Raw genomic sequence first — 57671 nt, 5'->3', positions numbered from 1 at the left:
TCCTTGTAGAACACGCCACCGGTCAGCGCCGAGGTGCCGTCGATGTACCACTCGAAGGTCAGGTCGTACTGCCAGGCCTCGAACGGCCGTAGCGCCGGGTTGCCGCCGCTGGCGGTCAGTACTTCGCCACTGGAGTTGAAGGTGAGCTTGGACGACAGGTCGGTGAGATCAGGGCGGGTGATCACCTTGGCTGCGGAGGTCCGCAGCACCATGTCCTCGCGCACGTCCCAGGCGGCGTTGAACGAGGGCAACGCATTGGTATAGCTGCGCTCGAAATGTACCGGCTGGGCGGCGCCGTCGAGATCGGCATGGCCGTCGGTGGTTTGCTCGGTATGCACCAAGCGCACGCCGAGATTGCCGCGCAGATCGCGCCCGGCCAGCGCGCCGCCGAAGTCGGTCATCGCATACGCCGAGCCGATCTTCTCGCGCACCTCGTAGGAATTCTGCAGGTCGGCACTATTGGGCGTGCCGCTGAGGTCGGCGGCGGTGGGCCAGTCGCCCCAGAACGGCGCCTCGATCGGCGCCAGCCATTGCCGTGGCAGCTGGCCCTTGCCGTCGACCAGCATGTCGCTCACCGGCAGCGCGGTGAAATAGCTGCCCGGAAAGCGCACGCCGGCGATGCGGTTGAGCAGCAGGTCGGCACGGTCGTAAGTGCGCGAGCGCTCGCGATACTTGGCGCCGAACTTGATGTCGCGCAGCCAGCCATCGCCGAGCGTGCGCTTGGCGTCCAGCTGCAGTGCGTCTTCCTTGTCGCGCGCATCGATCTGCCGCCATTCAAGCCGGCGCCCGCTGACGCTGGCCGGGTTGGTCGGATCAAAGCCATTGGTGAAGCTCCAGTTCGGTACGTTGTCGTCGTCGGCCTGCGGCATCTCCACGCGCATCGACAGGTTGCTGGCGCTGCGCAGGCGCGTGCGGCGGATCGGGTCGGAGTCGTAGCTGTGTGCCTGCGAATGGAAGGCCACCGCACCGAGCGTCCACAGATCGCCGTTCCAGGTGCTGGACAGGCGCGCGCTGCGGTTGTCGTCGGTGATGCCGGAGGTTTCGCGCGAGACCTGCACCTGGCCATTGCGATAGTCGAAGCCGGTCACGCCGCCATGGTCCACTTGCAGGTTGCTCATCTTGGCAACGCCGTCGAAGCCCACGCCCAGGCTGTATTCGTCGTAGTGCACCGTCTGCTTGGCATACAGCAGGTCCAGATTGGTTTCCCAGGCGGCGCTGGGGCGCCATTGCAGCGAGGCGGCCACGCCGGTGCGCTCGCGCTGTTCCAGTTCCAGCGTCGGGCGCAGGCCGGTGGGCAGGTAGGACGCACCCGGCGCACCCGGCACGCCGTTGGGGTAGTAATCCCAGCTCACTTCGTTGACGCGGTCCTGGCGCAGGCTGCGCTGGGCATACGCACCGGACACCAGCATGCCGAAGGTGCCCTCGGCATTGACCCAGTTGAACAGGCCGGACACGCGCGGGTCGTTGGCATGCGTGCGTTGCGCCTGGCTGGATTCCAGCGAGGTGTTGAGCAAGGTCTTGCCCAATTCCAGCGGGCGGAAGGTGCGCACATTGACGATGCCGCCGATGGCGCCTTCGTCCAGATCGGCGGTGGGGCTCTTGATCACGTCCAGGCCGGAGACCAGTTCCGCCGGCAAGGTGTCATAGCGAAACTGGCGGCCGGTCTGGCCGGAGGTGCGCACGTTCTCGTTGACCGCCATGGTCTGGCCGTTGAGCGTGGTCACCTGGAAGTTGGGGCCCAGGCCGCGCACGCGCACGTACACGCCTTCGCCGCGGTCGCGCACGATCGACACGCCTGGCACGCGCTGCAGGGCTTCGGCCACGTTCTGCGCCGGCAGCTTGCCGATGTCTTCGGCGGCGATCACGTCCACCACGCTGTCGGCATAGCGCTTCTCGCGCAGCGCGGCACTGAGGCTGCCGGCATAGCTGCCCAGCACCTGGATGCTGTCCAGTTCGCGCACCGGTGCGCCGGCGGCGGCCGGGGTGGCGGTGGTGGCTGCGGCAGATGGCGTTGCCGCCGGCGCATCGCTCAACGTCTCGGCCGGCTCGATGGTCACCGTGGTCGGCGTCAGGTAGCGATAGCGCAATCCGGTGCCTTGCAGCAGTTGCTGCAAGGCCTGCTCTGGCGCGGCGCCGGCACTGGTGCCGCGACTCTGCTGCTCGGCGCCAACGCTGGCCGCATAGACGAACTGCAGGCCGGTCTGGCGCGACAGCGTATTGAGCGCGCGCGCTAGCGGTTGTGCGGGAATGGCGTCGACTGCGACGGGTGGCGTCTGGGCGCCGGCAGCGCCGGCATGCAGGGCGAGGGCAACGGACAGGAACAGGCAGCAGCGCATCATTACTTCCAGGCAGAGGGAGAGGGGCGTCGCACCGATCCACGCGGATCGCTGCGGCGACTACCCCTCTACGAGGTGCGACGAGCCGAGTCGGGCACCGTTTTTCGATGAATTTTCTGTGACACGTGCAAGGGCGATGGCGTGCGCGTGCCGTGGCTGCGCGCAGGCCGGTGGTGTACGGGAAAGCACGTTGCCCCTCCGATCGCCGATCGCATCGATCGTTGCGTTACGCGGCACCATGCGGCGCAACGCGTGCGCCTAGATCGAATACGCCGATCCGGATGCCAGCCATTCGCTGCGCAGATGCGTCGGCGCCAATACCCGATGCAAACAGGCATGGCCGTGCGACACCGCGGCGTGCCGGCCAATGGCAAGCACACGTCGGGCAATGCCGTGGTGCCTGCCGTGCGATTTCTGCGCGCACGTTAGCGCCAGCGGGTCGGTCGCGTCGGCCGTGTGCGCTACCAGTTGGTGGTCGCCGGTGGTGCACCGCCGACGATGTGCAGCGCATCGGCGTGTTGTTCGAGCCGCAGGCCGGGCTGCTGTGCGAGAAACGCGCGCAGGCCGGCGAGGTCGTCGCTACGCAGATTGCCGGTCAGGCGCATTGCGCCGGCGCGCGCATCGTCGATGTGCAGCTGGATGCGATTGAGGCGATTGAAGTCTTCGGCCACGTTGCGCAACGGCTCGTCGCGAAACACGATGCGCTGCTGCTGCCATGCATGCATGGTGGCGACATCTTCATTGCTCAATGCGACCTGGCCGGCCTCGTCGATGCGCGCGCTTTGTCCTGCGCCAAGATTGGCCAGCATCGGCTGCGCCGGGCGGTCGGCACGCCAGACATGCACGCGACCGGCAGACACGTCGATGCGTGCCTGCTGCCCATGCAGCGCAATGTCGAACGCGGTGCCGATGTCTTCCACGCGCAGGTCCAGCGCCCGGACCTGCAGCGGGCGCCGGTCCGCTGCGACAGCGAAGCTGGCCTGGCCCTGCAGCAACTGCAGGCGGCGCGACCACGGCGTCATGGTGGCCTGGATGCGCGTGTCCGCATTGAGGAACACCACGCTGCGGTCGGCCAGTTGCACGCGGCGTTGTTCGCCATGCGCCGTCGCATAGGTCGAGGTGCGCGGCCAGGCCCAGCTGCCGAGCACCGTCAGCAGACCGAGCATGGCGGCCAGACCGACATGCCAGTGCGGCCGGCGTGCCGCCGACTGCGAGCGAGCGGTTCCCCTTGCAGCAACGGTGCGCCGTGGCGGCAACGGCAGTGCGATCACGTTGCGCGCCGTCCCGGTGTCGTGTTGGCGGTCGGCCTGCAGCAGCGTGTCGACATCCAGCGCCATCGCATCCAACGCCTCACCGAGCGCACCGGCCACCTGCGTCACTGCCAGGTATTCGCGCACATGCGCCGGCGAGGCGGTCAGCCAATCCATGAAGCGCGCCTGCTGGTCTGCATCCAGCGGCTGCATGCGTTGCAGCGCATGCCAGTGCGCCGCTTCCTCGGTCAGGCGGCGCGCCGCCAGCGACGCGACGCTCACCACCATTGCGCTCCCTCGTCGGCCAAGGCCTGTCGACAGGCCGACAGGCCACGCACCACGTATTTCTTGACCATGTGCGAAGACACACCCAGGCGTTCGGCGATCTGCTTGTAGCTCAGGCCATCGCGGTACTGCATCACCAGCACCGCGCGCACGCGTTCGGGCAGTCCCGCCAGCACGGTCTGCAGGCGTTGCTGGCGCTGTTGCCGCTGGGCGCTGTCTTCGACATCGTCACCGGCCACCAGCCGTTGCGCGAACCGTTCCATGTCCTCGATACGCAGCGGCGCCTGCTTGCGCCGCACCGCCTGCTCGCGCGCCAGATTGACCGCCACCGTGTACAGATACGCTTCCGGGTTGGCGATGGCCTGGCCCGGCTGCTGATGCGCACGCAGCAGGCGCAGATAGGTTTCCTGGACCAGGTCTTCGGCGTCCTCGTTCGCCCCGCGGCGCACGAAGAAGCCACGCAGCACCGGGCCATGCTCGGTGAACAGACGTGCCCAGGCGCGCTTTGGATGTGCCGACACCCCGACCTCCGGCCGATTGCAGGGGCGTAGGCTAGCGGCGTCGTATGACGTGGCAGTGACGCGTTGGCTGCCGATGACGTGGCGGCGGGCACGCACGACCGGCACCAGGCCCGTGCCTGCCCATGCAGCCGCCGCGATCCGAGACCGCCGCGTCCTGGGGCCGCGCCCTGCCGGGGACAGGCTGGGCGTACCTGAGGCGGACCCGGCTGCCGGCGGCACCCTCGCTACCTGCCTGGGCTGCTCCGCGCTGTCGGGGCACGGTGATTGGGGCCGAATGATTACCGGTGGCGTGTTCCGCGTCGGTGCCAATGCGGGATACTGCGTGTCCACGCAGGCGAGATGGGCTTGGATGTCCGAGCTGCCGATCACCGAGTTATTGCAGGCCTGGCAGCGCGACGAACCCGGCGCGGGCGACGCCTTGGCGCGCCAGGTCTATGACGTGTTGCGCGCCACCGCCATGCGCGAGCTGCGTCGCGACGGGCGCGCTGGCTTGCAGGCGACCGAGCTGGTGCACGAGGCTTGGATGCGGCTGGAACAGGGCCAGCAGGGTTTTCGTTCGCGGGCGCACTTCTATTCGGTGGCTGCGCTGCAGATGCGCCACCTGTTGGTGGATCTGGCGCGCCAGCAGGCCAGCGCCAAACGGTTGGGGCAGGCGGTGACGCTGACCCTCAGCCTGTCCGACGGCGCCGCACGGCCGGAGGCATTGATGCTGGTGGCCGATGCCTTCGACAAGCTGGCCCAGGTGGACGAGCGCAAGGCCCGTGCATTCGCATTGACCGAGCTGGTGGGCTTCAGCGTGGCCGAGGCCGCCGAACAGCTGGAGGTGTCGGTGCCGACGCTGGAGCGCGATCTGCGCTTTGCCAGGGTGTGGCTGGCGGCGCAGCTGTGAGCCTGGCCGCCACCGCGTGGCAACGTCTGGAAGCCTTGTTTCATCAGGCCTGCCAGTTGCCTGCCGCCGAGCGCGAGGCATTTGCGCGCGCGCAGGCCGGCGACGACGCCAGCGTGCGCGACCAATTGCTGGCGATGCTGGCAGTGGAATCGCAGGCCACCTTGCGCGTGCGGGCGCCGTTGAAACAGGCCGCCGCCGCATTGCGTGCGCCGTTACCGGAACTGCCGGCCGGCACGCGCTTCGGTGCCTGGGCGATCGATCGCCTGATCGGCGCCGGCGGCATGGGCCAGGTGTATCTGGGCCACCGTGCCGATGGCGCGTACGAGCGCGAGGTGGCGATCAAGCTGGTGGCCGCCGATGCGCTGGATGCGCAGGGCCGTGCACTGTTCGAATTCGAGTGCCGGCTGCTGGCGCAGATGGTGCACCCGGCGATCGCGCAGATCCACGACGTGGGCACCGATGCCCACGGCCAGCCGTACCTGGTGATGGAATACCTGCGCGGCGAGCCGATCACCTGGTGGTGCGACCAACACCGCCTGTCGCTGCATGCGCGCGTGTTGGTGATGCTGCGTGTCAGCGAGGCGGTCCAGCACGCGCATCAGAAGGGCGTGATCCATCGCGATCTCAAACCCAGCAACGTACTGGTCAGCGAGATCGACGGGCGGCCGATGCCAGGGGTGATCGACTTCGGCATCGCCATCGATGCGACCAACCCGGGGATGACCTACGCGCACGATCGCGGCACGCCGGGTTACATGAGCCCGGAGCAGGCACGCGGCGCGCCGGATGTGGATGCACGCAGCGATATCTATGCCTTGGGAGCGATGTTCTACGAATTGAGTTGCGGGCTGGCGCCGGTGGCCGGGCGCGACGGGGTGCCGCAGCCGCCGTCGCAGCGGCTGGCAACAGTGCCGGCCGATGCGCGTGCACGCATCTGCGCGGCGCGCGCGACCACCTACCAGAAACTACACGAGCACCTGCGCGACGGGCTGGATGCGATCGTATTGCGCGCGCTGGAGCCGCAGCCGGGCGCGCGCTACGCATCGGTGTCCGCATTGCTGGACGATCTGCATCGCTGGCTGGACGGCTACCCGCCGCGCGCCCTGCAGGCGAGCCGCTGGCTGCGGCTGCGCAAGTTCACCCAGCGCCATCGCAGCGGCGTCGCCGCCGCCGGCCTCGCTGCGGTTGCCGTGGTCGCCGGGCTGGGGGCCACGCTGTGGTCGCTGCAGCAGGCCGCGCGCGATGCGCAACGTGCGCAGGTCACCGGCGATTTCATGAGTTCGGTGTTGTCCAGCGTGGACCCTGGCGTGGCGCGCGACCTGGACAAGACCCTGATGCTGCGCGTGCTGCAGCAGGCCTCGCAGCGTGCGGCGCGCGAACTGGCCGACCAGCCCGATGCGCGCACCCAGGTGGAACTGACGCTGGGCCGCACGCTCATTGCGCTGGCCAATTTTGCGCAGGCCGTGGAGCATCTGCGCATCGCACAGACCCTGGCGCAGCAGACTGCCGGTGCGGGCAGCCTGCCGGCCTTGAAGGCCACGTCCATGCTGGGCCAGGCGCTCACTGGCGACGGCAAACCAGGCGATGCCGAGCGCGTCTTGCGCCAGGGCATTGCGCAGGCAGCACGCGGCGATGCGCAACAGCAGGCCATGGGCAACGAGCTGCGTGCCTGGTTGGCGTGGGCCCTGCGCGAACAGGGCCGCATGCGCGATGCGTTGGCAGAGAGCCGGCATGCCTATGTCGCCGCGCTGGCCAATGCCTCCAGCAGCGCGGACCAGCGTATCGACGCCGGCAACAGCTACGCCGCCATGCTGGCCGATAACGGCCAGCTGGTACCGGCGATCGCCTTGCAGCGCAGCCTGTTGCGCGAGCGCATGGCCATGCACGGGCCCGAGCATCCATTGGTGGTGTCGATGCGCAACAGCCTGGCAGTGTTCCTGCTGATGCAGCGCGACTTTGCCGGTGCCGAAGCCGAACTCGTCCCGCTGCTGCAGGTCGCACGCGCGTTGTATGGCGAGAGTGCCGCCGACACCTTGATGGTCGAAGGCAACCTGGCCGGCGCGTTGCGCCAGCAGGGCAAGCTGGCCGAAGCCGGGCCGTACTACCGCAGGACGCTGGAGCGCGCACGCGCGGCCTTCGGCAACGATGCACCGGCCACCATCGCCTATCGCAGCAACCATGCGTTCTGGCTGCTGGACGACGGCCAGGTGGAAGCATCGCTGGCCGAACAGCGCGCCGCGCTTGCTGCCTCGGAGCGTGTGCTGGGGCGCGCGCATCCGCAAACGGCCGAGATCCTGCGCGGCATGTCCGAAGCCGAGCGCAGGCTGGGCCAGACCGTGGCCGCGCGCGACCACGCGCAGCAGGCATTGCAGATTCTTACCGGCATTTTCGGCAATGCAGACCAGCCCCTGCGCGCGGCGCGCCAGACCCTGGCGTTGGCGACGCCGCCGGTGGATACCAGCGAGGCACAGACCACCACCTCGGTGGCGCAGCGCTGAGACGAATTGTCGGGTGACCGCTGCGGCCTGGCGGGATAGTGCCGTGCATGGCAACGACCGAAGCGTGCCGATGCAACCTGCTGCGCGCCTGACCGATTTGCATGTCTGCCCCATGGTGACCGGGGTGGTGCCGCATGTGGGCGGGCCGATCGTCAGCCCCGGCGCGCCAACGGTATTGATCGGCGGCCTGCCGGCGGCGCGGCGGGGCGACATGGCCGTATGCGTCGGCCCGCCGGACAGCATCGTGGCCGGCGCACCGACCGTGTTGATCGCAGGTCAGCCTGCCGCGCGACTGGGCGACAGCACCGCGCATGGCGGGGTGATCACCCTGGGCTGCTTCACCGTGTTGATCGGGTGAGTACTGCGTGGCGGCGGCTGGTGGCCGGTGGCAGGCCGCCGCCAGTTGTCTGCCCGTGGCGCGCATGCGCCGGTACTCAAGCCTGCCGGCGCCCGCGGCGATGCCAGGCGGTGGCCGCCCCGGCGCATCGGCACCACGGTCGTGCTGTTGGCGGCTCGTTGCAGACATGACGCCCTGCCATTCCGCGCTCACATTCGTACCCGCACCACCGGTTGCCGTGTCCTTGGAGAAGCTCATGCAAACTGCGCCACAGCCACTTACCGAGCCACTGCAGCAGGCGATCGCCGCGCACCGCAGTGGCCAACTCGAACATGCCGCGCAGCTGTACACGCAGCTGCTGGACGATCAGCCCGCGCACGCCGACGCGCTGCATTACCAGGGCATCCTGTTGCATCAGCGCGGCAACAGCGCCGCGGCGGTGGCCTCCATCACCCAGGCGTTGACGCTGGCGCCCGCGCAACCGGATGCCTGCAACAACCTGGGCAACGTGCACCGCGAATGCGGCCGCCTGCGCGATGCCGAACACTGCTATCGCCGCGCACTGGCGCTGGCGCCTGCACATGCCGACGCGCTGGCGAATCTGGCAGCGGTGCTGGAAGCGCAGCGGCGCAGCGAAGAAGCCTTCGTCACCTACGCGGCGCTGTTGCACACCTATCCGCAGTCCGCGCATGCGCATTACCTGCTCGGCCTGTTCCTGCGCAACAACGCGCAGGCCGCCGAGCATCTGCAGCAATCGGTGCAGTGCCTGCAGCAGGCCTGCACGCTGGCACCGGACCACCTGCACGCCCGCGAGGCGCTGGGCACCGGGCTCTACCTGTTGGGCGAGCATGCGCAGGCGCAAACGGTGTATCGCGACTGGCTCACGCTTGAGCCGGGCAACCCGGTGGCAACGCATATGCTGGCGGCCTGTGGCGGCGCCGAACCGCCGCCGCGTGCCGGCGATACCTATGTGCGTGAACTGTTCGATGGCTTTGCCGACAGTTTCGACGAACAGTTGCTGCATCACCTGGAGTACCGCGCGCCGCAACGGCTGACCAAGGCACTGGCGGCCTGCCTTGCGCCACCGCATGCGGGCCTGCGCATGCTCGATGCCGGCTGCGGCACCGGGCTGTGTGCGCCGCTGTGGCGCCCGTATGCACATCAACTGGTGGGCGTGGACCTGTCGCCTGGCATGGTCGCCAAGGCACGCCAACGCGGTGGCTACGATCGGCTGGAGGTCGCCGAACTCACCGCATACCTGCACGCGCAGCACGCGCAGTGGGATGTGATCGGCTCGGCCGACACCTTGGTGTACTTCGGCGCGCTGCAGCCGGTGCTCGCTGCCGCTGCCGGCGCGCTCACGCCAGGGGGCGTGCTGGGTTTCACGGTCGAAGCGCTGGACGAGCCGGACGACCGGGTCGAACTCGATGCCAGCGGGCGCTATCGGCACAGCCATGCGCACGTGCGCGCCGCATTGCAAGGCGCCGGTTTGCAGCCGATCGCGTTGGAACTGGACGTGCTGCGCAGCGAACGTGGCCAGCCGGTGCACGGCTGGGTCGTGACCGCGCGCACGCCTGGGCCAGCCTGAGACGAAATGTCGGCTTTGCTGCACGCACGCATGTGAGCATGCGCGTGACAGTTGCCGTGCCTTTAGCCGCCTGACGTTGCACGCGCGGGCGCAACGCGGCGCCGTCGGTCAGCGCAACGTGCGTTGCCCCATCACCTGTGGATGCTTCGATGCCGCGCACCATCACGCTGCACTCCGACCTTGGCGAGCGCCTGCTGCTGCATCGCATGCAGGCCAGCGAAGCGTTGGGGCAGCTGTTCGACTACCGCATCGATGCGTTGTGCACCGAACTGCAGCCCAACCTGCGTGATCTGCTTGGCACGCCAGTGGCGGTGCAGCTGGCCGATGGCGAGGGCGAACAGCGCTGGTATCACGGCATGGTGGCCAGTTGCGCGCACAACGGCTACGCCGTGGTCGATGCGCTCGATTACGCCGTGCTTGAACTGCAGGTGGTGCCCAAACCATGGCTGCTGACCCAGCGCCGCGATTGCCGCATCTATCAGGACATGAGCGTGCCGGAGATCGTCACCAGCGTGCTGGGCGAGATCGGCTACGGCGATGTGCAGCAGCAGTTGAGCGCGCAGTACGCCAAGCGCACCTACTGCGTGCAATACCGCGAGGACGATTTCAGCTTCATCAGCCGGCTGCTGGAACGCGAAGGCATCTACTACTACTTCACCCACACCCGCAGTGCGCATACGTTGGTGCTGGCCGATGCACTGGGTGCGCATGCAACGAAAAACGGCGTGGACAGCCTGCCCTATGTGCCGCCGGGAACCGATGACCGGCGCCTGATGCGCTCGGTGGTGAGCCATTGGCGCAGTGCGCGCGGCGTGCATTCCAGCCAGCATGGCAGCACCGACTACGACCCGCTGCAGCCGCGTGCATCGCTGGCCGCCGATGCCGATGCCGGCGGCGAACAGTTGCACACCGTCGATGGTCTGATCGCCTTCGACTACCCCGGCGCGCATACCGTGCAGGCCGACGGTCGTCGCTACATGCAGGTGCGCACCGAGGCGCACAACGTGCAGCGCGCCAGCCATGCAGCCACCACCAATGCCTGCGGCCTGATGGTCGGTGCCTTGTTTCGCTTGCGCGGGTTCCCGCGCGCCGAACTCAATCAGGAATATCTGGTGCTGTCGGCGCACACCACGCTGGCCGCGCCCGAACACGGCAGCGGCGAGCCGCCGTTTTCCAGCAGCGTGCAGGTGATGGAAAGCCGGCTGCCGTTCCGTAGCCTGCAACGCACCGCAACGCCAACCATTGCCGGCCTGCAGACGGCGGTGGTGACCGGCGACACCGACGAGGACATTGCGGTGGATGCGCATGGCCGCGTGCAGGTGACCTTTCACTGGGCCACTGCGGCACGCCCGCATGCCGCGCCGTCGTGCTGGGTGCGTGTGGCTTCGATGTGGGCGGGCAAGGGCTGGGGCGCAATGAGCCTGCCGCGCGTGGGGCAGGAAGTGGTGGTGAGCTTTCTGGAAGGCGACCCGGACCGCCCGTTGATCGTGGGCAGCGTCTACAACGGCGACCATGCGCCGCCGTTTTCCTTGCCCGATAACAAGACCCAAAGCGGCGTGCGCAGCCGCAGCCTGCTGGGCGGCGCTGCCGATTTCAACGAGTTGCGTTTCGACGACAAGGCCGGCGCGGAAGAACTCTACCTGCGCGCGCAGCGCGATTTGCGCGAAGAGGTGCAGCACGACCACACCAGTACCATCGACAACGATCGGGTCCTGGCGGTCAAGCACGACCGTCGTGCGCGGATCGACAACAACGACAGCGTGGAGGTCGGCAAGAAGCTGCTGCTGAAAGCCGGCGAAGAGATCGAGTTGGTGACCGGCAGCGCGCGGCTGGTGATGAAACACAACGGCGAGATCGTGTTGAGCGGCATCAAGATCCTGGTCGATGCCAGCTCGGAGGCCAAGATCACCTCCACCGCCATCAAGCTGTTGGCCAATGCACAGCTGCAGGCCAAATCGCCGGCCACCGAGGTGGCTGGCGATGCCACGCTCAAACTGACCTCCGGCGGCATGCTCAGCGCCGAAGCCGGTGCCTCGGCCACGCTCAAGGGCCCGCTGGTCAGCATCAAGGCCGACGCCTTGGTGCAGGTCGGCGGCGGCCTGATCATGATCGGATGAGCGCGCCCACGCTCTCGCTGGCGCAGGCCTGTGCGCAGATGCAGCTGTCTGCGCCGGCCTGCGCACAGCTTAGTACGCCGATCACGCCGCAGGCGGCGGTCAGCGCGCTGCTGGCCAGCGGTCATGGCGAAGATGCCATCAAGCTGCTCGCGCGCCTGCTGCCCAAGCGCTACGCGGTGGCCTGGCTGTGCCAATGCGTGCGCGGCGAAACCCTGGACGAGGAAGACCGCGCCGGCGCGGCACTGGCCGAGAAGTGGGTGCGCGAGCCCAGCGAGGCGCATCGTCGCGCCGCGCAGGCATTTGCGCATGCCGGCGATTATGTCTCGCTGGGCGCGTGGCTGGCTGCGGCAGTGGCCTGGTCCGGCGGCAGCCTGGCGCCGCCGCAACAGACCACGCCGGTGCCGCCGGCCGACCATCTCACGGCGCGCGCGGTGGCCGCGGCCATCACCTTGCTGGCCGCGCGTGAGCCGGCGCAGCTGGAGGCGCGGCGCAGCGGCTATGCAGCGCATGCCATGGAGTTGCTGACCAGTGTGGGGGCGCCATGAAGTTGACTAATTGTCGGAGTGGCGATCCGCGCGCGGCACATCGTGGGCACGGCATCGGCGCCAACTGCGCGAGACGCAGCTGGTGTTCCAAAGCATGGTTGGATGCGGCACACACGCCAAGCTGCAGCACCAGAAGAAGCCTTGGTGCCGAACCGACAGCGCGGGGGCGCACGGCGATCAGCATTTGCGACTGTGCTCCAGCGCAGGCGATATCCGTTTGCCGCATGCCCTCCACCGGCAATGACGCACGCAGCGTTTTCTGCCGACATACACGCATGCCAGTCGCACCTTCCGATCACCGTATGCAGGAGTCCATGGCGTGTCCAGTTCGCAGTTGATCCTCACCGTCAGCGGCGCGCAGGCCGCGCAGTTCGGCGCCAGCGCGCAGAAGCGCTTTGCCGGCACCGGCGGCAGCATCGGCCGCTCCGACGAAAGCGATTGGGTCCTGGCCGCGCCCGGTGTCTCGCGCACGCATGCGGTGGTGCGCTTCCTCAACGGGATGTATTTCATCGAAGACCGCAGCACCAACGGCATGTCGCTCAACGGCACTGCGCTGACGCGTGCGGACCCGTCCGCGCTCAGCGATGGCGACCGCCTGCAGCTGGACAGCTTCGAGATCCAGGTGCAGGTGCAATCGCTGGCCGCAGCATCGCCGGCAACACCGGTGTTCGACCCGCTGCCAGATGCGATGGACGACCGCACCCAGGTTGCGCCACCGCCGTCGACGCTGCGTGCCCCCTCCGCCACAGCGGGCTTCGAGCTGCTGGAGTTCGGCACGCCGCCTGCGGCGCGGCCTGCGGTGGACGCAGTGTTGGACGAATTGCTGCTGAGCGGCGCATCCCGCGAGCTGGATCCGTTGCGCCTGCTCGACCCGTTGCCTGCGCCGGCGCGCGATGCCAGCCCCAGCGCGTGGAATCAGAGCAACGCCCGCCACGACCATTTCCGTCCGCCGGCCAGTCCCGATGCACGTGCCACCTTGCCGGAAAACTGGGACATGACGCTTGGCGATTTTGCGCCACCCGCGCCATTGCCTGCGGTATCGCCCATGGCCGCGCCGGTGGTTTCGCCATTCACGTCGCCGGCGGCGCCGGTTGCAGCCGCAGCATCGGCGGCAACGACGGTGCCGCCGGAGCTGGATCGCATCTTCGCCATCGTGGTCGACGGCGTCATGGACGTGCTGCGTGCACGCGCGGAGATCAAGAACACCTTCCGGCTGCCGGTCACGGTGATCCAGCGCTCGGAGAACAATCCGCTCAAGTTCGCCGCCACCGCCGAAGATGCGCTGCAGAAGTTGCTCGCACCGCCAAGCGCGTCGTTTCTGTCCGGCGTGCCAGCGTTCGAAGATGCCTTCGACGATATCCGCTGCCATCAGATGGCGATGCTGGCCGGCATGCGCGCAGCCTTCGACGCCATGCTGTTCCACTTCAGCCCGGACCGCCTGGAGCAGGAAGCCGACGCCGGCGGCAAGCGCCTGAGTTTCGGTGGCAAGGGGCGTTACTGGGAGCGTTACCGCGACAACTTCGAGCAGCTACGCAGCGACCCGGACGAATGCTTCCGTCGCCTGTTCGGCGATGAGTTCGCGCGTGCCTACGAAGCGCAACTGGCGCGCCTGAAATCGGCACGGCGGCAGCCGGCGGGGCGCGGGATCTAGAACGCTTCATCCAATCGCGTGCCGTCTGCACGGGCACACCGGCGGCGTTGCCAGCGCGCTAGTCAGGCAGAGTCTTGACGAACTCGATGAAGGCGCGCAGCGCCGGCGGTGTGAGGGTGCGATTGGGGTAGTACAGGTACGGGCCCTGGAATGGCTGCCACCACGGGCGCAGGATGGGTTCAAGCGCACCTGCGTCGAACTGCGGCTGCAGCCATTGTTCGAACAGATGCAGGATGCCGCTTCCGGCGATCGCCGCCTGGATCGCCAGCTCGATCCCGCCGCCGATCTCCACCAGCAATTGCCCCTGCGGAACGATGGTGACCACTTCACCGTCGCGCTCGAACTCCCACTCTGCAATGACGCCGCTTGGGAAGCGCCCGCGGATGCAGTCGTGGGCAACGAGTTCCCGCGGGTGGGTGGGGCGTCCGCGCCGGTCCAGGTAGCCTGGCGCAGCCGCCGTTGCGATGCGTTGCACGCGCGGGCCGATCGGGATGGCCACCATGTCCTGCTGCAGCCGTTCGCCATAGCGGATACCGGCGTCGCAGCGTGCGGCGATCACGTCGACAAAACTTTCTTCGGTCAGGATCTCCAGCGTGATGTCCGGGTACGCCGCCATAAACGCCGGCAGGATCCTCGGCAGCACCAGGCGCGCGGCACTGACCGGCACGTTCAGCCGCAGCGTGCCGGTCGGCGTATCACGAAAGGCGCTGACCACCTCCCTGGCGTTCTCCAGTTCCAGCAAGGCGGGCGCGATGCGTGCCAACAACGCATTGCCTGCATCGGTGAGCACCACGCTGCGTGTGGTGCGGTTGAACAGCCGCACGCCGAGCGATGCCTCCATTCGCTTGATCGCATCGCTATAGGTCGATGCGCTCACACCCGCGCTCTTGGCGGCTTCTCGAAACCCTCCCGCGCGCGCCACGCGCACGAAAGCCTCCATGTCTGCCAGGTGACCGCTCATTGTTCGGCAATCCGTACGGCCCGTCCGCTTTGTGCCGGATTGTCGCACAAGGGTGGCCTACGTACAGTTCCCTTGCGCCGCGGCAGCGGCCACGTAGTCGCCGCAGCGCACGTCCCGCGTTGCTTCTTGCTTCTTCAAGCCACGCGAAAGATCCCGTCGCAATCTCGGCGTGTCCCAACACACGCGGCGGTTTGGCACATCACCCGGATACACACCAAAAGGATTCCCATGAACAGCGGCAAGCCCCTTGGCGGCACATTGACCCTGCCCGGCACCACCCTTGCCATCAATCGGATGGGTTACGGAACCATGCAGTTACCCGGACCGCATGTCTGGGGACCTCCGCGCGACAAGGCATCGGCCTTGTCGGTGTTGCGCGAAGCAATCGCCCTGGGCGCCAACCACATCGACACCGCGCAGTTCTACGGCCCCGATGTGTCCAACGCACTCATCCGCGAAGCACTGCATCCCTATCGCAGCGATCTGGTCATCGTGACCAAGATCGGTTTCAGCCGTGGCCCCGATGCTTCGTGGAATATCGATGTGTCGCCTGCAAGCCTGAGGCGGCAGGTGCATGAAAACCTGCAGAGCCTCGGCCTGGAGACACTGGACGTGGTCAACGTGAGGCTGGGCACGGCAATGGACACCGACGAGCGTTCGATCGCCGAACCGGTCGCGTGCCTGGCCGAGCTGCAACGCGAGGGCCTCGTACGCCACATCGGCTTGAGCAACGTCACTGCGCGACAGTTCGAACAAGCGCAAACACTGGCCAGCATCGTCTGCGTTCAAAACCAGTACAACCTGGTCAAGCGCGACGACGACGCCTTCATCGAGATGCTCGCGCAACAGGGTGTGGCCTATGTTCCGTTCTTTCCGCTCGGCGGCTTTTCGCCCCTGCAGTCGGAGCTGCTGTCGGGCGTTGCCAGGCAGGTAGGCGCGACGCCGAAGCAGGTTGCACTTGCATGGCTGCTGCAGCGCTCGCCCAACATCCTGGTCATCGCGGGAACATCGTCGGTGCCGCACCTGCGCGAGAACTTCGCATCCGCCGAGCTGAGCCTGTCGGCCGAGCAGGTCGCAACGCTCGATGGCATCGCTGCCGAGGCCAGTGGCGCTCAATAGGAAGGTGGGTGGCAACATGCCGATGGAGATCGGCCAACCCGTCTCCGCGCAATCGCCAGGCGGGTGCCTACGCACCATCCAGGCCGCCCAGACGACTCGCGAGGTCTTGTTGGCCGCTCCACGATGCGCCTGCCGCATCGACACCGCAGGCCTGCTCTCACGGCCAGCGCCCCACAGCCCAACGTCTCGCCCAATGACCGCAACGTGACCGGCTGACGGCAGCGGCGCAGGCGTTGGTGCCTGTCCGACAGGGCACGGCGCCTGAGACGTTTTGACGGGTGACCACCTTGGGTGCGCCGCAGAATCGCTCCACCGACACGCATCGGCGGTGCGGCGCTTGCGTCGGCAATGACCGCCGGGCGTGCCGCGTGCAACGCAGCTCAATGCACCCGACAACGCAGCGCGCAGGCGTTCCTGCAGGCATGCCTGGCAGTCGCATGCAACGCGGTGTGGACGCCTGTGCGCTGCATCGGTGGCCGACCTTTTTCTCAGCGGGTGGATCATGCAGAACAACAAGGTCGTGTGGAGCGAAGGGCTGTTCCTGCGCCCGCAGCATCTGCAGCAGCAGGAGCGCTACCTGGAGCGCTACGTCGACCTGCGTGCGGCGCGGTTGCGGCCCCATGCCTGGGGCGTGAGCGAGCTGGAATGGGAGACCGATCTGCTGGCGGTCGGCAAGCTGGGCCTGCGGCGTGCGCGTGGCGTGTTCGCCGATGGCACGCCCTTCGCCATGCCTTGCGACGACCCGCTGCCGGTGGCGCTGGAGGTCGAGCCCACTTGCCGCGACCAGATCGTCTATCTCACCGTGCCGCTGCGGGTGCCGGCGCAACCCGAACTGGGGCGCCCGGAATCGCCGGCCGATCAGCTGTTTCGCTACCGCGTGCGCGAGACCGAGAGCAACGACGCCTCCGGTAGCACCAGCGAAGCGGTGTTGATGGAAGTCGGCGGGTTGAGCACGCGGTTGCTGCCGCACTCGCAGCCGTTGGAAGGGCTGGACCGCATCGCGGTGGCGCGCATCATCGAGACGCGCGCCGACCGCCAGGTGGTGCTGGACCCGCATTTCATTCCCAGCGCGATGGTGTGCCAGGCGGCGCCGCGCTTGACCACGTTTCTCACCGAGCTGCTCGGCCTGTTGCATCAGCGCGGTGAAGCGCTGGCATCGCGCGTGACGCTGACCGATCGCGGCGGTGCTGCCGATATCGCAGACTTTCTGTTGCTACAGCTGGTCAACCGTTGGCAGCCGCAGATGGCGCATTGGGCCGCCGCGCCATTGGCGCATCCGGAAGAGCTGTTCCGCGCCCTGGTGGCGCTGGCCGGCGAATTGAGCACGTTCACCGCTGCCGGCAAGCGCCCCCCTGCATGGCCCGCCTATCGGCACGAATCGCAGCAGGACAGTTTCGAGCCAGTGATCGGCGCCCTGCGCAGCAGCCTGAGCGCAGTGCTGGAACAGACCGCCACGCCGCTGCCGATCCAGGCGCGCAAGTTCGGCGTGTGGGTGGCGATGGTGCCGGACCCGGGCCTGCTCGACAGCGCGGCGTTCGTGCTCGCGGCCAAGGCCGACATGCCCAGCGAAGAGTTGCGCCGGCAATTGCCCGCGCACGCCAAGATCGGGCCGGTGGAGCAGATTCGCGATCTGGTCAATCTGCAGTTGCCCGGCATCGTGGCCACGCCCATGCCGGTGGCGCCGCGACAGATTCCGTATCACGCCGGCTATCTGTATTTCGAATTCGACAAGAGCGCAGCGTTGTGGCGAACGCTGAAGACCTCCGGCGGTATCGCATTCCACTTCGGCAGCGAATTCGCCGGGCTGGACCTGCAACTGTGGGCGATCCGGAGCTGAGCATGAGCCGACCTGTTGCCGATCTGGCGCCTGCCTACGCCGCACCGCTGCCGGCCGCAGAGGGCGGCGGCGTGCCCAGCGAAGATACCGACATCAGCGAACTGCTGGGCCGCAGCGTCAACCCGTTGGTGCAGGCCGCCACGCCGCTGCTGCTGTTGGCGGTGCAGTTGCGCCACAGCGCGCAATCGCCCGATGTGGCCCGCCTGCGCGAGCAGGTGATGGCGCAGGTGCGCCGCTTCGAACAACGTGCACGCGATGGCGGCGCGCCGGTGGAGGCGGTCACCGCCGCGCGCTACGTGTTGTGCGCGCTGCTGGACGAAGCGGTGCTCAATGCGCCGTGGGGCGAGCGCAGCGGCTGGTCGCAGAAGACCTTGCTGGTGACCTTCCACAGCGAATCGTACGGCGGCGCCAAGTTCTTCCAGATCCTGGAGCGCTTGTGCGCCGATGTGCCACGGCATCTGGACTTGATCGAGCTGATGTACCTGTGCCTGGCGCTGGGGTTTGTCGGCCGCTACCAGATCGAGTCCGGCGGCATGGTGACGCTGGCGGCCATCCAGGACGATGTCTATCGCCGCATCCGTGCGGCGCGCGGCCCGGCGCCGGACAGCCTGGCCCCGCGTTGGCGCGGGGTGGAAGACCGCCGCCGGCTGGGCCGTTATCTGCCGGTGTGGGCGGCTGCGTTGCTGGGGGTGAGCGTGGTGGTGGTGACGTTCGTGTGGTTGCAGGCGCGTTTGAACAGCCTGTCCGCACCGATCAGTGCGCAGGCTGCCCAATGGGGCATTGCGCCGGCCACGCCACCGGACGCTGCGCCCGTGCCGCCGCCGGTGCGGCTCAAGCAGTTGCTCTCCGCGCAGGAACGCGCCGGCCTGCTGCGCGTGGACGAACAGGCCGACGGGCAGACGCGCGTGCGCCTGAGCAGCGCGGCGATGTTCGCCTCCGGCGGGGTGGAGGTGGAGCCGCAGCAGCGCGGCTTGATCGCGCAGATTGCAGCGGCCATCGAGCAATTGCCGGGGCGGGTGATCGTGGTCGGGCACACCGACGACGTGCCGGTGCGCTCGCTGCGCTTCCAGGACAACTACGCCTTGTCGGCCGCACGTGCGCAGGCGCTTGCGCAGGTGTTGCAGGCGCAGCTGAGTACGCCGGGGCGGGTGGACGCCATCGGCGCTGGCGATTCGCAACCGATCGCACGGCCAGTGCAATTGCCGGCCAACCGCGCGCGCAATCGCCGCGTGGAGATCCTGTTCCAGCCTGGGGAATGACGATGAAGACGCTGTTGTCCAAGCTGAGCGCAACGGTAGTGGTTGGCCTGCTGGCGCTGTGCCTGCTGTCGGTGCTGCTGTGGGTGGGTGGGCCGTATGTGGCGCTGGCCGGCTGGAGCCCGCTGAGCAGCGTGGCGGCGCGGCTGCTGGCGATCGTGTTGCTGGTGGTGGCGTGGGTGGGCGTGCTGGCGCTGCGCCGCTGGCGCACGCAGGCACGTGCGGCGACCTTGTCCAGCGCGCTGGCGGCGCCGGGTCGCGACGACGACCGTGAGCTGCGCAGCGGGCAGGAACGCGCGCAGCTGCAGGCGCGCTTCCAGCAGGCGATCCAGTTGCTACGCAAGCGGCGCGGCGGCGCCGATCTGTACACGCTGCCGTGGTATGCGCTGATCGGCCCGCCCGGTTCGGGCAAGAGCACCTTGCTGCAGCATTCGGGCCTGCAGTTTCCGCTGGCTGCGCGCATGGGCGATGCGGCGTTGCGCGGCGTCGGCGGCACCCGCGATTGCGAATGGTGGTTCACCGACGAAGCGGTGTTGCTGGACACCGCCGGGCGCTATACCACGCAGGATTCGGACCAGGCGGTGGATGCCGGCGCGTGGCGCGATTTCCTGCGCCTGTTGCGACGCTATCGCCCGCGCCGCCCGCTCAACGGCGTGTTGGTGACGATGAGCATGTCGGACCTGTTGCTGCTCGACGATGCCGAGCGCGACACCCACATGCAGGCGATCCGCCGCCGCCTGGACGAACTGGCCGAGCAGTTGCAGGCCAGCGTGCCGGTGTATCTGATCTTCACCAAGTGCGATCTGATCGGCGGCTTTGGCGAGTTCTTCGACGATCTGACGCCGGCGCAGCGCAACCAGGTGTGGGGCATGACGTTTGCGCTGGCGCAGACCCTGGACGGGCAGGCGGCGCGCAGGTTCGCCGACGAGTTCGGCGTGCTGCAGCAGCAGCTGAGCGCGCGCCTGTTCGAACGCCTGCACCTGGAACGCGACCGTCTGCGGCGTGCGGCAATCCTGTCGTTTCCGCAACAGGTTGCCGCACTCGGCGAGCGTGCGCGGCAATTCGTCGAAGGCACCTTCGCCGGCAATGCGTATGGCCCGGCACCGTTGCTGCGCGGGGTGTACTTCACCTCCGGCACGCAGGACGGCACGCCGATCGACCGCATGATGGGCGCGGTGGCGCGCACCTTCGGCCTGGAAGAAGCGCGCGTGCAGGCGCCGGGCGCGCAACGGCGCACCTTTTTCGTCGAGCGGCTGCTGCGCGAGGTGGTGCTGCGCGAATCCGGCCTGGCCAATACCCCGCCCACCCGGCAGCGCCGCAGGGCGTGGTTGCAGGCCGCCGCGTACGCGGGTGTGGCGCTGCTGACCGGCGCAGTGCTGGCCGGGTTGGGGCTCAGCTACGTGGGCAACCGTGCGTACCTGCATCAGGTACGCGCTGCGCTGGACGCGCGGCCGGCAGTGCCCGATCCCAATGCCGCCACCGGCATGCCCGAGTACGTCGCGCGCACCCTGCAGCAAGCCGATGCGACGCAGGCGGTGGTGAAGGTGGCGCAGCAGTATCACGCCGGCGCGCCGTGGTCGTTGCGCATGGGGTTGTTCCAGGGCCAGGCGGTGGGCGAGCAAGTGCAGGCCGGCTACCTGCGTCAGCTCAACGCCACCTTGTTGCCGGCCTTGGCGGTGCGCCTGCGCACCGGTCTGGTCGATAACGCACAGGCACCGCAGGCGCTGTACTACACGCTCAAGGGCTATCTGATGCTGGGCCAGCCGCAGCATCTGGACCCGGCGCAACTCAGCGCACTGGCCGCCATCGAAGCGGTAAAATTGTTCCCGCGCGAGCCGGCATTGCAGCAGGCGCTGGGTGCGCATCTGCAGGCCGTGCTGGAGTCGCCCACGCGCGCGCGCGCGCTGTCGCTGGACAACCAGCGCATCGCCCAGGCGCGCGCCAGCCTGCGCGCGGCCAACCTATCGACACTGATCTACGGCAACCTGTTGCTGACCCCGCCGGACGGCACGCCGTTGCGGCTGGATAAAGCGCTGGGCCTGCTGGCCGACACCTTCGTGCGCCGCAGTGGCACGGCGTTGTCCACCCCGGTGCCGGCGCTCTACACCCAGCCGGTATTCGCCGCGTTGCAACGCGATGGCATCGGCCAGGCGGTGGAACGCTTCGGCCGCGACGATTGGGTCTTCGGCGGTGCGGCGCTGGACGCGTCCGCCAAGGCCACGCTGGTGCGCGAAGTGGGACAGCGCTACACGGCCGATTACATCCGTTACTGGGATGCGTTGCTGGCCGATCTGCAACTGCGCCCGTCGGCCGATCTGGCCGGTGCCAGCGCCACTGCCGCCAAGCTGGCCGGGCCCAGTTCGCCACTGCGGCTGCTGCTGGGCGTGGTCGGCGAGCACACCCAGGCAATGGACCGCGCACCACCGGTAGACCCCGCGCAGCGCGCGCTGGCAGCTGCCGCCAACTCGGCAGGCACCAAGGCGACTGCCGCCGCGGCCAAACTCCCCGGCGGGGCGGCGATGAGCGCCGCGCTGGCCACGCCCGCCGAGGGTGGCGCAGCTGCAGCGCCGGCACCGGGTGCGGCGATCAGCGAGCATTTTCTGGCACTCAACGCCTTGGCCGCCGGCGCCCCGGGCAGCACGCCGCTGGACCATCTGCTGAGCGTGCTCGATCAGCTCGGCAGGCAATTGCTGGTGATTTCCCAGGGCGGCGGCGATGCCGCGGCGGCCAACGCGCAACTGGCATTGGCCCGGCAGGAAATGGCGCAACTGCCGCCGCCGGTGACCGACTGGCTGCAGAGCCTGGCCGGCAGCAGCGCCACCTTGATGACCCAGGGCGCACGCGCCGCGCTGGATGCGCAGGTCAGGCAATCGGTGGGCGAGGTGTGCACGGATTTCGTGCGCGGCCGCTACCCGTTCGATCCGCAGGCGCAGGTGGAGATCCCGCTGCAGAATTTCGGCGAGTTGTTCGGTAGCGGCGGCCGTCTGGATGCGCTGTATACCGGCACCGTCAAACCGCTGCTGGACACCCAGTCCCCGCAATGGCGCTGGAAGGATGGCCCGGACGCGGTCACCGGCGCGCCCGGTCTGCCGGTGCAACTGCAACTGGCGCAGCGGATCCGGCAGAAATATTTTCGCGGCGGGCCCACGCCGCAGATCGGCTTTACCGTGCTGGCGCCCACGTTGGGCGAAGGCGTGACCCGGCTGACGCTGGATATCGAAGGCCAGCGCTACGACTACCAGCCCGGCGCTGCGCAAAGCATGCCGATGATCTGGCCCGGCCCGGTGCCGGGGCATGTGTCCATCGCCGCCTTCGGCGCCGATGGCGTGGCGCTGGGTACGCTGGACTACCAGGGCGATTGGGCGCTGTTCCGCGCGCTGCAGGCCGGGCACCTGGAAAACCCGTCGGACCTGCGCTTTGTCGCCCGCTTCGCGCTTGGCGGCCACGACGTGCAGGTGCCGCTGCGTGCCGGCAACCTGCGCCACCCGTTTCTGGACAGCGACGTCCAGCACTTCGCGTGCGGCCGATGAGCATGCCGGCGCACGAACCACTCGGTTTCCACGGCAAGTTGCCCGGCGTGGGCGACTTCGTGCAGCGGCGCCTGCCGGCCAGCTTCGTGCAGCCGTGGGACCTGCAGTTCGCCAACTGCCTGGACACGGCGCGCCAGCAACTCGGGCAGCACTGGCCTGGCGCGTATCGCAACAGCGGCCTGCGCGCGTTTGCGTTGGGGCCGGGCGTGTGCGGCGCGCAGGCCTGGGCCGGCCTGCTCGGCCCGGGCGAAGACCGCCTGGGGCGCTGTTTTCCGCTGACCGTGGCAATGCCGTTGCCGCACCTGTGCCTGCCGTCGGCGGCATGGTTCGGCGCGGTGGCTGCGTGCCTGGGCCGCAGCTTGCGCGCACGCACCGATGCGGCCGGATTCGATGCCGCGCTGCGCGCGCTCGGCGTGCCGGCCGCGCCTTCCAGCACGCATGTACCGGCGCCCGGCCAATCGCTGTGGTGGCGGTTGGGCGCGGCCGCGCAATCGATCGACGGGCTGCCCACCGCCCAGATGTATCTGGAGTGGTTGCTGGCCGAGCAGGACATCACCGAGGTGACCCGATGAGCGCGCCCTACCAATCGGCTGGGCACACCGAAACCGGCAAGGTGCGCCGGCTCAACGAAGATGCCTTGCTGCTGCGCGAAGACGCCGGCCTCTGGGTGGTGGCCGATGGCCTGGGTGGCCACAGCGCCGGCGATTACGCCAGCCAGCTGCTGGTGCAGCGGCTGAGCGCATTGGTGCGCCCGGCCGACCTGTGCGATTTCCTGGATGCCATCGACGACACCCTGGCGCAGATCAATCGCGAGCTGCTGCAGGTTGCGCGCGAGCGCCGCGTGGACATGATCGCCACCACCGTGGTGGTGCTGGTGCACGACCCGGATTTCATGCTGTGCGGCTGGGTCGGCGACAGCCGCATCTACGCGCAGCATGGCGGCCCGCTGCGCCAGCTCACCCGCGACCACGTGCACGGCGTGCGCGACGATGTCACCCAGTTCGGCAGCGCACACGCCAGCGCCGCGGCGGCCGGCGTGCTCACGCGCGCGGTGGGTGCGCAAGAGCCGCTGTTCGTCGATTGGGTGCTGACGCCGAGCCTGCCGGGCACGCAGTTTCTGCTGTGCAGCGACGGCATCAACAAGGAAATCCCGGACCCGGAGCTGGATGCCGAATGCCATCGCTTCGGCGATCCACGCGCGCTGCTGGCGCGTCTGTTCGAATTGGCGATGGGGAGGGCGGCACGCGACAACGTCACCGCCGTCGTCGTCCGCCTGCAGGAGTAAGTGCATGCACGAAGACACCGCCACCGTGACCGAACTGGTCACCGCCATGCGCCGCGGCGCGCTCGACCTCAATGCCGTCCTGGCCGCGCTGGGCAAGCGCGCCGCGGTACCGGAGGCCGAATACCGTGCCGGGGTGGAAACGCTGTGGACGCTGCAACGCCAGCACCTGCTCGACGATGCCACCGTGACCACGCTGGTGAGCCGGCTGGATGCGTTGCGCGATCGTGCGATTGCGCCTGCGCCTGCCCCGTCGCCAACGCCAACGCAGCAGCCAACACCCACGCCAACGATGGTCGACGACGATGCCACCGTGGTGATGCCACGACCCGGCCCGGCGCGCATGGTCGAAGACGACATCACCCGCGTGCAACCGGCGCAGCCCCTGCCCGGCGATGCGCCCAGCCTCACCAGCCTGGGGCTGGGCACGCCCACCCACCTCGGCACGCAGACCGGCACCGGCACCGGCACGGCCGGTACCGCCAGCCTGTCCAGCTGGCAGCACCTGGCCGAAGCCGCCGGTGGCGATCATGCCGGTGTCGGCAGCCTGCTCAAGGGCCGCTTCCAGCTCGAACGCGAACTTGGCCGCGGCGGCATGGGGGTGGTGTATCTGGCCCGCGACGAACGCAAGGTGGAAGCACGCGACCGCGACCCGTGGCTGGCGGTCAAAGTGCTCAGCGACGAGTTCCGCCGCCATCCCGACGCACTGGTCGCCCTGCAGCGCGAAGCGCGCCGCTCGCAGAAGCTGGCCCACGACAACATCGTGCGCGTGTACGACTTCGACAAGGATCGCACCCTGGTCTTCATGACCATGGAATACATCGACGGTTGCGACCTGAAAACGCTGATCCGCGAGCAGGCCTACAATGGCATGCCGCTCAAGCAGGCCTGGCCGCTGATCGAGGGCATGGGCCGGGCCCTGATGCGCGCGCACGCGGCCGGCATCGTGCATTCGGATTTCAAGCCCGGCAACGTCATGGTCACCCGCGATGGCGTGGCCAAGGTGTTCGATTTCGGCATCGCACGCGCCGGCAAGCATGCGGCCGATGTCGCCGGTGAACAGACCGTGTTCGATGCGGCCACGCTGGGTGCATTGACGCCGGCCTATGCCAGCCTGGAAATGATCCGCGGACAGGCGCCCACTCCGGCCGACGATCTGTACGCGCTGGGCTGCGTGTGTTTCGAATTGCTGACCGGCAAGCACCCATTCGACAAACTCAGTGCCGAAGTGGCGCTGCGCGAAGGCCGCCGCCCGCCGCCGGTGCCGGGCCTGACCCGTCGCCAGTACGCCACGTTGTGCGCGGCCGTGGCATTCCCGGCTGCGCAACGGCTCACGCGCGTGGACCAACTGCTCGACGGCCTGCGCCAGGTGCCGCTGCGCGAGCGCGCGCTGCCGTTGATCGGCTATGGCGCCACCGCGCTCGCGCTGGTCGGCGTGGGCGGGTGGGGCGCATCGCGTTATCTGCATCAGCGCCATCTGGATGAGGTCATCGCACGCTTCGGTGCGCAGGACCCGCAGCAGTACCGCGACGAAACCCAGGTCATGCAGGCGCTGTCCAGCCTGAGCGCAGACGACCGCCGGCGCGTGCTGATGGACCGCAGCGACCTTATCGAAGATTTCCTGCTGCGCCGCCTGGACGCGCTGTGGAATCCGGCCAACAGCCGCGACGATTACCGCGGCGCGTTGCAGGTGTTCGCCTTGCGCGACCGGCTGCGACTGTATTCGCCCGCGCTGGATGCGCGTCGCCAGGCCATCGAGCGCGAAAAGAACCAACGCCTCAACGCGCTCGACACCACGCTCAATCGCCAGCTCGATGCCGGGCTGTTGTTCCGCACCCAGCCCGACAACGCACTGGCCACGCTCGACCAGGTGCGCCGCATCGATCCGGGCAGCAGCCTGCTGCGCCATTCCGCACTGGAAGTACGCCTGGACGCGGCCATCGCGCAGGCGGTGGCGGCCGGGCAACTCACCACCGCGCGGACCGAAGTAGAACAGGCGCGCGCAGCGTTTCCGGACTCGTTGCGCTTGCAGTTGCGCAGCGCCGAGGTCGGCGTGGCCGAGCAGCAAGCCAAACGCACGCCGGTTGCCGCCGCGCCGCGCGATGCCGACAGCGCGCGCAAGGCACTGGCTGCCGATCTGGCCAACCCCAGCACCGACCCGGCCTGGCGCGCGCGTATCGACGCCGCACTGGCCGCACTGCCGGTGGCCGAGCGCAGCAGCCAGGGCAGCGCGCTGGCCGAGGCCATCAGCACGGCGGTTGCCGCACAAAGCGACCCCGCACAGCTGGCTGGCGCGCAGGCGCTGGTGGATGTCGGCCTGGGCGTGGCCCCGCAATCGGCCAGCCTGCTGGCCCAGCGCACACGCCTGCAGACGCTGGAGCACCAGCTCGAACAAGCGTTGGCGCGCGAAAGCGCCGAGTCCGAACTGGCCGCGCGGATCGAGTCGCTGCGCCGCGCCGCCGCCGCCAACGATCTGGGCAAGACCCGCGATGCGCTGGCGCGCATCCGCACCCTGCAACCGGACCATCCGTTGTTGCGCAGCGAAGGCCCGCAACTGCTCTCGCAGGTGTATCGCAACACCGCCGGCGATGCGTTCGCACACGGGCGATACGCCCAGGCGGCCGACCTGCTGAGGCAAGGGCTGCAGACGCTCGGCCAGCGCGACGAACTGCGCAGCGCGCAAACCCGTTATGCGGTGGCCGCCGCAGTGATGACCGCGGGCACGCTGGCGCCCGGCGAACGCCAGCAACTCGCCGGGCGCCTGCAAACGCTCTATCGCACCGACGCCACCGCGCTGGCGCAATTGGAGGCGCAGATGAAGGCGGCCGGCCAATTGCCGGAAGGCTCGTTGTCGGCCCGTCTGCAACGCGCGCCCGCCGCCGATGCGCCGGCCGACGCCAGCGTGTCGCCGGGCGGCGCCACCGAGACAGCTGCGCCGGCCGCCGGCGCAAGACCGGCGCGCGGCAAATCCGCTGCCAAGCCCGCCGCCACCCCAACGACTGCGCGCGACCCCGCCGCTGCGGCATTGCCCGCCAACGCGGACGATGCCGACAGCCTGCCGCCGGTGCCCACCGGCCCGGATCCCTGCGCCGGCCTGGCCGGGCGTGCCGCGGCGTGCTTCGACACACTCGGGCAGACCCGCGGGCCGATGCTGGTGGTGATCCCGGCCATCGCCGGCGGCAAGCCGTACGCGTTGTCGCGCGGCGAAGTGGCGGTGGCCGATTTCAACCTGTTCTGCCAGGCCACCGGCCGCTGTACCGCCCAGGCCGCCGCCACCCCGGAGCTGGCGCGCGCGCCGGTGCGCAATATCAGCCTGACCCTGGCGCGCGCCTATCTGCGCTGGCTCACCATCGGCAGCGGCGGCTGGCGGTACCGCCTGCCCAGCGATGCCGAGTGGCTGCATGCCGCGCAGGCGGCCAGCAACTGGCGGCAGGCCGAAGACAGCAATTGCGTGCCGCCCAACGCCAGTGCCGGCGATGCCGCGCGCGCACCGGTGTCGGCACGCGGGCGCGATGCCAATCCCTGGGGCCTGATCAATCTCACCGGCAATGTCTGGGAATGGGTATCGACCGGAACAGGCGTGCAGGCGCGCGGCGGAAGTTTTTCCAGCTACTGGTCCGATTGCACGGTGCAGGCCAGCCGTGCCGACAACGGCTCGGCGCAACCGGACGTGGGCCTGCGCGTGCTGCGGGAGCTGCCGTGAGCGCCGCCCCGCCGTCGCCCACCGCTGCCGCTGCGCACCCGGCCAATGCGCAGCTGCAGGCGCTGGCGTTGGCGCATCAGCAGGGCCAACTCGACCGCGAGCAGTACCGCGCACGCCGTCGGCGCGTACTGGACGCCGCCCGCCAGACCCAGGGGGTGACCCTGCGCAACGCCTTGCCGAGTTCGCCTGATGCCCGGCCGGGCCCGCTGTCGGCGCATCCGGTCGCACGCAAACTGCGCAGTCAGGTGGCAGCGGTCTTCATAATCGTGATGCTCATCGCAATAATCTTGCTAACATTGCATAAATGTACGTCGGGGTTTGATCGACGTTCAGCAAGGGGCGAGGTCAGACACGCCGATCGCCGTGCAGTCGCCGCCGTGGCGCCTGCGTGTGCAGCGGGACACGTCGGCCATGCGCAACACCGGATGGTCTCAGGGGAAATGGACGTATGCGTATGACGTGTCTGGCCGCGGCGGTGTCCGCGTGCCTACTGCTGGCCGCACCTGGGTGGGCGCAGTCGCCGACCGATGCCACGGCTGCTGCGCAGTCGGCAGCGGCGGTGCCGGCCATGAGGGACCGGACCGAGGCGGTCACCGTGCAGGTGCGCGGCTTTCGCGTGCGCGATGTGGGCCACTACCCGGAAGCCGGCATCGACCCGGCCCGCATGCAGGCCGTGGCCGACGCTGCCTTCGCCGAGCTGGCCCAGGGCCAGCCGGTGGTGGCATTGCGCTTCGATCAATTGCAGGCAGTCGCCGATGCGGTCACCCGCGCCTACCGGCAGGCCGGCTTCATCGTCAGCACGGCCTATCTGCCGGCGCAGACGCCGGGCCCCGACCAACTGATCGAAATCCGCGTGCTGGAAGGGCGCATCGGCCAGATCAGCGTGCAGGGCGCCGCACGCTACCGCGGCAATGCGTTGTCGGCGCCGCTGCGCCAGCTGCAGGGCCGCCCGCTACGCAAGCAGGACGTGGACACCGCGCTGTTGTATGCGCGCGATCTGCCGGGCGTGTCGGTGTCGTCGGTGCTGCAGCCAGGCCAGAAGGAAGGCGAGACCGACGTGGTGCTGGTCGCCAGCGAGGCCGCCCGCCCGTACGTGATCACCCTGGGCGGCAACAACTACGGCACCGAGCTGACCGGCCGTTATCGCGCCCAGGCCGGCATCACCTGGAATAGCCCGCTTGGCCTGGGCGATGTGTTCGCCGCCAACTACGCCTATTCGCTGGCGCCGCGGCAGAGCCAGATCGGCGCGCTGTCCTATGGCCTGCCGATCGGCAGCGTGTCCGGCCTAAGCGCGGTGATCGGCGCCAGCCGCAGCGAACTGGAAGTGCGCAACGGCGTGTTCGCCCGGCTTGGCCTGAAGGGGCCGACCTCCATCGTCTACACCGGCGCCGACTGGAAATTCATCAACACCGAAACGCTGCAGCTGCAGGGCTCGGCGCGCTATCTGCGCGAGCAATCCAAGCTCAGCGCGCTGGGCATGCAGTTGTCCGACCAGCAGTTCGATGTCGCCGAACTGGGTCTGTCGTTGCGGCGCACCGACCTGCGCTGGCGCGGTGTGGATCTGCTGCAGGGGAGCGTGCGGCAATCCTTGCGCGACCGCTCGGCGCCGGTGGACCAGATCAGCCCCGGTCGCGACAGCTATTTCACCATCGCGCGGCTGGCCTACACGCGCCTGCAATACCTCACCCGCACGCAGCGGCTGTACTTCAAGTTCAACGGCCAATACAGCGACGACACGCTGACCCCGATGGAGCAGTTCGCTGTCGGTGGGCCCGACAGCGTGCGCGCCTATCCGGTCTCCGATGCATTGGGCGACCGCGGGTATTACACCGCGCTCGAATACCACATCGATGCCCCCGGTTTTGCCGATGCCGCATCGCCGTTCAATGGCCGGCCCTGGCGCGAGCTGCTGGAGCTGGATGTCTTCGCCGACCACGCCCGCGTGTTCGCCGCCAATGGCCGCCTGGCGCCGGCCAGTTTCGATGCCGCCGGCGTGGGCCTGACCTTCCGCTTGCCGCAGTACGCCAATTTCGAGTGGCGCATCAGCGCCGCGCTTCCGACCGGTGCGCGCGACGCCTCCGACGGACGCGACGACGCCCGCATCTACACGCGTTTCGGCTTCACTTTCTGAGGGATCTGCGCATGCACGCCACCATCCATACCGCGACCTCGCCGCGCACGCTCCCGTTGCGTCACTGCCCGCTGGCCGTTGCGCTGGCAGCCGCCCTGATGGCCATGCCGGTCAGCGGCCTGGCCCAGGTGGCGGCCAACCAGCTGCCGACCGGCGGCAGCATCGCCGGCGGCACCGGCACCATCAATGCCGTCAACGGCAGCAGCCGGACCGTCGACCAGACCTCCTCGCGCATGGCGCTGACCTGGTCGGCGTTCGACATCGGCTCGTCGGCGACGATGATCTTCAACCAGCCCAGCGCCAGTTCGGTGGTGCTCAACCTGGTGCAGAGCGGCAACCCGACGCAGATCTACGGCAACATCAACGCCAATGGGCAGGTGTTCCTGCTCAACAGCAACGGCGTATTGATCGGCAACACCGCCAACATCAATGTCGGCGGCCTGGTGGTCAGTACGCTGGGCACCACCGTGTCCAAGTTCATGAGCGGCGACTACAGCCTGGATGCCGGCGGCACGACCGTGGCGCAGGTCATCAACAGCGGCACCATCAACGCCGCTGCCGGGTCGGCCGTGCTGATCGGCGGCCGGGCGTCCAACAGCGGCACCATCACCGCCACCGCCGGCAACATCACGCTCGCCGGTGCCGACGCAGCCACGCTGACGTTCGAAAGCGGCGGCTTCGGCGTGCTGATCGACAAGCCGCTGCAGCTGAGTCTGGCGACCGAAGCGGTGGACAATTCCGGCACCCTGAGCGCGCCAGGCGGCGCGATCCAGCTGCAGGCGCGCGCGGCGCAAGGCATCTTCGATCGACTCATCAACAACAGCGGCACCATTCGTGCGGCGTCGCTGTCCAATGGCCCCGACGGCAGCGTGTCGCTCATCGCCTCCGGCGGTGGCAGCTTCGACGTCGCCGGCGGCGGCAGCATCGATGCCGGCACCGGGGCGATCACCCTGAGCACCGGTCGCGGCGTGCAACAGACCGGCATCTACACCGCCGGCAGCCTGGGTGGCTTTATCGGTGGCAGTGCCACCTTCAGCGGGGCCAACAAGATCAGCGGCCTCGGCAACCTGGATGTAGGCGGCAACCTCAGCCTGACCAACACGGTCGCGTTGTCCCAATCCGGTGCGCTGGCGGTGACGGGCACCAGCCAATTCCTGCAGTCCGGCAGTGCGCTTTCGCTGACCAACGGCGGCAACACCTTCGGTGGCCTGTTCAGCGCCAGCGGCAACGGCATTGCCGTGAGCGCGGCAGGCAATCTCTCGATCGGCACGTTGAACCTCGACAGCAACAGCGCGCTGTCGTTGAGTGCCACCGGCGCATTGACCTTGCCGACAACGGCGATCAACACCGGCAGCGCCAACCTCACCCTGTCCAGCGGCGGCAGCCTCAGCACGCGCGCCACGCTGGCCGGGACGAACGTGGACCTCACCGGTCGCGGCGGCATCGCGCTGGCGCATGACGTCACGGCAAGCGGCACGCTGAAGTTGACCGCCACCAATAACGCGATCACCCAGACCGCCGGCAGCGTGGCCACCACCGGCACCAGCACCATCAATGCCGGAACCGGTGCCATCACGCTGGATGGCGCAGGCAACGACTTCCAGGGCGTGGTGGCGCTGACCGGCGGCAACACGCGCATCAGCGACAGCGGCGCGCTGACACTGGGTGCGGTGAACGTCAACGATCTCACCGCCATCAGCAACGGCGCGTTGAACCTGGGCAGCGGCCGGGTGGGCGGTGCCTTGCTCGCCACCAGCAACAACGGCGCGATCACCCAGTCGGCCGGTAACTTCCTGACCATCGTCGGCACCAGCAACCTCACTGCCGGCACCGGTGCGATCACCCTGAACAACAGCGGCAACGCCTTTGGCGATCTGGTCAGCGCCACCGGTCGCGGTATCTCGTTGAACGCTGCCGGCAATCTGGCCATCGGCACCCTGAATCTTGGCAACAACAGCGCGCTGTCGCTGCGTGCCAGCGGTGCATTGACCTTGCCGGCAACGGCGATCAACACCGGCAGCGCCAACCTCACCCTTTCCAGTGGCGGCAGCCTCACCACGCGCGCCGCGTTGGCCGGCACGAACGTGGACCTCACCGGCACTGCCGGCATGACTCTGGGGCATGACGTCACTGCAAGCGGCACGCTGGCACTGACCACCACCAACAGCGCGATCACCCAGGCCGCCGGCAGCGTGACCGCCACCGGCACCAGCACCGTCAATGCCGGAACCGGCGCCATCGAACTGGATGAAGCGACCAACGATTTCCAGGGCGTGGTGACGCTGACCGGCGGCGACACGCGCATCGCCGACACTGGCGCGCTGACGCTGGGTACGCTGAATACCGGCAGCCTCACCGCCACCGGCAATGGTGCGTTGAACCTGGGCAGTGGCAGCGTCCGCGGCACCCTGAATGCAACCAGTGGCAATGGCGCCATCAGCCAGAGCGCCGGACTGATCGTCGATGGCAGCGCCACCCTCAACGCCGGCAACGGCGCCATCGCGCTGACCGACGGCAGCAACGATTTCCGCAGCAGCGTCAGCCTCACCGGCACCGGCATCAGCGTGGTCGATCGCGACGATCTAAGCGTCGCCTCGATCAGCAACGGCACCAATGGCGCCATCGCCCTGACAGCCGGCGGCGCGCTCACGCTGCCCACGCAGAATCTTTCCACCGGCACCGGCGCGCTCAGCCTGATCGCCAATGGCGGTGCCTTGAGTACGCTCGGCACCTTGAGCGGCGGCAACGTCAGCCTGAGCGCGCGCGATGGCGTGGCGCTCAATCACACCGTCACCGCCGGCGGCATCCTGGGCCTGACTGCCACCAACGCCGCAATCACTCAGAACGCGGGCGTGCTCGACGTTGGCGGGCTGGCCACCGTCAATGCCGGCAACGGCGCCATTTCGCTCGCACGCAATAACGACTTCAAGAACGGCATTGCATTGACCGGCCGCAATATCGCAGTGGCCGATGCGAACGACCTCAGCGTGGTCTCGCTCAACAACGGTGGCGCCGGCGCCATCGCACTCACGGCAGGCAACTCGCTCACGCTGCCTGCCAGCGGATTGACCAGCACCGACAACCTGACGCTGCGCGCAGACAGCGGCACCCTCACATTGGGCGGCAATCTGGTCGGCAATGCGGTGTCACTGTTCAGCGCCAACGCACTCACGCTGGCGACCAGCATCGACAGCAGCACCTTGTCGGTGTCCACCAACAACGGCGCGATCAACCAGACCGCAGGCGCGTTGCGTATCGGTTCGACCTCCAGCTTCAACGCCGGCACCAGTGCGCTGGCACTGGGCAGCGCGGGCAATCACTTCGGCGGCGCAGTGAGCCTGACCGGCAACGGCGTGTCGATCAGCGACAGCGGCGCGCTGACGCTGGGCACGCTCAACACCGGCAACCTCACTGCCACCAGCAACGGCGGATTGAACCTGGGCAGCGGCCGCGTTGCCGGCACCCTTGCTGCGAGCAGCGGCAATGGCGCCATCGGCCAGGCCGGCGGGCTGATCGTCGATGGCAGCGCCACCCTCAACGCCGGCAGCGGCGCCATCGCGCTGACCGACGGCAGCAACGATTTCCGCAGCGGCGTCAGCCTCACCGGTACCGGCATCAGCGTGGTCGATCGTGACGATCTGCGCATCTCCTCGATCAGCAACGGCACCAATGGCGCCATCGCCCTGACAGCCGGCGGCGCGCTCACGCTGCCCACGCAGAATCTTTCCACCGGCACCGGCGCGCTCAGCCTGATCGCCAATGGCGGCGTAGTGAGCACGAACGGCAGCTTGAATGGCGGCAACGTGAGCCTGAGCGGCCGCGATGGCATCGTGCTCAATCACAACGTCACCGCCAGTGGCAGCCTGGGCCTGACTGCCACCACCAACGCGATCTTCCAGAATGCAGGGGTGCTCGACGTCGGCGGCCTTGCCACCGTCGATGCCGGCAACGGCGCCATTTCGCTCGCACGCGATAACGACTTCAGGAACGGCCTTGCACTGACCGGCCGCAATATCGCGGTGGTCGATGCGAACGATCTCAGCGTGGTCTCGCTCAACAACGGTGGAGCCGGCACCATCGCGCTCACCGCACGCAACTCGCTCACGCTGCCCGGCAGCGGATTGACCAGCAGCGATGACCTGACGCTGCGCGCAGAAAACGGCACGCTGACATTGGGCGGCGATCTCGCCGGCAATGCGGTCTCGCTGTTCAGCGCCAACGCACTGACGTTGGCGACCAGCATCGACAGCAGCACCTTGGTGGTGTCCACCAGCAACAGCGCGATCAACCAGACCGCAGGCGCCTTGCGCATCGGTTCGACCTCCAGCTTCAACACCGGCTCCGGCGCGATCGCGTTGGGCAGTGCCGGCAATCACTTCGGCGGTGCAGTGAGCCTGACCGGCAACGAGGTGTCGATCCGCGACAGCAGCACGTTGACGCTGGGCACGCTGAACACCGCCAACCTCACCGCCACCAGCAACGGCGCATTGAACCTGGGCAGCGGCCGCGTTGCCGGCACCCTTGCTGCGAGCAGCGGCAATGGCGCCATCGGCCAGGCCGGCGGACTGATCGTCGATGCCGCCACCACCCTCAATGCCGGCAGCGGCGCCATCGCGCTGATCGACGGCAGCAACGACTTCCAGGGCAGCATGAGCCTGACCGGGGCCGGCATCGCGGTGCGCGACAGCAACGATCTCACGCTCTCGGCGTTGACCAGCAACAACGGCGGCACGATCGCGCTGACCGCCGGCGGCAACCTGGTCCTGCCGGGGACCACGCTGAACAACGGCAGCGGTGATATCAACCTGATCGCCAACAGCCTGAGCCTGTCTGCCGCACTGCTTGGCGACGAAGTGAGCCTGCGCGCCAACAGCGGCTTGGCCTTGGGCCAGAACATCACCGCGCGCACGTTGTCGCTTGCCAGCAGCAATGCCGCCATTACGCAAAGCGGCGGCGCACTGCTGGTCAGCGGCGCCACCACGGTCGATGCGGGCACCGGTGCGATTTCGTTGTTGCAAGCCGGCAATAACTTCAACAGCGTCAGCCTGACCGGCAACGGCATTGGCGTGATCGACGGCGACAACCTCAGCCTCGCCGCATTGACCAGCACCGGCAACGGCAGTGTTGCAGTGACCGCCGGCGGTACCTTGAGCCTGCCGTCGCAGGCTATCGCGGTCGGCAACAGCAACCTGACCCTGGCATCGAACGGCGGCGCACTGAGTACGGCCGCAGCGCTGGGTGGCAACAACGTGGCGCTGTTCGGACGCGACGGCCTGACCCTGGGCCACACCGTCACCGCCAACACGCTCGCCCTGCGCAGCACCAACGCCGCCATCGTGCAGAACGCCGGCGCACTCGACGTGGTGGGCACCAGCACCGTCGATGCCGGTAGCGCCAGCGTCGCGCTCAACAACGGCAGCAACCGCTTTGGCGCCGGCATCCGTCTCACCGGCACCGGCATCACGGTGGCCGATCGCGGCGACCTCACCATCAATGCCTTGAACGCCGGTGCCAACGGCACCATCGCCTTGACCGCCGGCGGCGCACTGAACCTCTCCGCGCAGAACCTGGACACCGGCACCGCCGATCTTGCCCTGATCGCCAATGGCGGCAGCATGAGCACCGGCGGCGACTTGCGCGGCCGCAACGTCACCCTGTCCGCACGCGACGGTCTCACCATCGGCCACACCATCACCACCACAGGCGCGCTGTCGCTGAGCAGCAACAACACCGCGATCACGCAGACCGCCGCGGCACTCGATGTTGGCACCACCACCACCGTCAATGCAGGCAGTGGCAACGTCACGCTCAATACCGCGGGCAACACCTTCAACGGCGTGGTCAATCTCACGGCAGGCGACGTGCAGATCGCCGGCAACGCGCTCAGTTTCGGCACGCTGTCCACCAATGCACTCACCGCCAACAGCAGTGGCGCATTGAATCTCGGTAACGGGGTGGTGCGTGGCGCGTTGAACGGCACCAGCGGCAATGCAGCGATCACCCAGAGCGGCGGTTTGTCGGTCGGCGGTGCATCCAGCTTGAATGCCGGGAGCGGCGACATCGCCTTGACCGATGCCAACAACGACTTCGTCGGCGCGGTTGCGCTCACCGGCAATGCCATCGCCGTGCAGGATCGCAACGACCTCAGCATCGCTGCGGTGCGCAGCGGTGCCAACGCGGCGATCTCGCTGGTCGCCGGCGGCGACTTGAACCTGCCGGCCAGCCAGATCGACACCGGCACCGGCGCGCTGACGCTGACAGCCAACGGCGGTACCTTGCGCACCGCCGGCGCCTTGCGCGGTGGCACGGTGCAACTGACCGGCGCCAATGGCATCGCGCTGAGCAACACGCTCACGGCAGGCAACGCGCTGCGCTTGAACAGCACCAACGCCGCCATCACCCAGACCGGTGGCGCGTTGCTCGTCGCAGGCGACACCACGGTCGATGCCGGCAGCGGCGCCATCACCCTGGAGGCGGCGGGCAACGACTTCCAGGGCCTGCTCACCCTGAGCGGCGGGGCCAGCAGCGTGCGCGATGCCAATGTCTTGACCCTGGGCACGCTCAACACCGGCAACCTGCAGGTCCGTAACAGCGGCGCGCTGAATCTGGGCGTTGGCCTGGTCAATGGCGATCTGGATGCGGCCAGCAATGGCGGCGCCGTCACCCAGAGCGGCGCGTTGACCGTGACCGGCAGTACCCGCATCAACAGCAGTGGCGCTGCCATTGCATTGACCGATGCCGACAACGATTTCCAGGCGGCGGTGAGCCTGAGCGGCGGCGCGGCCAGCGTGCGCGATCGCAATGCGCTGGTCTTGGGCAATCTGGAGGTCGATGCACTGGATGTCGCCAGCGGTGCCGGCCTGGATCTGGGCCAGGGGCGCGTCGGCGGTGCGCTGGTGGCACGCAGCGGGAGTGCAGCAACGGCCCAGGCCAACACGATCGTTGCCCAGGCGATCGCCGTGCCTGCGGCCACCGCTGCCGGCATTACCCAGCAAGGCGCGCTGACCGTGGCGGGCAACAGCGTGCTCGATGCCGGCACCGGTGCGATCGTGCTGGATGCGGCCGGTAACGATTTCCAGGGCACGGTGCAGGCGCGCGGCAGCAGCATCGCCATCGTCGATCGCAACGACCTGGCGGCGACTGCGCAAGCCAGCGATGCCCTGCGTCTGCAGGCCGGTGGCCAGCTCACCACCGCTGGCGCGCTCAGCGCCAACGCCATCGCCCTGCGCGGCGGCACCGGCGTGGTACTCGGTCACGACGTTGAAGGCGCCAGCGTGGCCTTGAGCAGCGGCGGGGCGATCACCCAGAACGCCGGCAACCTGCGCGCCGGTCAGCTCGGCGGCAATGCCGCCGGGGCGGTCACGCTCACCGGCAGCGGCAACGCCATCGACGCGCTCGGCAACTTCAGCGCGCAAGGCCTGGATCTGGTCAGCAATCGCTCGCTGCTGGTCAGCGGCCGCGTCGACGGCGGCCCCTCGCTGCGCCTGCGCAGCGGTGGCGAGCTGCAGCTGAGCGGTCAGCTGAGCGGCGCCACCAGCTGGTTGCAGGCCGCTGCCGGCATCCGCCAGCGCGCCGGCAGTTCGATCACCGCCGGCCTGCTCAGCGGTAGCGCAGGCGGCGCGGTGGTGCTGGGCGATGCGGCCGGCTTCGTCGACAACCGTGTCGTACGCCTGGGCGACTTCGTTGCCAGCAATGGGTTCAGCTTCACCAACGGCGGCGATTTGCTGCTTGTGCTGGCCAATGGCAGCAGCTACAGCGTGGATGCCGGCAACAGCGCGATGTTCCTGTCGGTCCGCGGCAATCTGTTCCAGGACGGCCGCGCGCCGCTGCGCAACGGCACCGGCACCTTTGCCGCCACCGGCCAGATCGGTACGCAGCAGAACCCGATCTATGTGATCGGCACCGGCACCCAGACCGTGGCGGCGATCGGCGCGCCGCCGGCGTATTTCAACGCCACGACGGTCGACGGCAGCCTGCTCGATCTGGCCGGCGGCTCCGGCTTCAATGTGCCGGCCTCGGCGTTTGCCGGCCGTGCGCAGAGTTCGGCCAGCCGCACCGTGGCCTTCGTGGACCTGTCGGCCAGCGGTACCCCGTACCGCGCCTTCGGCCTGGTCCGCCCCGGCCTGCGGTTGCCCGACGACCAGCAGCCGGCCTGCGACGCCGGCGACCCGGATGCTGTCTGCAATCCCGAGTGACCTGCCTGCCGCCGCCCACCGCGGCGGCTTCCCCGATGGAGGCCGTGCCATGCAAGACGACAGTTCCCTGGAGACCCTGCTGGCGCCGCTCGGCGACGACGCCCCGGCCGGACCGGATCTGGAATACGACCCGGAATTCCTGCGCCTGGAGCGCGAATCGTCGGCCCGCGCCGAGCGCTCGCTGGGCGAGAGCGTCATCGCCGCCGAAGAACCGGACTGGGACAAGGTGCAGGCGCTGGCGCTGGAGCTGAGCCGGCGCAGCCGCGACCTGCGCGTGGCCGGCAAGCTCGGCGCCGCCTGGTTGCGCCTGCGCGGCCTGCCGGGCTGGGCCGATGCGTTGGCGTTGATCCACGGCCTGCTCGAGCGTCATTGGGACAGCGTGCATCCGCAGCTGGATGCCGACGACGACAACGACCCGACCTCGCGCATCAATGCGCTGGTCGGCCTCAGCGACCCGATGGGCCTGCTCGGTGCGCTGCGCACCACCGCGTTCGTGCAGTCACCGCGGCTGGGTCGCTTCAGCCTGCGCGATCTGCGCGTGGCCAACGGCAGCATCAAGCTGCCCGACGGCCAGAGCGGCCCCAGCCTGGCCGAAATCGAAGCCTGCTGCCAGGACTGCGTGCCGGAAACGCTGGCCACCTCCGCCCAGGCCATTGCCGAGGCGCTGCGGCAGGCGCGCGCGATCGATGCGCTGCTGAGCGAGCGCGTCGGCACCGCTGCGCCGGACCTGCGGCCGCTGCTGACCGACCTGCGCGATCTGGAGCGCTTCGTACTGCCGCATTGGCAAGCGCGGCAGGGCGTCCTTGCGGTCACCGAAGACGGCGAGCAGGCTGCCGGCGAGGGCCACGCCGCCGCCACGGCAACCAGTGCCACCCGCCGCAACGACGAGATCGCCGGCCCCGAGGATGTGAAGCGGCGGCTGGAAGAGATCTGCGCCTATTACGCCCGGCACGAACCATCCAGCCCGGTGCCGATGCTGCTGCGCCGCGCCCAACGCCTGGTCGGCTGCGATTTCCTGGCGCTGATGAAGGAGCTGGCCCCGGCCGGCATCGACGAACTGCAACGCGTCACCGGCCCGCTCGAAGAAACCTGAGCCGCATCGCCAGGCAAGAAACCCGAGCACCTGGTGTCCCGCCGGGCAGGGAACGCCGAGCAGCGGTTGCGCTGGACAGGCAGGGCACCTGAGCGGTGCGCCCAGCAATCGTGAACACGGTTGAGTAGCGCCCAATCGTGTGAAAGAGCGCCGGGCACGGCTGCATGCCGGCAGCCCATCATCAGCGCTACCGCAAGCACACCACGCGGGTGTGCGGCACGCTGTGCGCAAGGGGACATCTCCAGGCACGGCGGGAATTCGGTCAAGGCAACGAAGCGCAGATCAAAAACGCAACGCCACCGGGCGTTTCAACGCCCGACGCATGCCCCACGAATCCCGCATCCCAACTCCCCAATCACCAGCTATAGAGCTGCCAATACACCTTGTTGACCTTGTCCTTTTCCGCGTCGGTATGCCCGTCATGGTCGCGGTCGTACAGGAAGTAGGGCGCCCCGCGCGCCGGCGTCACCCGCACCATCTCCAGCTGACCGTTGACGCGGTATTCGTCGACCTTGTCGCCGTTGCCCATGGTCTTGCTGGTGACATCGGCGCCAGCCGGGATATCGCCACCGGCGCGGTCGCCGCCGCCGGTGGCACAGCCGCCGAGCAGCAGTAACGGCAGCAGCAAAAGACGTGCTTTGTTCATTGTCGTTATCCGTGTTGATCGCCAGCCAGTATGCGCTGGCGCGGTGTGCCCTGGGCGTGCAGCGTAGAATCGCCCGATGAGCAGATTAGTCCTGATCGACGGGTCCAGTTACCTGTATCGCGCGTTCCACGCGCTTCCGCCGCTGACCAATGCCCAGGGCGAGCCCACCGGTGCGTTGTTCGGCGTGGTCAACATGCTGCGCGCCACCTTGAAGGAGCGCCCGGCCTATGTCGCGTTCGTGGTGGACGCGCCTGGCAAGACATTTCGCGATGACTTGTATGCCGACTACAAGGCCAACCGCCCCCCGATGCCCGAGGACCTGCGCGCGCAGGTGCAGCCGATGTGCGACATCGTGCATGCGTTGGGCATCGACATCCTGCGCATCGATGGCGTGGAAGCGGACGATGTGATCGGCACGCTGGCGCTGCAGGGCGCCGCCGATGGCTTGCAGGTCACCATCTCCACCGGCGACAAGGACTTCGCCCAGCTGGTGCGTCCGGGCATCGAACTGGTCAACACCATGAGCGGCAGCCGCATGGATTCGGACGCGGCGGTGATCGCCAAGTTCGGCGTGCGGCCCGATCAGATCGTCGACCTGCTGGCGTTGATGGGCGACACCGTCGACAACGTGCCCGGCGTGGAAAAGTGCGGCCCCAAGACCGCCGCCAAATGGCTGGCCGAATACGACTCGCTCGATGGCGTCATCGCCAACGCCGACAAGATCAAGGGCAAGATCGGCGACAACCTGCGCGCCGCATTGCCACGCCTGCCGCTCAACCGTGAGCTGGTGACCATCAAGACCGATGTCACCCTGGCCAGCGGCCCGCGCGCGCTGGACCTGCGCGAGCCCAACGCCGAGGCGCTGGCGGTGCTGTACGCCCGCTACGGCTTCACCCAGGCGCTGCGCGAACTCGGTGGTGCGGCCGCCCAGGCGGGCCTGCTGGCCGAGCCGGTGGCGCTGGGCGCTGCTGCTGCCACTGCGCGCACCGAGCCTGGCCGCGCGCGCGGCACCGGCTTCGTCTCCGGCCCCGTCAACGCCGCGGTGGATCTCGATCCGTCGCTGTCGGCGCCCGGCCAGTACGAGACCATCCTGACCCAGGAGCAGCTCGACAGCTGGATCGCGCGGCTGCGTGCCGCCGGGCAGTTCGCCTTCGATACCGAAACCGACAGCCTGGACCCGCTGCAAGCCGATTTGATCGGCCTGAGCGTGGCGGCCGAGCCCGGCCAGGCGGCGTACCTGCCGTTCGGTCATCACTTCCCCGGTGCGCCGGCCCAACTCGACCGCACCCAGGCATTGGCGCAACTGGCGCCACTGCTCACCGACCCGGCCGTGCGCAAGCTCGGCCAGCACGGCAAGTACGACCTGCACGTGATGCGCCGGCATGGCGTGGCGCTGGCCGGCTATGCCGACGACACCCTGCTGGAGAGCTTCGTGCTCAATTCCGGCAGTGCCCGCCACGACATGGACAGCCTGGCCAAGCGCTATCTCGGCTACGACACCGTCAAGTACGAAGACGTCTGCGGCAAGGGCGCCAAGCAGATCCCGTTCGCCCAGATCAGCCTGGAAGACGCCACCCGCTACGCCGCCGAGGACGCCGACATCACCTTGCGCCTGCATCGCGTGCTCGGCCCCCGGCTGGCCAGCGAACCGGACCTGGAGCGCGTCTACCGCGACATCGAAATGCCGCTGGTGGACGTGCTGGCCCGCATCGAAGCCAACGGTGTGTGCGTGGATGCGGCCGAACTGCGCCGCCAGAGTGCGGACCTGTCCAAGCGCATGCTCGCTGCCCAGCAGAAAGCCACCGAGCTGGCCGGGCGCAGCTTCAACCTGGATTCGCCCAAGCAGCTGCAGGCCTTGCTGTTCGACGAACTCAAGCTCCCCGCCGTGGTCAAGACGCCCAAGGGCCAGCCCTCGACCAACGAAGAAGCACTGGAAGCCATCGCCGACCAGCACGAGCTGCCGCGGGTCATCCTGGAATACCGTGGCCTGGCCAAGCTGCGCAGCACCTACACCGACAAGCTGCCGGAGATGGTCCACCCGCAGTCCGGGCGCGTGCACACCAGCTACCACCAGGCCGGCGCCGCCACCGGGCGGCTGTCCTCGTCCGATCCGAACCTGCAGAACATCCCGATCCGCACCGAAGACGGTCGTCGCATCCGCCGCGCCTTCGTCGCCCCGGCCGGACGCAAGCTGATCGCCTGCGACTATTCGCAGATCGAGCTGCGCATCATGGCGCACCTGTCCGGCGACCCCGGACTGGTGGGCGCGTTCGAATCCGGCGCCGACGTCCACCGCGCCACCGCCGCCGAAGTGTTCGGCCGCACCATCGACACCGTCAGCGGCGATGAGCGCCGCGCCGCCAAGGCCATCAACTTCGGCCTGATGTACGGCATGAGCGCCTTCGGCCTGGCCCGTCAGCTCGGTATCGGCCGCGGCGAGGCGCAGGACTACATCGCGCTGTACTTCAGCCGTTACCCGGGCGTGCGCGACTTCATGGAAACCACCCGCCAGCAGGCGCGCGACAAGGGCTACGTGGAAACGGTGTTCGGGCGCCGGCTTTATCTGGACTTCATCAATGCCGGCAGCCAGGGCCAGCGTGCCGGTGCCGAGCGCGCCGCCATCAACGCGCCGATGCAGGGCACCGCCGCAGATATCATCAAGCGCGCCATGGTCAACGTGGACGGCTGGATCGCCAACCACGCGCAACGCGCGAAGATGATCTTGCAGGTGCACGACGAACTGGTGTTCGAAGCCGATATCGATTTCGTCGATACGCTACTGAGCGAGGTCACCACGCGCATGGCGGGCGCAGCTGAATTACGCGTGCCGTTGGTGGTGGATTCGGGCGTTGGCGATAATTGGGACCAAGCGCATTGATGCGGTGAATGGCTGCGATATGCTGAATACGCAGATCAGCAATAATCCGTTCCAAACATAATGTGAATTCAGCTGAGTTAATGGAATGAATACCCCCTAAATTCTACATTTTTTTAACAGTTATCTTCACGATCCATCAATGTAGAAAATGTTGTTATATCCCTCGACGGGCGCAACGCCTGTCGGTAGATCTCTCCCATCCCCTGGAGCAGATCTCGGAGCGGAAACTCCTCCCCAAGTTTCCGTTCCCTGGCCCCGCCGACCTCCCCCTGGTCTGCGGGGCTTTTTATTTGTGTCCTTCCACTATGCGCAAGCGCTGCAGCGTTAACAGCGATGCTGCAGGTGCCTTCGGTGTGCGCAGGGCGCGTGGCGTGTAGCGACACCACTCCAAGACCCCGCGCAGGCAACGCGTTCGCTTTGCGCCAAGCTCAAATGCATGCCGCGTTGCAGCGTAAATGCCCGCTCAATCGTCGGGTGCGGCGATGCAGAGAGCATGCTGCGACGGCGGTACGAGGCCATGCTGCTCATTCAGTTTATAGGCCGGCCGCGCGCGTATTCATCTATCGATTCACTATTGTCGCGTTTGCGCTCGCTTGCCATGCGCGCCGCCGAGCCGGCGCTGGTGGGCGAGTTTCATTCTGCCAAGGACCAGGGCGCCGTCACGTCGCGCAATCCGCACCTGTGCGGCCGCTGTCTCCAGGCAGCCTGGCGCACCGATGACGCGCAGTGGATCGAGCCGTCAGCAGGCAACGCACTTGATCGCGACGCGCTGTAACGTGCCCGCCAATGCCACCGCCTGCGTGGACGTCCGCCAGCACGCCACGCCTTACGGCGGCGTTTCGATCAACCGAGCCAGTCGCGTGGAATCAGGTAATCGGCCAGCCGCGCTTCGGCGCTGCCCGGCTCCGGCGTGAAGCCGTACTCCCAGCGCACCCGCGGCGGCAAACTCATCAGGATGCTCTCGGCGCGCCCACCGCTCTGCAATCCAAAGAGGGTGCCGCGGTCGTAGACCAGATTGAATTCCACGTAGCGCCCACGACGGTACAACTGAAACTCGCGTTCGCGCTCGCCGTAGGGTGTGTCCTTGCGCCGCTGCACGATTGGTATGTACGCATCCAGAAAGCCATCGCCCACTGCGCGCTGGTAGGCGAAGTCGCGCTCGAAATCCTGACCCAGATCGTCGAAGAACAGCCCGCCCACGCCACGCGTTTCATTGCGGTGGCGCAGGAAAAAGTATTCGTCGCACCAACGCTTGTGCGCGGCATAGCGCTCTTGGCCAAACGGCTCGCACAGCGCCTGTGCAACGCGGTGCCAGTGCTGCACATCCTCATCGAAGGGATAGAACGGAGTCAGGTCGAAGCCACCGCCAAACCAGGCGGCCACCACCTCGCCATCGCGCTCGGCGCGGAAGTAGCGCACGTTCATGTGCGTGGTCGGGATATACGGGTTGTGCGGATGAAACACCAACGAGACGCCGCATGCACGCCAGGTCGCACCGGCAAGCTCGGGCCGGTGCGCACTGGCCGACGGCGGCAGGCGCGTACCGGACACATCCGAAAAACCGATGCCGGCCTGCTCGAACACCGCGCCGTCGCGGAGGATGCGGGTACGGCCACCGCCGCCTTCCTCGCGCTTCCAAAGGTCCTCGGCGAAGCGTGCCTTACCGTCGGCAGCTTCCACAGCGGCGCAGATGCGGTCCTGCAGGTCGGTCAGATAATCGCGTACACGGTCGAATTCGTTCATGTCCCAATTCTAAGCCGTGCGCTCCGCGCGGTGCATCCCGCGCAAGCGCGCCCGTTTGTCGCAGTGCGATGCGGGATGACGGCGCAGTGATCACCGCTGGGCAATGACCAGTCGAGATGGTCGTATGCCAGCGCAACCGACGGGCGAGACTCGCTTGTTCTACAGCGCCGTTTCCGTATCAGGAGCTACTTCATAAACTGCCGACCAACGTGTGGTGCAGTGTCCTTGCCGCAAGGATGGGCTCACGGCGTGTGCCGCGAGCGATGCGGGCGCCGTGCATTCGAGCTGGGCTTGAAGATAGCCAGGCAACCGCACACGCAAGCTCTCAGTTTTCGATGCGCAACTGGCGAGCGAGGCATAATTCGTTGCAAGGCAGCTGAACTGCTGCAGGCTGCAGCGTCCTTACCGGCTATCAAGTCGCTCAGCTTGCGAAAACTCCGCGCGGACAGCGGGCGTGCACAGCCGCCATGCCAATGCTGCGTGGACGCAGCCGATCGCCAGCGCACCCAGGCCGGTGAGGACCAGTGCCATTTGTTGTGTGGCCTGCAAACGTGCCTGCATCTGCGGCCACTCCGGGCTTTGCAGCACATCGGCGGGCAGCAGCGTCTGCACGCCGTCGAACAAGGGCCCGATCAACGCCAGTCCGCCGAAATTGAGCAGGCCGGTCACCAGCAACACCGCCACGCAGCCACGCCTTGCCCACTCGCGCCGCTGCAGCAGCGCCCAACTCAACCAGCAGAACGCAGCCGAGAGCACCACGCCGGCGACCGATAACGACAGCGCGTGATTGATCAGCCATTGCCAGGAGGGGGGCAGGGTGATGCCTTCGGGCAGCCCTAGCGATGCCGCACCTGGCGCCAGTGCGATCATTGCGATCATTGCGATCTGCATCAGATTGGCCAGCACGCTGACCGCCCCCAGCAACAGGGAAACCCACGCCAGCGGAGTGACGAAGCCACCGCGCTGGCGCGCCGATGCTGGCCGGACGGCGCTCATCGTAGCGATGCGATGTGGGCAGCCACCATCGCCTGCCCGGGCGGATCCAGCGCAGGTTGCAGGTGCGCGTACCACTCGGGCACTGCGTCGGCTGGCAGGCATTGGCGCAACAGCGGCGTGCTGCGCTCAAGAAAGGCTTCGAGAAACGGCAGCCCGCGCACGTACAGGAAATGGCTGTCGGTAATGGACATGCCAGTGTATGCCTCGCGCAGCCATTCCAGGTGCGGCAGCGCGTGCGCCCCGTGGCCGGCGCGGGTGAGCGCGGTGAGGAAGCTGGTACGCGCGGTCGCCGGCGAGGTGGACCGCTCCTGTGCATTGAGATCGTCGAAGGTCAGCAACCACTGCTCGCCCTGGGCGATCTCGTTGCACATCACCGAGGTGGTTGCCAGCTGCAGTGCGTTGTGTGCGGTGGGCTCCAGCGCGTACAGCGCCAGCCAGTACGGGTAGGCCTCGCGATAGCGGTCCAGCGCGCTCAACGACAGCGCGCACAGGCGCTGCGCATCGGCACCAAGGTGGCGCTGCGTCTGCGCAGCGTTGTAGGCAGCCACATGGTCGCCGCGCTGAAACGCGCTCAGCGCCGGTTGCAGTGCGGGATCGATCTCGGCCACCGCCTCCGACACGTCTGCGGCAGCGACAGGCGCAGCCGTCGGTGCCGTGCGCGGCGTGTTTGCCGCAGTGCTCTTGCGTCCAAACAAACGGTCCCACAGGCCCATCGCGTCTCCCTTCCCTGCGCCCGTGGTGAGTGGAAGCGCCATCATGCCGGCGGCGCACCGGTCATGCGGCGGACCGGTGCAGCAGCACGCGTGCGGCGATGGCGCGTTACCGGTCCTGCGCCAAGCTTAGAGCCACTGGCGTAGCAACAGGTGAGCGGGAAGCAACCCAGATGCCGGTGTTGGTTTTGCCCGCGCACGTGCCGCGTCGTTGATCCTGATCGCAGCGTCGCTGCGGATGGCCGGATCGGTCACGTTCTGCGCGGGTGGTGAGGGCGCATCGTGACTGCGAGATGGCCTGACCCCGGCATCTGCGTGCAAGACGCGCAACGCCCGCTCCGTGCCGCTGGCGGCCAACCCGTGGGCAAGGCGCACGCCCTGTCTCGACGCGCCACAGGACGCTTCGCCCTCACCTCGAAGTACCTGGCATGCTCTACGGCTTCACCTGCTCATTGAACAGCTCGAGGATGCGCTTGTACTCGTCCAGCCACGAATCGGCGCGCGTAAAGCCGTGGCGCTCCAGCGGATACGGCGCCACCTGCCAGTTGTCCTTGTGCAGCTCGATCAACTTCTGCGTCATGTCCACCGAATCCTTGAAGAACACGTTGTCGTCGATCATGCCGTGGGCGATCAGCAGGTGGTCGCGCAAGCCCTCGGCGTAATTGATCGGCGAGGAGATCTTGTAGGCCTCCGGATCGAGCTCGGGCGTGTTGAGGATGTTGGAGGTGTACTCGTGGTTGTACTGCATCCAGTCGCCGACCGGGCGCAGCGCCGCCCCGGCCTTGAACGTGCCAGGGCTGCGGAACAGCGCCATGTAGGTCATGAAGCCGCCGTACGAGCCGCCATAGATGCCGGCGCGTGCGCGATCGCCCTGCTTGGTGGCGACCAGCCAGTCCAGGCCATCCAGATAATCTTCTAGCTCGGGGTGGCCCATGTTGCGATAGATCGCCGTGCGCCAATCGCGGCCGTAGCCTTCGGAGGCGCGATAGTCCAGGTCCAGCACGATGTAGCCCTGCTGCACCAGCAGGTTGTGGAACATCTGCTCGCGGAAATACGGGGTGTAGCGCTCGGAGACGTTCTGCAGATACCCGGCGCCGTGCACGAACATCACGATCGGATACTGCTTGCCCGGCTCGGGCGTCTTGGGGCCGTAATACTTGCCCCAGACCGTGCCGGCACCGTGTTTGGACGGGATTTGCACGTACTGCGGCGCAATCCACGGCTGCGCCTTGAAGGCTGCCGTGCGGGTATCGGTGAGCACGGTGGCCTGACCGCCTGTGGCCGGTACCACGGCCAGTTGGGTCGGCAGATAGCTGCCGGAGTAACGCACCAGCAACTGCTGCCCGTTGGGCGAGAGGCTGAAACCTTCCACACCGTTCAACGCCGTGATCTCGGTGAGCTGATCGTTGCGCAGATCGAGCTTGCAGACTTCGTAATCGCCCGGCCATTTCTGGTTGCACAGGAAGAACATGCCGCTGCCGTCGGCGCTGGCCACCGGCATCGACACTTCCCACTTGCCGCGCGTGCGCTGGCGCGGTTTGCCGTTGCCTTCCACGGTGTACAGCTGCGAATAGCCGGATTCTTCCGACAGCAGCCACAGCGTACGGTTGTCGGGCAGCCAGCCGAAATCGTTGAAGTCCCAGCTGATCCACGCGCTATCGCTCAAACGGTGACGCGGCTGCAGCCTGGCGTTGTCCAGGTCCACGCTGGCGATCCAGCGGTCCTTGTTGTCCACCGCGCGAATTTCCACCGCTACGTTGCGGCCGTCATCGCTCCAGTGCACGGCCGGCCCGCTGCCGTCGCCATCGCTTTCCACGCGCACCGCGCGGTTGCCCTTCAGGGGGTCGCGCTTGGCGGCCTTGCGCAAGGCCGCCAGCGGGTCGGTGGCGATGCCGGGGAGTGGGTCGAACGACAGCGATCTGGCCGTGCCCGCGCCAACATCCACCAGCCACAGCGCATGCGCTGCCGGGGCGTTGCGGCCGACACGGGTACGCACTTCCTGGAATTCTTCGTAACCGGATTCGGTCACGTATCTGGGCATCTTGCCGGCCTGGCCTTCGTCGGCCTTCTTGGCCTGTGTGACCACCAACAGATGGCGGCCGTCCGGCGACAACGCGCTGTCGACGATCTCCACCTCATCGCCCAGATACACCGGCGCCGCCGCACGCGTGGCATCGGCGCGGCGCCAGGCGTCTTCCTGCGTGCGCAGCGCGTCGCGTTGCTCCTTGTCGCGGCGCAAGGTGGCCAGCGTCGCCAGTTGCTGCTCGCGCAGCACGTCGGCCTTGGGAGCGGCGTTGGGGTCGCGCTCGGCCTTGACCACCGCCACCTGCGCGGTGCCGCCGTCGGCGCGCCAGTGGTACCAATTGTTGCCCGCGCGCCAGATCGCACCGCCGTCGCTGGCGAACTGCGGACGCGATTCGGTCTCGTTGCTGCGGGTCAGCTGGGTCAGCGCACCTGTGCGCAGATCGCGCAGGAAGATGTCGCCGTTACGTGCGAACAGCATGCGCTGGCGGGTGGCATCGTAACTGGGGTTTGCCGCATCCAGGCCGGCGCGCGCGGTATCGGCCACACGCTCGGCGGTGCCGCCGCCGGTGCCCTGGCGATAGGTGTCGCGCACCGGGCTGCCATCGCGCTTGAGCAGGTATTGCACCTGTTTGCCGTCCCATTGCCACCAGGCCTGGTCCACCGCCGGCCCGATCCAGTCCGGGTCGGCCATCGCCTGTTCGATGGTGAGCGGGGCGGCAGCCTGCGCATGCGCAGTGGTGGCCAGCAGCAGAAGGATCAACGGCAACAATCTAGGCATCGGACACGGCTGGACGCAAAGGAGAGCGCGCAAGCCTAGCAGTTCGCCTTCGCAGCAGGCTTGGGCCACAGGTCATGCGTGCGTGGCTGCATGCAGCGCCCGGTAGCACCTGTAAGCGCGCAATGAGCGGGCGCGACCATGGGCCTGCGCTGCGCAAGCATGGACTCGCAGATGAGAGCGGTGCGCGGCATCGGCGCTGCATGACACGACAGCGCAAATGAATCCTTCAACGCCACGGCACTGGTAACGCCACGCGCTCAACTGGCACACGCGCAAACGAACGCAACGAAAATCTCGCATGAAAGGCACTGGGCAGAGACGCCGCACGACTGCCCTGCACACCTGCAGCCGGTCGGCGTATCGCACTGCCCAGCGCAACCACGCACTGGTGAAGACTTGCCGCGTGCAGCGACGATGATGTGCCATGCCGCACAAGGCGCGCGTCGCACACCAACTGGCCCGGCCACCCGCATGCCACACCCCGGCGGCGATCCACTTCGCGCGTCGCAGAGGAAAACCCCTGACTTGCCAGCGGCGCAGGTGGCGGCCAAGCTAGCGCGCTTTTGCGACCGTCGGTTTCCATGTCCAGCCTGCCTGCCCCCGCTATTTCCCATCCGATGGCTGTTGGTGCGCCCGACCGGCCGCTGGCCTGGCGCGCGGGGCAGTCGGTCGATCTGGCGACCTTCATCGCGCACGTGCACGGCCTGGCGCAGCAGCTGCCCGCGGGCCGCCATGCGGTGAATCTGTGCGAGGACCGCTATCGTTTCATGGTGGCGTTCTATGCATGTGCGCTGCGCGGGCAGGTCTCGCTGCTGCCGTCCTCGCGCGCGCCGGCAGTCGTGGGCGAAGTGCAGGCGCGTTACGCCGATACGTATTGTCTGGGCGACCTGACGCTGGAGCTGGCGCCGCCGCGGTACTGGCAGCTGCCGGCCGAGTTGCCGCAGGCTCAGGGCCCGATTCCGCAGCTGGCCGACGATGCGCTGGTGGCGATCGGTTTCACCTCCGGCAGCACGGGCAGCCCGCAACCCAATCCCAAGACATGGGGCAGTTTTTTGACCAGCACGCGCCAGGATCTGGTTGCGCTGCAAAGTCTGTGGACGCACACCGATGCCGTCCCGCACGTGGTCGCCACCGTGCCGCCGCAGCACATGTACGGCATGGAGTTGTCGGTGCTGCTGCCGATGGTGACCACGCTGGCGGTGCACGCCGGGCGCCCGTTCTTTCCGGATGACGTGGCACGTGCACTGGCCGATATTCCCGCGCCGCGTGTCTTGGTGACCACACCGGTGCATCTGCGTGCGTTGGTCGAATCCGGCGTGGCGCTGCCGCCGCTGGCCGGCATCGTGTCGGCCACCGCGCCGCTGGCGCCGGAGATCGCCGCTGCCGCCGAAGCGCGTTTCGGCGGTGAGGTGCGCGAGATGTTCGGCTCCACCGAAACCTGCGTGTTCGCCGTGCGCCGTACGGCGCTGGAAGCGGCGTGGACGCCTCTGCCCGGCGTGCGCCTGGAAACGCAGGCTGCAGGCACCCTGGTGCATGCGCCGCATCTGGCCACGCCGGTGCTGCTGGCCGACATGATGGACGTGGCCGACGACGGCCGCTTCCAGGTGCGCGGCCGCCAGGCCGACCTGCTGGAAATCGCCGGAAAGCGCGCATCGCTGGCCGATCTGACCCGGCGCTTGCTCGCCATTCCCGGCGTCATCGACGGGACCATCGTGCAGCTCGCGCCCGACCCCGGCCAGGCGGTCGGCCGCATCGCCGCGCTGGTGGTTGCCCCCACCCTCGACGAAGCCCAGGTGCTGGCCGCGCTCCGAGTCAGCGTGGACCCGGTCTTCCTGCCGCGCCGCCTGCGCAAGGTCGCCGCCTTGCCACGCAACGAAACCGGCAAGCTGCCGCGCGATGTGGTGCTGGGATTGCTCAACGGCTGAGCGTGGCCTGCCACGTGCGCGCAGCAGCAGGCGTCATGGACGCGACAGTCAGCGTGGCGATGAATGGTCGCAGACACAGCGCGAAGAACGCGCGGGCAGGCGTGGTCGACGCAGGCCACAGAGCGTTGCCGCCTTGCTGGTCGTCAGCGCAGCGGTGTTGGCGGCGTTCATCGGCACCTGTGTGGCGCCTTCGATGCGGGGTCACAGATGCGCGGCACGAATGCCCGCATCAGGTCAGCCCGCATCGCGCCATCCGTGGGCGCTGCTCGATCGATCGCCGCAGATGGCCTCCGCGGCACGTGGCATCACCCATGCACCCCATCGATCTCCACCGCCAGCTCATCGCGGCAGATCACGGCGTGCAGCAGCAGGCGCGGGACCGCATCGCCGAAGCGGGCATCCAGTGCCTGCGCAACCCGGGGCAGGTCGTCGCGCTCGCGCACATAGACTTTCAGGCGGGTGCCGGCGCCGAACTGCGCCGGTAACGCCGGTGCATGCTGACGCGCGGCGCCAAGCAGGGCGTCGAAGTTGGCGAAGGTTTCTTCCAGCTGCGCCAGCAATTGGCCGGTGTGCATCGAGGCGTGGCCCACCACCGCAGCGGTGCCTGACAGCAGCAGCGGCATGTCGCTGCCGGCCGGTGGCAGCATGGCACGGGCGAAACTGGGCGGCTGCGGGCCGTACTGGCGCGGGTAGTGGTAGGCACTGACCTGGCGCGGGTTTTCCAGCGGCGTGCCGGCATTGGTGGCGGCCAGCCAGTAGATCTGGATGATGCGCTCGGCATCGCAACGGCCCACGGCGGTGGCCGCCGGCAACTGCGCGGTGTCGAATGCGCCCAACCCGCGTGCACGGCCCACGCAGAACTGCCGGTAACGTTCGCGATCGCCGCTGCCCAGGGTGATGGCGTCGAGGTAATTCCAGATCCGCAGCAACCGCGGCGTCTGGCCGTTGCTGACGAAGGCGGTGATTTCCGCATATGCCCTGGCAGCGGCTTCTTCGATATCGACATCCTGCTCGTCGATCTCGATCACGCCGAACTGCAGGTGCCCATCGCTGGACCAGGCGATGTTGCCATCGCGGCCGCTGCTCACCGGCGCATCGGTGCGCCACACTTCCAGCACGCTTGCCTGGTATGGCTGCAGCGGCACGCGCAGATAACGCGGGTCGTGCAGGCGCGGCGCCGCATCGCCGAAGCCGAACACGGCCAGCACCTGCGGGTCGGTCAGCAGCACGGCAGGGTCGGTCTGGTCGACATAGTCGACCTGCAGCCGGGGATGGCGCACGGCGTGCGTTGTCTGGGCCTGGGAAGCGGTCATTAAGCGTCTCGTTGTTGCGTGTCGCATTGCAAGGTGTCGCCGTCGAAGCCGAGCTTGGCCTGACGCCGGCGATGGCGCCACGACTGCCAGGCGCGCGGCATCATCGACAAGGTGGTGAGTGCGTACAGGGCGCGAAAGGCGCGCAGGCGGATGCGGACTTTGGGGGCGTCGAAGACATCGCCGGCCAGCATTGCCACCACCGCCTGTTCCACCTGCCAGGTGTTTTGCGGGTGCGCGAACAAGGCGCGCATGGTGGGCGAAGTGAAGCGGTAGATGAACCACTTGAATTCATCCACACCGCGCGTCAGTTCGCGCTGCAGGGCGCGCTGCAGTTTCGCCTCCGACTGCGGTACGCGCAGTGCCGCATCCACCATCGCCGCGCCACGTTCGGCGCTGTGCATGGCCAGGAACACGCCAGAGGAAAACATCGGGTCGACAAAAGTATAGGCATCGCCCAGCATCAACCAGCGCGGCCCGGCCATGCGCGTGCATTCGTAGGCGTAATTGCCGGTGGCATGCACCGGCGCCACGCGCTCGGCGCCGAGCATGCGCGCGTTGAGCTCGGCATTGAGCGCCAGCGTGCGCATCAAGAAGCCCTCGCTGTCGCCCTTGCGGGTCTTCATGTACTCCGGGTAGCAGACCGCGCCCACGCTCATGATGTCGTCCGGCAGCGGAATCAGCCACATCCAGCCGTGCGCATGCCGGTAGATGCTGATGTTGCCGGCATCCTCGCCCGGGCGTCGCGTCACGCCGCGGAAATGGCTGAACACCGCGGCCGACTGATGCGTTGCATTGGCGCGTTTGAGCTTGAGGCGGTTGCCCAGAAAGGTGTCGCGGCCGCTGGCATCGAGCAGATAGCGCGGGCGGAACTGCTGCACGCCACCGTCTGCCGTGCGTGCCTGCAGCACCGGTTGTTCGCCGTCGAATGCGACCTGCTCCACGCAGACCTGCTCGCGTGCATCCACGCCCACCGCACGCGCACGCTGGAACAGCACGTGGTCGAATTGCGCACGTGGCACCTGGAAGGCGAAATCGGCTTTGGCATCGAGCGCGTGGGAGAAACGGAACGTGTTGTAGCCGCCGCTGTCGTTGGGAAAATCCGCCCCACGCTTCAGCACGCCGATGGCGCGCACGTCTTGCAGCACGCCAAGGCGTTCAAGAATCGGCATGTTCATCGGCAGCAAGGACTCGCCGATATGAAAGCGCGGGTGCTGCGCCTTCTCGAGCAGGGTCACGGACCAACCGAGCTCGGCAAGTGCGATGGCCGCGGTGCAGCCAGCCGGGCCGCCGCCGACGATCAGGACATCCGGACACTCCGGTCCGGGAGCCGGCCCGGCTGCCGGCATGGCGGTCGGGGTAAGGCGAACAGCGGTGGAAGTCATCCTGGAACGAACCTGCGGCGGGCGAGCGTCATGCAGTCATGATAGCCTGACAGGCGGCCCGGCCAGCTTGCGGCCCGCCGATTCATATGTGAAGAACGACCGGCAGCACGTGCAGGCACCGGCCAGCCGCGCGGCAGATGCTCGGATTGGCAGCGGCGGCAACGTACACTACGGCCCGGCGCGACGCTCATGCATGCCGATGCTCGTCCGCGCTGCTCCTGCTTGTTCTCACTCTTGTTGCCCGACCCTGACCTGTGGAAATCCTGGATGTCCTCGCAAACCGCTGCCGAACGTGAACTGGCCGAACTCCTGGTCGAAAGTCTGAACCTGGAAGACGTCCAACCCGCCGACATCGATCCGGAGGCGCCGCTGTTCAATACCGGGCTGGGGCTGGACTCGATCGACGCCCTGGAACTGGCGCTGGCGATCAGCAAGCGCTACGGCTTCCAGCTGCGCTCTGACAACGACGAAAACCGTCGCATCTTCGCGTCGCTGCGCGCACTGTCGGCGCATGTCCAAGCCAACAAGACCGTCTGATCTGCCAACTGCGCCATCCCCCGACGCACCCGCGTGGGTGCTGGGGCTGGGCGTTCTGCTGGCGGTGGCGTATTCGCCGTTGGCGCATTGGGCCAATGCCAGTCACCGCCCGGAATTGGCCGTCATCGCCGGTGGTTTGCTGGTGCTGATGGTGTTGATCGAGCCGATGGTTGCGCGTCGGCCCTGGGCCTGGGCGTTGGCGCTGTTGCTGCTTGCCGGGCTGGGCGCGCTGTGGCATTCGCCGTATGCGATGTTGGTGCTGGCGGCGCCGCCGGTGGTATTTACCGGTTGGGTGGCCTGGTTTTTCGGGCGCAGCCTGCGGGCCGGACGCACGCCGCTGATCACGCGCATCGTCGAGGGCCTGTACGGCCAGGCCGGCATGCTGATCACGCCCGAACAACGCCGCTATACGCGCCGCCTCACGCTGGCCTGGGCAGTGCTGCTGTGCGGCCTGACCCTGGCCAATCTGGTGCTGGGTCTGTGCGCCGAGCCCAGCGGCGTGCTCGCGCAGCTGGGTCATGCCTCGCCGTTGCCGATCAGCGACGCGCGCGCCTCGTTGTTCGCCAATCTGCTCGCCTATGGGGTGATTGGCGGCTTCTTCGTTGGGGAATATCTATTGCGTGGCCGCTGGTTTCCACAGCGCCCCTATCGTAATCTGCCAGACTTCTTGCGTCAGATGGCGCGGCTTGGGCCGGATTTCTGGCGCGATCTGCTGCGCTGAGTGCGTGGCCTGGGGCAGCGACGGACGTGCATATTTTCGGGGACAAGACAAAAATGCCGTTGGCAAGGATGCCGTCGCGCCTGGCGTGGGCTGTGTTCAACCTGTTGCAATTGGCGTTCACGCTGGCCTTTACCGCTGGCGGCATCGTCTACGCATTGGCATCGCTGGCGATCACGCGCGATGCCGACCGCCTGCTGCGCATGGGCAGCTGGATGTGGGCGCCGGTGCTGTTCCGCGGTGCGGGCGCCACCGTCATCGTGGAAGGGCGCGAGCGGGTGGATTGGTCCAAGAACTATCTGTTCGCGAGCAACCACCAGTCGATCATCGACATTTGCGCGCTGTTCCATGCCTTGCCGGTGCCGCTGCGTTTTTTACTCAAGGAAGAAATGCGCAAGGTGCCGTTCGTGAACTGGTATGCGCGCGCCGCCGGCATGCTGTTTTTGGACCGCGACAGCCGCAGGGCAGGGGCGCTGGTGCGGCGCCAGGCGGCCGCATTGCTGCGCGAGGGCAAACAGTTGTGTCTGTTTCCCGAAGGCACCCGCAGCCGTACCGGCGCATTATTGCCATTCAAGGCCGGGCTACTGCAGGCCGCTATCGATGCTGGCGTGCAGGTGGTGCCGGTGGCGCTGGATGGCTGCGGCAAGGTCTTGCCGGTCGATGGCCTGTTCAGGGTGAGGCCGGGCATCATCCGCGTGCGGATCGGTGCGCCGATCGCGGTGACCGGGCCGGATGCGCCGGATCGCCAACAATTGACCGAGCAGGCACACAAGGCCGTGGCTGCAATGCTTCAACCCAGGATCTGAGTTCTGCGCTTATGGATTTCGTTGTGCCGCATGATCATCCCTGCCTGCCCGGACATTTCCCGGGCCGTCCCGTGGTGCCTGGCGTGGTCGTGCTCGACCATGTGCTGCAGGCGGTGGAAGCCCTGCATGGTCCGCGCGCGGCCATGCGCCTGCCGCAGGTGAAATTCGTGCAACCCTTGCTGCCCGGCCAGACCGCGTCGGTCACGCTGGAAGGCGATGGCCCGCGCTGGCGCTTCCGCGTGCAGCGCGCCGAGGCGTTGCTGGTCAGCGGCGAACTGGTGGCCGAGGCGGCGGCATGAGCAAGCACTGGAAACAGCGTCCGGAAGGTGGCGGGCGCTTTGCGTTGTGGCTGATTCGCGGCATTGCACGGCACGCCGGACGTGCGGTGGGGCGTGCGCTGCTGTATCCGATCACGCTGTACTTCCTGCTGGTGCGTGGCCCCGAGCGTGCCGCCTCGCGTGCCTACCTGGCGCGGGTGCTGGGCCGCCCGGCCACGCTGCGCGATGTGGCGCGGCACATCCATACCTTCGCCTCGACCATCCTGGACCGGGTGTACATGCTGTGCGGGCAGATGCAGCGCTTCCGCGTGGACATCACCGGCCTGGATCAACTGCACACGCAAATGGACCGTGGCCGCGGCGTGCTGATCTTCGGCTCGCACCTGGGCAGCTTCGATGCGCTGCGCGTGCTGGCCACCGAGCGCCCGGACGTGCAGGTCAAGGTGGTGCTGGACAAGGCGCACAACCGCGCCATGACCGACCTGCTGGGGGCGCTCAACCCGCAGCTGGCCGCCAACATCATCGATGCCGGCATGGATGCGACCTCGATCGTCATGGCGATCAAGGAAGCCACCGATGCCGGTGCGCTGGTGGCGCTGCTGATCGATCGTCCGCGCGAAGGCGACCCGGCGCTGCCGGCGATGTTCCTGGGCCGCAATGCGATGTTCCCGACCTCGCCGTGGTTGATCGCCGCGGCGCTCAAGGTGCCGGTGGTGCTGGCGTTCGGCCTGTATCACGGCGGCAATCACTACGAGCTGGCGTTCGAGACCTTCAGCGAAGGCCTGGACGTGCCGCGTCGTCAGCGCGCCCCGGTGCTTGCGGTACTCATGCGCGATTACGCTGCCAGGCTGGAACATTACACCTGCTACGCGCCGTACAACTGGTTCAACTTCTACGATTTCTGGAACACCCACCATGCCGATGTGCCGCACCCTGCCGTGGATGCTGATACTGCTGTTCAGCGCCGCACCGCTATGCGCCGCACCGCCTGAGACGCTGGACGTCGGGCAGGTGCTGCAGCGCCTGGCGCACCCCGCACCGGTCAGCACCGAATTCGTCGAATTGCGCGGCTCGGCCTTGCTGAAGACGCCGTTGCGCGTGGAAGGACACTACCGTCGCCCGGACGCGCAGACCCTGGTGCGCGAGGTCAGTGCGCCGTACCACGAAACCACCACGCTGACCGGTGACGAAGGCGTGCTGGAACGCGAAGGCAAATCGCCACGCCGTTTCTCGTTGAGCCGCGTGCCCGAGCTGGCCGGTTTGAAGTCCGGCTTCGGCGCGTTGCTGTCCGGCGACCGCGCGCTGCTGGAGCAGCACTACCGCGTCAGTGGGCAGGGCCAGCCGCAGGCCTGGCAGCTGACGCTGCAGCCCAAGGACGCTGCCGTGGCCAAGCAGGTGCACGAATTGCGCCTGTACGGAGGCAACGACGAACTGCGGTGTATCGAAAGCGTGCCCGCCAAGGGCGACATGCAGCGCACCCTGCTGGCCGGTGCCGCGCGCGCGGCCGCCGGCGTGACCGATGCCGCCGCGCTGACCGCGCTCTGCCACGGTTCGGGCGCGTGACCGCGCGCGGGATGGTTGCGCCGGTCGTCTCTAAACACATCACACCCTTCGCAGCTGAAACCCGCACGTTGCCAATAACGACCGATGTCGCGCGTGCGGCCGGCGGGCGTTCGGCCGCTGCAGCAGGATATGCATGCCATGGCGCTTGAATTGAACGCAAACCGCCGCATCGGCCTGGCGCTGTTTTGGCTGGCCCTGCTGGCAGTGGCTGGCTTCTGGTTGAGCGAGACGCTCAAGGTCACTGGCGAT

General features: G+C 67.9%; 38 protein-coding genes and 1 pseudogene (1 of these 39 running past the window's edge). 28 read left to right on the top strand and 11 right to left on the bottom strand.

Annotation, left to right across the window (positions count from 1 at the left end; all coding sequences use genetic code 11):
- The 3 genes from LN450_RS02660 to LN450_RS02650 form a co-directional block, all read right to left on the bottom strand.
- Nucleotides 1-2339, bottom strand: partial view of a TonB-dependent receptor gene (locus LN450_RS02660; protein ID WP_011349004.1) — the 5' portion only. Its footprint begins 553 nt before the window's first position; 2339 of the gene's 2892 nt are visible here — the first part of the coding sequence; the start codon lies at nt 2337-2339; the stop codon falls past the left edge of the window.
- A 458-nt stretch (nt 2340-2797) separates the two neighbouring features.
- Nucleotides 2798-3874 carry a FecR family protein gene (locus LN450_RS02655; RefSeq protein ID WP_011349003.1) on the bottom strand — a complete coding sequence of 359 codons (1077 nt, stop codon included), beginning with the start codon at nt 3872-3874 and terminating at the stop codon, nt 2798-2800.
- Complete coding sequence (locus LN450_RS02650; protein ID WP_011349002.1) at nt 3865-4392, bottom strand: RNA polymerase sigma factor; 528 nt, start codon at nt 4390-4392, stop codon at nt 3865-3867. Before LN450_RS02650 ends, LN450_RS02655 begins: the two co-directional genes overlap by 10 nt.
- Nucleotides 4393-4741: 349 nt before the next feature.
- Here LN450_RS02650 and ecfK point away from each other — a divergent pair, with 349 nt between their 5' ends.
- The 7 genes from ecfK (at nt 4742) to tagH (ending at nt 14017) form a co-directional block, all read left to right on the top strand.
- On the top strand, nt 4742-5281 hold the full coding sequence (ecfK, locus tag LN450_RS02645; protein WP_039419276.1) for an ECF-type sigma factor EcfK: 540 nt from the start codon (nt 4742-4744) through the stop codon (nt 5279-5281).
- Complete coding sequence (locus tag LN450_RS02640) at nt 5260-7779, top strand: serine/threonine-protein kinase (RefSeq protein ID WP_041855093.1); 2520 nt, start codon at nt 5260-5262, stop codon at nt 7777-7779. Before ecfK ends, LN450_RS02640 begins: the two co-directional genes overlap by 22 nt.
- A 43-nt stretch (nt 7780-7822) precedes the next feature.
- A complete protein-coding gene (locus LN450_RS02630) occupies nt 7823-8137 on the top strand; it encodes a PAAR domain-containing protein (protein ID WP_011348999.1) in 315 nt (104 codons plus the stop codon).
- Nucleotides 8138-8372: 235 nt separating this feature from the next.
- Nucleotides 8373-9704, top strand: coding sequence for a tetratricopeptide repeat protein (locus LN450_RS02625; RefSeq protein ID WP_011348998.1), 1332 nt, complete (start codon nt 8373-8375; stop codon nt 9702-9704).
- A gap of 149 nt (nt 9705-9853) precedes the next feature.
- Nucleotides 9854-11821, top strand: coding sequence for a type VI secretion system Vgr family protein (locus tag LN450_RS02620; protein ID WP_008573304.1), 1968 nt, complete (start codon nt 9854-9856; stop codon nt 11819-11821).
- Nucleotides 11818-12366 (top strand): DUF6931 family protein, encoded by a 549-nt coding sequence (locus LN450_RS02615; RefSeq protein ID WP_008573306.1) that lies wholly within the window; start codon nt 11818-11820, stop codon nt 12364-12366. The genes LN450_RS02620 and LN450_RS02615 overlap by 4 nt, the downstream gene beginning before the upstream one ends.
- A gap of 319 nt (nt 12367-12685) precedes the next feature.
- Nucleotides 12686-14017 carry a type VI secretion system-associated FHA domain protein TagH gene (gene tagH, locus LN450_RS02610; protein WP_011348996.1) on the top strand — a complete coding sequence of 444 codons (1332 nt, stop codon included), beginning with the start codon at nt 12686-12688 and terminating at the stop codon, nt 14015-14017.
- A 58-nt stretch (nt 14018-14075) separates the two neighbouring features.
- Here tagH and LN450_RS02605 read toward each other — a convergent pair whose 3' ends face one another.
- Nucleotides 14076-14957 carry a LysR family transcriptional regulator gene (locus LN450_RS02605; protein ID WP_039417629.1) on the bottom strand — a complete coding sequence of 294 codons (882 nt, stop codon included), beginning with the start codon at nt 14955-14957 and terminating at the stop codon, nt 14076-14078.
- A gap of 249 nt (nt 14958-15206) precedes the next feature.
- Here LN450_RS02605 and LN450_RS02600 point away from each other — a divergent pair, with 249 nt between their 5' ends.
- The 12 genes and pseudogenes from LN450_RS02600 (at nt 15207) to tssA (ending at nt 39124) form a co-directional block, all read left to right on the top strand.
- Complete coding sequence (locus LN450_RS02600) at nt 15207-16097, top strand: aldo/keto reductase family oxidoreductase (RefSeq protein ID WP_011348994.1); 891 nt, start codon at nt 15207-15209, stop codon at nt 16095-16097.
- A gap of 502 nt (nt 16098-16599) precedes the next feature.
- Nucleotides 16600-17934, top strand: coding sequence for a type VI secretion system baseplate subunit TssK (gene tssK, locus LN450_RS02595; protein WP_011348993.1), 1335 nt, complete (start codon nt 16600-16602; stop codon nt 17932-17934).
- Nucleotides 17916-19193 (top strand): type IVB secretion system protein IcmH/DotU, encoded by a 1278-nt coding sequence (gene icmH, locus LN450_RS02590; RefSeq protein ID WP_039417628.1) that lies wholly within the window; start codon nt 17916-17918, stop codon nt 19191-19193. Before tssK ends, icmH begins: the two co-directional genes overlap by 19 nt.
- Nucleotides 19190-22720 carry a type VI secretion system membrane subunit TssM gene (tssM, locus tag LN450_RS02585; RefSeq protein WP_039417627.1) on the top strand — a complete coding sequence of 1177 codons (3531 nt, stop codon included), beginning with the start codon at nt 19190-19192 and terminating at the stop codon, nt 22718-22720. The genes icmH and tssM overlap by 4 nt, the downstream gene beginning before the upstream one ends.
- Nucleotides 22717-23292: a type VI secretion system-associated protein TagF gene (tagF, locus tag LN450_RS02580; protein ID WP_039417626.1), complete on the top strand. Its 576-nt coding sequence runs from the start codon at nt 22717-22719 to the stop codon at nt 23290-23292. The genes tssM and tagF overlap by 4 nt, the downstream gene beginning before the upstream one ends.
- Nucleotides 23289-24005, top strand: a complete 717-nt coding sequence (locus tag LN450_RS02575; RefSeq protein WP_011348989.1) for a PP2C family protein-serine/threonine phosphatase — start codon at nt 23289-23291, stop codon at nt 24003-24005. Before tagF ends, LN450_RS02575 begins: the two co-directional genes overlap by 4 nt.
- A 4-nt stretch (nt 24006-24009) precedes the next feature.
- On the top strand, nt 24010-27705 hold the full coding sequence (locus LN450_RS02570) for a protein kinase domain-containing protein (RefSeq protein WP_011348988.1): 3696 nt from the start codon (nt 24010-24012) through the stop codon (nt 27703-27705).
- Nucleotides 27702-28163: a hypothetical protein gene (locus LN450_RS02565; RefSeq protein WP_011348987.1), complete on the top strand. Its 462-nt coding sequence runs from the start codon at nt 27702-27704 to the stop codon at nt 28161-28163. Before LN450_RS02570 ends, LN450_RS02565 begins: the two co-directional genes overlap by 4 nt.
- On the top strand, nt 28160-29836 hold the full coding sequence (locus LN450_RS02560) for a ShlB/FhaC/HecB family hemolysin secretion/activation protein (RefSeq protein WP_029820696.1): 1677 nt from the start codon (nt 28160-28162) through the stop codon (nt 29834-29836). Before LN450_RS02565 ends, LN450_RS02560 begins: the two co-directional genes overlap by 4 nt.
- 11 nt (nt 29837-29847) lie before the next feature.
- Nucleotides 29848-31713: pseudogene (locus LN450_RS23320) on the top strand (beta strand repeat-containing protein); the annotation flags it as partial.
- Nucleotides 31714-31920: 207 nt separating this feature from the next.
- Entirely contained in the window at nt 31921-38031 is a 6111-nt protein-coding gene (locus tag LN450_RS02555; RefSeq protein WP_425510709.1) for a beta strand repeat-containing protein, read from the top strand.
- A gap of 49 nt (nt 38032-38080) precedes the next feature.
- Entirely contained in the window at nt 38081-39124 is a 1044-nt protein-coding gene (gene tssA, locus LN450_RS02550; RefSeq protein WP_011348984.1) for a type VI secretion system protein TssA, read from the top strand.
- A gap of 355 nt (nt 39125-39479) precedes the next feature.
- Here tssA and LN450_RS02545 read toward each other — a convergent pair whose 3' ends face one another.
- Nucleotides 39480-39770 carry a DUF2782 domain-containing protein gene (locus tag LN450_RS02545; protein ID WP_008571145.1) on the bottom strand — a complete coding sequence of 97 codons (291 nt, stop codon included), beginning with the start codon at nt 39768-39770 and terminating at the stop codon, nt 39480-39482.
- A gap of 76 nt (nt 39771-39846) precedes the next feature.
- Between LN450_RS02545 and polA the strand changes: the two genes are divergently transcribed.
- Both polA and LN450_RS02535 read left to right on the top strand, forming a co-directional pair.
- Nucleotides 39847-42648: a DNA polymerase I gene (polA, locus tag LN450_RS02540; RefSeq protein ID WP_011348983.1), complete on the top strand. Its 2802-nt coding sequence runs from the start codon at nt 39847-39849 to the stop codon at nt 42646-42648.
- Nucleotides 42649-43165: 517 nt separating this feature from the next.
- Nucleotides 43166-43423, top strand: coding sequence for a hypothetical protein (locus LN450_RS02535; RefSeq protein ID WP_175393264.1), 258 nt, complete (start codon nt 43166-43168; stop codon nt 43421-43423).
- Nucleotides 43424-43491: 68 nt separating this feature from the next.
- Here the strand turns inward: LN450_RS02535 and hemF are convergent, their stop codons facing one another.
- The 4 genes from hemF to LN450_RS02515 form a co-directional block, all read right to left on the bottom strand.
- Nucleotides 43492-44391: an oxygen-dependent coproporphyrinogen oxidase gene (gene hemF, locus LN450_RS02530; protein ID WP_008571148.1), complete on the bottom strand. Its 900-nt coding sequence runs from the start codon at nt 44389-44391 to the stop codon at nt 43492-43494.
- Between the two features lie 402 nt (nt 44392-44793).
- Nucleotides 44794-45387 carry a hypothetical protein gene (locus LN450_RS02525; RefSeq protein WP_011348981.1) on the bottom strand — a complete coding sequence of 198 codons (594 nt, stop codon included), beginning with the start codon at nt 45385-45387 and terminating at the stop codon, nt 44794-44796.
- On the bottom strand, nt 45384-46100 hold the full coding sequence (locus LN450_RS02520) for a hypothetical protein (RefSeq protein ID WP_039418043.1): 717 nt from the start codon (nt 46098-46100) through the stop codon (nt 45384-45386). The genes LN450_RS02525 and LN450_RS02520 overlap by 4 nt, the downstream gene beginning before the upstream one ends.
- A gap of 430 nt (nt 46101-46530) precedes the next feature.
- Entirely contained in the window at nt 46531-48891 is a 2361-nt protein-coding gene (locus tag LN450_RS02515; protein WP_041855091.1) for a S9 family peptidase, read from the bottom strand.
- Between the two features lie 590 nt (nt 48892-49481).
- On the opposite strand from LN450_RS02515, the gene LN450_RS02510 reads away from it, so the two are divergent.
- On the top strand, nt 49482-50825 hold the full coding sequence (locus LN450_RS02510; RefSeq protein ID WP_011348976.1) for an AMP-binding protein: 1344 nt from the start codon (nt 49482-49484) through the stop codon (nt 50823-50825).
- A 305-nt stretch (nt 50826-51130) separates the two neighbouring features.
- Here the strand turns inward: LN450_RS02510 and LN450_RS02505 are convergent, their stop codons facing one another.
- Nucleotides 51131-52138, bottom strand: a complete 1008-nt coding sequence (locus tag LN450_RS02505; protein ID WP_008571153.1) for a chorismate transformation FkbO/Hyg5 family protein — start codon at nt 52136-52138, stop codon at nt 51131-51133.
- A complete protein-coding gene (locus tag LN450_RS02500) occupies nt 52138-53484 on the bottom strand; it encodes an NAD(P)/FAD-dependent oxidoreductase (protein ID WP_039418047.1) in 1347 nt (448 codons plus the stop codon). Before LN450_RS02500 ends, LN450_RS02505 begins: the two co-directional genes overlap by 1 nt.
- Before the next feature lie 303 nt (nt 53485-53787).
- On the opposite strand from LN450_RS02500, the gene xanC reads away from it, so the two are divergent.
- Genes xanC through LN450_RS02470 form a run of 6 tightly spaced genes read left to right on the top strand, consistent with a single transcriptional unit; the run spans nt 53788 to nt 57422 of the window.
- Nucleotides 53788-54057: a xanthomonadin biosynthesis acyl carrier protein XanC gene (gene xanC / locus LN450_RS02495; protein ID WP_005914783.1), complete on the top strand. Its 270-nt coding sequence runs from the start codon at nt 53788-53790 to the stop codon at nt 54055-54057.
- A gap of 37 nt (nt 54058-54094) precedes the next feature.
- Complete coding sequence (locus tag LN450_RS02490; RefSeq protein ID WP_008571156.1) at nt 54095-54778, top strand: COG4648 family protein; 684 nt, start codon at nt 54095-54097, stop codon at nt 54776-54778.
- Between the two features lie 53 nt (nt 54779-54831).
- On the top strand, nt 54832-55581 hold the full coding sequence (locus tag LN450_RS02485; RefSeq protein WP_011348972.1) for a lysophospholipid acyltransferase family protein: 750 nt from the start codon (nt 54832-54834) through the stop codon (nt 55579-55581).
- Between the two features lie 11 nt (nt 55582-55592).
- A complete protein-coding gene (locus tag LN450_RS02480) occupies nt 55593-55880 on the top strand; it encodes an ApeI family dehydratase (protein ID WP_011348971.1) in 288 nt (95 codons plus the stop codon).
- On the top strand, nt 55877-56851 hold the full coding sequence (locus LN450_RS02475; RefSeq protein WP_008571161.1) for a lysophospholipid acyltransferase family protein: 975 nt from the start codon (nt 55877-55879) through the stop codon (nt 56849-56851). Before LN450_RS02480 ends, LN450_RS02475 begins: the two co-directional genes overlap by 4 nt.
- The gene (locus LN450_RS02470) at nt 56775-57422 is read left to right on the top strand and encodes a LolA-related protein (protein ID WP_011348970.1); all 648 of its coding nucleotides are present in this window, start codon (nt 56775-56777) and stop codon (nt 57420-57422) included. Before LN450_RS02475 ends, LN450_RS02470 begins: the two co-directional genes overlap by 77 nt.
- The last annotated feature ends 249 nt before the right edge of the window (nt 57423-57671 follow it).

The sequence above is a fragment of the Xanthomonas euvesicatoria pv. euvesicatoria genome (genome assembly GCF_020880415.1).
Lineage (GTDB): Bacteria > Pseudomonadota > Gammaproteobacteria > Xanthomonadales > Xanthomonadaceae > Xanthomonas > Xanthomonas euvesicatoria.
This window is presented reverse-complemented; position numbering and strand designations above follow the sequence as displayed.

Coding starts and splice junctions, on each gene's coding strand:
- LN450_RS02655 (WP_011349003.1), bottom strand. CDS start 3,874: ATGGTGGTGAGCGTCGCGTCGCTGGCGGCGCGCCGCCTGACCGAGGAA.
- ecfK (WP_039419276.1), top strand. CDS start 4,742: ATGTCCGAGCTGCCGATCACCGAGTTATTGCAGGCCTGGCAGCGCGAC.
- LN450_RS02625 (WP_011348998.1), top strand. CDS start 8,373: ATGCAAACTGCGCCACAGCCACTTACCGAGCCACTGCAGCAGGCGATC.
- LN450_RS02620 (WP_008573304.1), top strand. CDS start 9,854: ATGCCGCGCACCATCACGCTGCACTCCGACCTTGGCGAGCGCCTGCTG.
- LN450_RS02615 (WP_008573306.1), top strand. CDS start 11,818: ATGAGCGCGCCCACGCTCTCGCTGGCGCAGGCCTGTGCGCAGATGCAG.
- LN450_RS02605 (WP_039417629.1), bottom strand. CDS start 14,957: ATGGAGGCTTTCGTGCGCGTGGCGCGCGCGGGAGGGTTTCGAGAAGCC.
- LN450_RS02600 (WP_011348994.1), top strand. CDS start 15,207: ATGAACAGCGGCAAGCCCCTTGGCGGCACATTGACCCTGCCCGGCACC.
- tssK (WP_011348993.1), top strand. CDS start 16,600: ATGCAGAACAACAAGGTCGTGTGGAGCGAAGGGCTGTTCCTGCGCCCG.
- tssM (WP_039417627.1), top strand. CDS start 19,190: ATGACGATGAAGACGCTGTTGTCCAAGCTGAGCGCAACGGTAGTGGTT.
- tagF (WP_039417626.1), top strand. CDS start 22,717: ATGAGCATGCCGGCGCACGAACCACTCGGTTTCCACGGCAAGTTGCCC.
- LN450_RS02575 (WP_011348989.1), top strand. CDS start 23,289: ATGAGCGCGCCCTACCAATCGGCTGGGCACACCGAAACCGGCAAGGTG.
- LN450_RS02570 (WP_011348988.1), top strand. CDS start 24,010: ATGCACGAAGACACCGCCACCGTGACCGAACTGGTCACCGCCATGCGC.
- LN450_RS02560 (WP_029820696.1), top strand. CDS start 28,160: ATGACGTGTCTGGCCGCGGCGGTGTCCGCGTGCCTACTGCTGGCCGCA.
- tssA (WP_011348984.1), top strand. CDS start 38,081: ATGCAAGACGACAGTTCCCTGGAGACCCTGCTGGCGCCGCTCGGCGAC.
- LN450_RS02545 (WP_008571145.1), bottom strand. CDS start 39,770: ATGAACAAAGCACGTCTTTTGCTGCTGCCGTTACTGCTGCTCGGCGGC.
- polA (WP_011348983.1), top strand. CDS start 39,847: ATGAGCAGATTAGTCCTGATCGACGGGTCCAGTTACCTGTATCGCGCG.
- LN450_RS02535 (WP_175393264.1), top strand. CDS start 43,166: ATGCTGCTCATTCAGTTTATAGGCCGGCCGCGCGCGTATTCATCTATC.
- hemF (WP_008571148.1), bottom strand. CDS start 44,391: ATGAACGAATTCGACCGTGTACGCGATTATCTGACCGACCTGCAGGAC.
- LN450_RS02525 (WP_011348981.1), bottom strand. CDS start 45,387: ATGAGCGCCGTCCGGCCAGCATCGGCGCGCCAGCGCGGTGGCTTCGTC.
- LN450_RS02520 (WP_039418043.1), bottom strand. CDS start 46,100: ATGGGCCTGTGGGACCGTTTGTTTGGACGCAAGAGCACTGCGGCAAAC.
- LN450_RS02510 (WP_011348976.1), top strand. CDS start 49,482: ATGTCCAGCCTGCCTGCCCCCGCTATTTCCCATCCGATGGCTGTTGGT.
- LN450_RS02505 (WP_008571153.1), bottom strand. CDS start 52,138: ATGACCGCTTCCCAGGCCCAGACAACGCACGCCGTGCGCCATCCCCGG.
- LN450_RS02500 (WP_039418047.1), bottom strand. CDS start 53,484: ATGCCGGCAGCCGGGCCGGCTCCCGGACCGGAGTGTCCGGATGTCCTG.
- xanC (WP_005914783.1), top strand. CDS start 53,788: ATGTCCTCGCAAACCGCTGCCGAACGTGAACTGGCCGAACTCCTGGTC.
- LN450_RS02485 (WP_011348972.1), top strand. CDS start 54,832: ATGCCGTTGGCAAGGATGCCGTCGCGCCTGGCGTGGGCTGTGTTCAAC.
- LN450_RS02480 (WP_011348971.1), top strand. CDS start 55,593: ATGGATTTCGTTGTGCCGCATGATCATCCCTGCCTGCCCGGACATTTC.
- LN450_RS02475 (WP_008571161.1), top strand. CDS start 55,877: ATGAGCAAGCACTGGAAACAGCGTCCGGAAGGTGGCGGGCGCTTTGCG.
- LN450_RS02470 (WP_011348970.1), top strand. CDS start 56,775: ATGCCGATGTGCCGCACCCTGCCGTGGATGCTGATACTGCTGTTCAGC.